Genomic DNA, 57671 nt, shown 5'->3' on the forward strand with positions numbered 1-57671 from the left:
CCGTCGCTGGGCGAGCGAGGGCGTGAAGCGCACGTCCTGGAAGAAGGACTGCCACACGGAGTGCGTGACGGACTCGTTGACGTCCTGGCCGATCAGGTCGGTGAGCTCGAACGCGCCCATCCGGAAGCCGCCGGACTCGCGCAGGACGGCGTCGATGGTGGCGGGGTCCGCGGCCTGGGACTCGTGGACCGCGAAGGCCTCGGCGTAGAAGGGCCGCGCGATGCGGTTGACGATGAAACCGGGCGTGTCCGCGCAGGCGACGGGCGTCTTGCCCCAGGCGCGGGCCGTCTCGTACGCGCGCGTGGCCGACGTGACGTCGGTCGCGAACCCGGAGACGACCTCCACGAGGGGCAGCAGCGGCGCCGGGTTGAAGAAGTGCAGCCCGACGAGACGGCCCGGGTTGCGCAGGGCGCCGCCGATGGCCGTGACGGACAGCGAGGAAGTGTTGGTGGCGAGCAGGCAGTCGTCCCCGACGATGTCCTCGAGGTCGCTGAACAGTTGCTGCTTGGCGTCGAGTCGTTCGAGTACCGCCTCGATGACGAGCGCACAGTCCGCGAGGTCGGTGAGGCTCGCGGCGGGCTGGAGCCGGGCGCGCGCGGCGTCACGTTCGGCGCCGGTGAGCCGGTCCTTCGCGACGAGCCGGTCGAGACGGGCGCCGATCGCCTCGGCCGCCGTCTCGGCACGCCCGGGAACCGTGTCGTAGAGCCGCACGGGGTGGCCCGCCACCAGCGCGACCTGGGCGATGCCCTGGCCCATGGTGCCGGTGCCGACGACTGCCACGGGGCTGCTGAGGTCGATTGCTGTCATGTGCGCGATCCTCCCGCACGGGGTTTTCCACAGATGCGGCGGACCCCCTTGTCCCGACCGATCGTTCGGTTACTCTAACCCTGACTGTCCATTCCTGCCCAGCTCGCGAGCTCGACGAAGAGCTCTTGAGACGAGGAGTTGGTCCTTGATGGCCGCTGAACTCACCGCGCACCAGCTGATCTCCCAGCACCGGCCCACCCTCGACCAGGCGCTGGAAGCGATCCGCACGCGCGCGTACTGGTCCCCGCACCCCGAGCATCCCAAGGCCTACGGCGAGAACGGCAGCCTGGGCATGGCCGAGGGCAAGGCCGCCTTCGACGCCCTCCTGGGCACCCGCCTCGACCTGGGCCAGCCCGGCACGGACGACTGGGTCGGCGGCGAGGTGTCGCCGTACGGCATCGAGCTGGGTGTCACGTACCCGCACGCGGACATCGACGCCCTGCTGCCCGCCATGCGCGCGGGGATGCGTGCCTGGCGCGACGCGGGCGCGGAGATCCGCGCCGTCGTCTGTCTGGAGATCCTCAAGCGGATCAGCGACCGCACCCACGAGTTCGCGCACGCGGTCATGCACACCAGCGGCCAGGCCTTCATGATGGCGTTCCAGGCGGGCGGCCCGCACGCGCAGGACCGCGGCCTGGAGGCGGTGGCGTACGCGTACGTGGAGCAGGTCCGCACCCCTGACACCGCGGAGTGGACCAAGCCCCAGGGCAAGCGCGACCCGCTCGCGCTGACCAAGCAGTTCACGCCGGTCCCGCGCGGTATCGCGCTGATGATCGGCTGCAACACCTTCCCGACGTGGAACGGCTATCCGGGCCTGTTCGCCTCCCTGGCCACCGGCAACGCGGTCCTGGTGAAGCCCCACCCGCGCGCGGTGCTGCCGCTCGCGCTCACCGTGCAGGTCGCGCGCGAGGTGCTCGCCGAGGCCGGCTTCGACCCGAACCTGGTGGCGCTGGCCGCCGAGCGTCCCGGCGAGGGCATCGCGAAGACGCTGGCCACCCGCCCCGAGATCCGGATCATCGACTACACCGGCTCCACGGCGTTCGGCGACTGGCTGGAGACCAACGCCCGCCAGGCGCAGGTCTACACGGAGAAGGCCGGCGTCAACACGGTGATCGTGGAGTCGACCGGCGACTACAAGGGGATGCTGTCCAACCTGGCGTTCTCCCTGTCGCTCTACAGCGGCCAGATGTGCACCACCCCGCAGAACCTGCTGATCCCCCGCGACGGCATCGGCACGGACGAGGGCCACAAGTCGTACGACGAGGTGGTCGCGGACCTCGCGAAGTCGGTCGGTGGACTCCTCGGAGACGACGCCCGCGCGAACGGACTGCTCGGCGCCATCGTGAACCCGGACGTGAAGGCCCGCCTGGAGGCGGCCGCCGGACTCGGCGAAGTCGCCCTGCCCTCGCGGCAGATCGACAACCCCGAGTTCCCGGGCGCCGTCGTGCGCTCGCCGGTGATCGTGAAGCTCGACGGCGCCCGCAAGTACTGGGAGCACCCCGAGAACGCCGACGAGGCGGCCTACATGAGCGAGTGCTTCGGGCCGGTCTCCTTCGCCGTCGCGGTCGACTCGGCGGCGGACGCCGTGGAGCTGCTGCGGCGCACGATCAGGGACAAGGGCGCGATGACCGTCGGCGCGTACACCACCGACGAGGCGGTCGAGCGCGACGTGCAGGAGGCCTGTCTGGAGGAGTGCGCCCAGCTCTCCCTGAACCTCACGGGCGGGGTCTACGTCAACCAGACGGCCGCGTTCTCGGACTTCCACGGCTCGGGCGGCAACGCAGCGGCCAACGCGGCCCTGTGCGACGGCGCGTTCGTGGCGAACCGCTTCCGGGTGGTCGAGGTGCGCCGCGAGGCGTGAGCCCCTGCCTAAACCGGTGCGCCCCCGGTGGCGCTCCAGTGGAACAGCGTCATGGCCACACTGGTCGCGAGGTTGTAGCTGGAGACCTGGGGGCGCATCGGCAGGGACACCAAGTGGTCGGCCCGGTCCCGTAGTTCGGCGGACAGACCACTGCGTTCCGAGCCGAAGGCGAGCAGGGCGTCGTCGGGAAGCTTCGACCCGCGGATGTCCTCGCCCTCCGGGTCGAGCGCGAACACCGGGCCCGGCGGCAGTTCGTCCACCGTCAGTCGCTCCACGGCGGTCGCGAAGTGCAGGCCCGCCCCACCGCGTACGACCGTGGGATGCCAGGGGTCGAGGGTGCCCGTCGTGACCACCCCGGTCGCACCGAAGCCCGCCGCGAGCCGGATCACGGCGCCCGCGTTGCCCAGGTTGCGCGGATTGTCGAGGACGACGACGGGCGTGGTGCGGGGCGCGCGGGCCAGCATCTCCAGGTTGGCGGCGCGGGAGGGACGTACGGCGAGAGCGGCCACCGAGGTGGGGTGCGGACGCGGCACGAGCGCCGTGTACGTCGCCTCCGGGATCTCGGTCAGGAGCTCGTCGAGAACGCCGCGTACGTCGGGGGCGAGTTCGTCGGCCAGTGCGAGGGCAGCGCGCCGGTCGGTGGTGACGGCGACCGGGACACGCGCCCCGAAGCGCACCGCGTGCTTGAGGGCGTGGAAGCCGTCGAGCAGGACGGAGCCGTCGGCGAGCTGACGCCATGCGCGTACCGGGTCGTTCATGCGGTGAAGCCTACGTGCGTGTGCTCGGGCTCCTCCGGAACGCCCGCCCGGGGCGCCCTGGGCCCGGGCACCGTACGGCCGCCGGCGGGAAACAGCCTGCCCCGCGCGCGTGCCACCCCTCCGCCGAGTCGCCGCAGGAAGGACGTGGGCAGGAACACGGCGTCGGCGGCGATCATCGCGAGCGAGAAGAACGGCAGTCCGAGGACCACGGCGATCATGGCGTGCTCGGTGATCATGACTGCCAGCAGGACGTTCTTGACCCGCCGGTTGAACAGGGTGAAGGGGAAGGCGACCTGTACGGCGACCGTCCCGTACGTCACCAGCATCACGATCGTGCCGTGCGCGGACAGCAGGTCGGACAGGGCCGGCCAGGGCGAGAACGATTCCAGGTGGAGCGGGTAGTAGACGGCGGTGCCGTCCTGCCAGCGCGATCCCTGGATCTTGTACCAGCCGGCGGTCGCGTAGATCAGGCACGCCTCGGCCATGATGATCATCAGGGCCGCGTTGTGCACGAGGTTGGCGACGACATCGAGGAGGATGCGCGGCTTCGCCGTGCGCGCGGCCCGGCCGACGGTCCACCACAGGGCGTGCACCGCCCACAGCCCCCAGAAGAAGGTGAACCAGCCGCCCAGAAAGCCCCACTCGATCCGGCCCGCGCCGGTCGCCGCCGCCAGCAGGACGCCGAACACTCCCCACAGGAAGGGCCCCCCTCGGCCGGGCCCGGTCCACTCGCCACGCGCGCGTGCCTCGCGTGCGCGACGCTCCCGCCGCGCGTCCACGGACCACACCTGGCCGCACCGGGTGAACACCAGGTAGATCGACATCAGGTGGAGGACGTTGTCCCCGCCGTCCCCCATGAAGACACTGCGGTTCTGCAGGGAGAGCACGCCGATCATGAAGAGCACGGACATCGCGCGGGTCCGCCAGCCCACCAGCAGCAGGGCGGCGGAGACGACGGCGAGGACGTAGACGATCTCGAACCACACCTGGCTGTCGGACCACATCAGTGCCGTGAAGGCATGGTTGCTCGCGACGAGCTGCTGGGCGAGGTCCCAGCTCCACGGTCCGTCGGGTCCGTACATCTCCTGGCGGTGGGGGTACTCCCGCAGCAGGAACAGCAGCCAGGTGGCGGCGAAGCCGATGCGGATCACGGCGCTCTGGTACGGGCCGAGGGCGGACTCCGTGACACGGGCGATGCCGCGCGAGACCGTCGCAGCGAATCGGTTCATCGGGCGCTCGCCTCCGTCAGCGCGTCGGCGTGATCGCTCTCGGGAACGGCCCACCAGGGCAGCTCACGGACGACCGGCTGGTCGGACACCTTCTCCTCGCTCCACTCGGGAGGCGGCACGTCGGTGGTGAGGGAGCGGAACTGGACGCGTTCGACGACGGCGCCCTCGCCGCCCGCGTGCTCACGGTCCAGACGCAGCGCGCCGATGCGGCGCAGATAGCGCTCCGAGAGGTCGCCGCGCAGGCCCGCGGGGCGGTTCTCGGCGTCGTGCGTACCGAGGTAGAAGTCCCAGGCGCGGCGCAGTTCGTTCTGCTGGGTGTGGCTCGGCAGCGGATTCCCGTCGATGGCGAGGCCGTCGAGCGCGGACAGGTCGTACCAGCCGGTCTCGCGACTGGTGCCGTCCTCGGTGCGGACCATGGCGCGGACCTGGACCTTGATGTTCTGCTGCAACGGGTTGGGGGCGAAGAGCTTCCAGTTCTGCTCGAACTCGGGGTAGATCCACTCGTCGATCGCGTGGCCGTGCTGCTTGGTCAACGTGTTCGAGGGCGCCACATGCAGGAACACCATGCCGAGGTGCACACAGGAGACGACGGCCACGACGGCCAGGGCGAGGGCCGCGGCGATCTGATAGCCGAGCGAGAGGGCCGCCAGGCCTGCGGGGGCCTCGGGCTCCTCCGGCACCACAGGAACGACCGGCTCGGGCTCGGTCGCATCCGACGCCACATGAACGACCGGCTCGGGCTCGGTCCCCTCGACGTCCGGAGCAAGCTCCTCGGTCGTCGGATGATCGGTCTCGGGCTCGTGGATCGCCGACTCGTCGGCCGCCGGTTCGTCGGGGGGCGTCGTGCCGCCGATGACATGGTCGGGCGCGGCGGCCTCGGGCCTTTCGGGCGCAACACCCTCGAGTGCGTCCGGACCCGGCTCCGGCTTCGAGCCCTCGTCGTTCGCGTCCATCCCGCCCCGATTCACGATCCCGAATGCGACTGCCGGCCGCCGGGCTGCGGGCACCGTACCGCCACGTCGCACCGCACCACGACGTTCGCAAGCGAACCGTACTCAGACCCGACCGTCCGGCACAGCCCCATACGTCACAACGGCCACGCCAACGCGCATGAGGTTATCCACAGCGGTTGACACCATACGGCGCTCGACCGACCATTGATGCGAGCGAACCGAACGATCGGTCGGTCGGGAGAGAGAGGTCGAGGGGGACCGCATGGCGACAGCATCAGCGCACCACACGGCCCGCACACAGGCGGATGAAGCCGCCGACGAAGCGGCGCGCACAGCGGCATACGGGGCCGTCTTCGACGCCGCGGTGGCGGCGGACGAACGCATCGAGCCCCGTGACTGGATGCCCGACGCCTACCGTTCCACCCTGGTCCGCCAGATCGCGCAGCACGCCCACTCCGAGATCATCGGCATGCAGCCGGAGGCCAACTGGATCACGCGCGCGCCCTCGCTGCGCCGCAAGGCGATCCTCATGGCGAAGGTCCAGGACGAGGCCGGACACGGGCTGTATCTGTACAGCGCGGCCGAGACCCTCGGCACCAGCCGCGAAGAGCTGCTGGACAAGCTGCACTCCGGCCGCCAGAAGTACTCGTCGATCTTCAACTACCCGACGCTGACCTGGGCGGACGTCGGCGCCATCGGCTGGCTCGTGGACGGCGCCGCGATCACCAACCAGGTCCCCCTGTGCCGCTGCTCGTACGGTCCGTACGCGCGCGCGATGATCCGCGTGTGCAAGGAGGAGTCCTTCCACCAGCGCCAGGGGTACGAGCTGCTGCTGGCCCTGAGCCAGGGCACCCCCGAGCAGCACGCGATGGCGCAGGACGCGGTCGACCGCTGGTGGTGGCCCTCCCTGATGATGTTCGGCCCGCCCGACGACGAGTCCTCGCACTCCGCCCAGTCGATGGCGTGGAAGATCAAGCGCCATTCGAACGACGAGCTGCGCCAGCGCTTCGTCGACATAGCCGTGCCCCAGGCCGAGTCCCTCGGCCTGACCCTGCCCGACCCGGACCTCGTGTGGAACGAGGAGCGGGGCCACCACGACTTCGGCGCCATCGACTGGACGGAGTTCTGGGAGGTCCTCAAGGGCAACGGCCCGTGCAACGAACAGCGGATCACCCAGCGCCGGCGCGCCCACGAGGAGGGCGCGTGGGTACGGGAGGCCGCAGGGGCTTACGCGGACAAGCACACGAGCGGGGCCGGCGGCTCCGCGAGCACGACCGGTGAGACAGGAGCGACCCGAGCATGACGAACACCGACTGGCCGCTGTGGGAGGTCTTCGTGCGCTCGCGCCGCGGACTCTCGCACACCCACGCCGGCAGCCTGCACGCGCCGGACGCCGAGCTGGCACTGCGCAACGCGCGGGATCTGTACACGCGCCGCGGCGAGGGCGTCTCGATCTGGGTCGTCCCCTCCACCGCCGTCACGGCCTCCTCGCCCGACGAGAAGGACTCGTTCTTCGATCCGTCGGCGGACAAGCCGTACCGCCACCCGACGTTCTACGAGATCCCGGAAGGGGTGAAGCACCTGTGACTCTCACCGTGAACACCGCGGCGGCCCTGGCCCTCGGCGACGACGCCCTGGTGCTCTCGCACCGCCTGGGGGAGTGGGCGGGCCACGCGCCCGTCCTCGAAGAGGAAGTCGCCCTGGCCAACATCGCGCTGGACCTGCTCGGCCAGGCCCGGGTCCTGCTGTCCCTGGCCGGTGACGAGGACGAACTGGCGTATCTCCGCGAGGAGCGCGCCTTCCGCAACCTCCAGCTCGTCGAGCAGCCGAACGGCGACTTCGCGCACACGATCGCGCGCCAGCTGTACTTCGCCACCTACCAGCGACTTCTCTACACGCAGCTGGCGGCCGAAGAGAGCGAGTTCGCACCCCTCGCCGCGAAGGCCGTCAAGGAGGTCGCCTACCACCAGGACCACGCCGAGCAGTGGACGCTGCGCCTCGGCGACGGCACGGACGTCAGCCATGAGCGGATGAGCCGGGCCTGCGACGCGCTGTGGCGCTTCACCGGCGAGATGTTCCAGCCGATCGAGGGCGTCGACATCGACTGGGACGGGATGCGGGCCGCCTGGCTGGAGTCCGTGGGAGCCGTCCTGCGCCGTGCCACGCTGTCGGTCCCCGAGGGACCCATGTCCGGGGCGTGGACGGCGGGCGCCGGACGCCAGGGTCTGCACACCGAGTCCTTCGGACGGATGCTCGCCGAGATGCAGCATCTGCACCGCAGCCACCCGGGGGCGTCATGGTGACAGCGACCGCCCTGGAGGAGGAGCTGCGCAGACTGGCCGGCTCCGTGCTCGACCCCGAGCTGCCCGTGGTCACCCTGGACGAGCTCGGCGTGCTGCGCGCCGTGCATGTCCGCGGCGCGGACTCCGTCGAGGTCGAGCTGACCCCGACCTACACCGGCTGTCCGGCCGTCGAGGCCATGTCCATGGACATCGAGCGGGTGCTCCACGAGCACGGCATACGCGAGGTGACCGTGCGTACGGTGCTCAGTCCCGCCTGGTCGACGGACGACATCTCGGACGAAGGCCGCCGCAAACTGCGGGAGTTCGGGATAGCCCCGCCGCGCGGCGGGCGTCCCACGGGCCCGGTGCCGCTCGGCCTGGGACCGACCCGCACGGTCACCGCCGAGCCGGAACTGGAGCCCGTCCGCTGCCCGTCCTGCGGATCGGCCGACACCGAGCTGCTCAGCCGCTTCTCGTCCACCGCGTGCAAGGCGCTGCGCCGCTGCCTGTCCTGCCGCGAACCGTTCGACCACTTCAAGGAGTTGTGATGGCCCGCTTCCACCCGCTCCCGGTGGCCGCGGTCGACCGGATCACCGACGACTCCGTGGCCCTGACCTTCGCGGTTCCCGCGGAGCTGCGCGAGGACTACCGGCACGCCGCCGGCCAGCATCTGGCGCTGCGCCGCACGGTCGACGGCACGGAGACCCGCCGTACGTACTCCATCTGCTCGCTGGCACCGGAGCCCGGCGGCGAGGGGCCGCGCACACTGCGGGTCGGTGTGCGCCTGGTCGACGGCGGCGCGTTCTCGACGTACGCGCTCAAGGAGATCGCCGTCGGCGACGAGGTGGAGGTGATGACTCCGGCGGGACGCTTCACGCTGGAGCCGTCGGCCGGCCTGTACGCGGCGGTGGTGGGCGGCAGCGGGATCACCCCGGTGCTGTCGATCGTCTCGACGCTGCTGGCGCGGGAGCCGGACGCGAGGTTCTGCCTGATACGCAGCGACCGTACGTCGGCCTCGACGATGTTCCTGGAGGAGGTCGCCGACCTCAAGGACCGCTATCCGCAACGGTTCCAGCTGGTGACGGTCCTCTCCCGGGAGGAGCAGCAGGCCGGGCTGCCGTCCGGTCGGCTCGACCAGGAGCGGCTGACCGGGCTGCTTCCGGCGCTGCTGCCCGTGGACCGGGTGGCGGGATGGTTCCTGTGCGGGCCGATGGGGCTCGTACAGGGCGCCGAGCAGGCACTGCGCGGGCTCGGGGTGTCCCGGACGCGGATCCACGAGGAGATCTTCCACGTGGACGCCGGCACCACGACCGCTTCCGCCGTACCGGCCCCCGCGCACAGCACGGTGACAGCACGGCTCGACGGACGCGGCGGCACCTGGCCCGTCCAGGACGGTGAGTCGCTGCTGGACGCGGTGCTGCGCAACCGTCCGGACGCGCCCTACGCCTGCAAGGGCGGCGTGTGCGGCACCTGCCGGGCGTTCCTCGTAGCGGGCGAGGTGCGGATGGACCGCAACTTCGCGCTGGAACCGGAGGAGACGGAGGCCGGCTACGTACTGGCCTGCCAGTCGCATCCGGCCACGGAGAAGGTGGAGCTGGACTTCGACCGCTGAGGCCGCGGAGGTTGGACGTCGACCGCTGATGCCGGAAAAGGTTGGACTTCGACCGCTCGGGCCCGTTGGGCAGGGGCCGGAGTCCAGCCCGGCAGGCGGGTGACCAGTCACCTGCCGTTCCCTTCTCGTAGAACCTGTTCTATCTTGACGCACCGTCAGATCAGGCGTCCTGTCTGGTCGTTGGTCCGGTGCGTGCGCGGGAGGACGGGATCGTGGACTTCACCTTCACCGAGGAGCAGCAGGCGGCGGTCGAGGCGGCGAAGGCGGTGTTCGCCGGGGTCTCCCCGGACGGGGTGCCCAGTCCCGCGCTCACCGCGGGCGCCGTGGCCGAGGACTTCGACCGGGTCCTGTGGTCGAGGCTCGCCGACGCGGACCTGCTGAGCCTGCTGCTCGACGAGGCCTCCGGCGGGGCGGGCCTCGACGCGGTCGCGCTGTGCCTGGTGCTGCGGGAGTCGGCGAAGGTGCTGGCACGGGTGCCGCTGCTGGAGAACAGCGCGGCCGCGGCGGCCGTACAGCGTTACGGCGGCGAGGAGTTGAAGGCGGAGCTGCCGGCGCGGGCGGGCCGGGGCGAACTCGTGCTGACCGTCGCCGCCAACGGCAGGACCGGTCACGACCCGGCCGAACGGGCCGTGACCGCGCGGCAGGACGGTGCCGCGTGGGTGCTCGACGGTGTGCAGACAGCGGTCCCCTGGGCCCACAACGCCGACTTCGTCGTCGTACCGGCGCACACGGACGCCGACCGGACCGTGCTCGCCCTGGTTCCCCGCGACCACGAAGGGGCCGTACTCGCCGAGCAGATCTCCACGACCGGTGAGCGGCTCGGTGAAGTGCGGCTGGAGTCCGCACGGATCGCCTCCCGGGACGTCATCGACGCGGAGGGGGCCTGGGAGTGGCTGCGCGATCTGCTCACCACCGGCACATGTGCGCTGGCGCTCGGGCTCGGCGAGGCCGTGCTCCGGATGACGAGCGCGTACACGAGCAAGCGGGAGCAGTTCGGGTTCCCGGTCGCCACGTTCCAGGCGGTCGCGGTACAGGCCGCCGACCGCTATATCGACCTGCGGGCGATGGAGGCGACGCTCTGGCAGGCCGCCTGGCGGATCGGCACGGGAGCCGGAGGTGCGCTCCCGGCCTGTGGTGACGTGGCCGTCGCCAAGATCTGGGCGTCCGAAGGAGTACGCCGGGTCGTGCAGACCGCACAGCATCTGCACGGAGGGTTCGGCGCCGACACCGACTACTCGCTGCACCGGTACCACGCCTGGGCCAAGCACCTGGAACTGTCGCTCGGCCCGGCGGCGGCACACGAGGAGGCCCTGGGCGATCTGCTGGCGGCGCACTCACTGGGGTGAGGCTCCAGCGGCTACAGAACGAAGCCGGGCTCGCCCTTGTCGTTCACGACCGGGCGGCCCGCGGCCTCCCAGGTGTTCATGCCGCCTTCGACGTTCACGGCGTCGATGCCCTGCTGGACCAAGTACTGCGTGACCTGGGCCGAACGGCCACCGGAGCGGCAGATCACGTTGACCCGGCCGTCCTGCGGGGCCGACTCGGTCAGCTCGCCGTACCGGGCGACGAATTCGCTCATGGGGATGTGCAGCGCCCCTTGGGCGTGACCTGCCTCCCACTCGTCGTCCTCCCGGACGTCCAGCAGGAAGTCGTCGACCGCGAGATTGTCGACCCCGACCGTGGGCACACCAGCTCCGAAACTCATGCCTCCGACGCTACCCGACCGCGCCGACGGGGAAGCTCAGGGAGCCTGGCCGATCAGTTCCGCGAGCTCGATCTCGCGCTCGCCGACCTGCGTCAGCAGCTGTTCGGCGATCTCCTCCAAAAGCCGGTCCGGGTCTTCCGGAGCCAGCTTGAGCATGGCGCCGATGGCGCTCTCCTCCAGCTCGCGGGCGGCGAAGGTGAGCATCTCCTTGCGCTGGGACAGCCATTCGAGGCGGGCGTAGAGCTCCTCGCTGCGGCTCGGCTTCCACTCCTCGGGCGCGGGGCCGGCGGCCCACTCCTCGGCCAGTTCCCGCAGCAGCGGCTCGTCGCCCCTGGCGTACGCGGCGTTCACACGGGCGATGAACTCGTCGCGCCGCTTGCGCTCGTCCTCGTCCTGCGCCAGGTCGGGGTGGGCCTTGCGGACCAGCTCGCGGAAGAGCTTGCGGGCCTCCTCGCTGGGGCGCACCCGCTGCGGGGGCCGCACGGGCTGGTCCGTGAGCATCGCCACGGCCTCGGGGAACAGTCCCTCCGAGTCCATCCAGCCGTGGAACAGTTCCTCCACGCCGGGCATGGGCATGACCCGCCCCCGGGCTTCGTGGGCCTTGCGTATGTCCTCCGCGTCGCCGGTGCGCCTGGCCCGCGCCTCGGCGATCTCGGCGTCCAGCTCGTCGAGGCGGGAGTACATCGGACCGAGCTTCTGGTGATGCAGCCGGGAGAAGTTGTCGACCTCGACGCGGAAGGTCTCCACGGCGATCTCGAACTCGATCAACGCCTGCTCGGCCGCCCGCACAGCCCGCTCGAGCCGCTCCTCGGGCCGGGGAGCCTCAGCCTGCGGCAGGCTCGGTCCCTCGTCGGCCTGAACCTCGCTCCGGCCCTCGCCGTCGGCCTCGCCCCGAGCCTCGGCGTGGGCCTCGCTCCCGGTGAGATCCCCGGCGCCGGAGGTGGCCTCCGCGCCCTGTGCGTCCGGGATGCCGCCGTCGTCGCCGGGGGAGGCTTGGGGCGTCTTGTCCTCCGGGGCACCGGACTGTTCCCGGCCCCCCTCAAGGGTGGGCTCGGACTGGCTCTGATCGGCTTCCGGGGTCGTCACCCGACCAGCGTAGGCCACACTCCCCCGCCGCTCACTGCCTTCCCCACCTCTACAGCCACCTGACCGGCCACAACAGCCCCAAAGACCCCACTGGTACTCCCCCGATCACACCCCCGGTTCAGAAGCGATCCGCCCACTGCGGACCGCCGCCACCAGAGCCGCGTGATCCGCCTCCGTGCGGTCCGCGTAGGCGACGGCGAAGGACGCGATGGCCTTGTCCAGCTCCTCCTTCTTGCCGCAGTAGCCGGAGATGAGGCGCGGGTCGGCGCTGTGGCTGTGGGCGCGGGCCAGCAGAGCCCCCGTCATGCGGCCGTAGTCGTCGATGTGGTCGGCGGCCAGCGCTGCGGGGTCGACGCTGCCCTTGCGGTTGCGGAACTGACGTACCTGGAAGGGCAGGCCGTCGACCGTGGTCCAGCCGAGGAGGATGTCGCTGACGACCTGCATGCGCTTCTGGCCGAGCACGACACGGCGGCCCTCGTGAGCCACCTCGGGCATCCGGTGGCCTGCGGTCGCGAGATGCGGGAGCAGCACCGAGGCGCGGGCCTCCTTGACCTGGAGGACGAGGGCTTCGCCGCGATGGTCCAGGAGCAGCACGACGTACGAGCGGGTACCGACGCTGCCGGTTCCCACGACCCGGAAGGCGACGTCGTGCACCGCGTAGCGGGCGAGGAGCGGGAGCCGGTCCTCGGAGAGCGTCGTCAGATAGTGGTCCAGGGAAGCCGCGACCGCGGCCGCCTCCTCGTCGGGGACCCGGCGCAGCACGGGCCGCGCGTCCACGAACCGCCGGCCACCGCCCTCCACGGCCTCCGTCGACCTGGCGGCGAACCGCCCGCTGGTGTTGGCCCGGGCCTTCTCGGAGACGCGCTCCAGCGTGCCGAGCAGATCGTGCGCGTCGGTGTGCGAGACCAGTTCCTCGTCGGCGATGGCGTTCCACGCGTCCAGCACCGGCAGCTTGGCCAGCAGGCGCATGGTGCGGCGGTACGCGCCCACGGTGTCGTGCGCGGCGGCACGGCAGGTGTCCTCGTCCGCTCCGGCCTCCCGGCCCGCGAGCACGAGCGAGGTGACGAGCCGCTTGAGGTCCCACTCCCAGGGGCCGTACACCGTCTCGTCGAAGTCGTTCAGGTCGATGACGAGGCCGCCGCGCGCGTCTCCGTACAGACCGAAGTTCGCCGCGTGCGCGTCACCGCAGATCTGGGCGCTGATGCCGGTCATGGGGGTGCGGGCGAGGTCGTACGCCATGAGGCCCGCGGAACCGCGCAGGAACGCGAACGGCGTGGCCGCCATCCTGCCGACCCGTATCGGGGTGAGCTCGGGGAGCCGGCCCCGGTTGGACTCCTCGACCGCGGTCACGGCGTCCGGCCGGTCGGCGTCCACCGTCAGCTCGGCGTGCGCTCCGCGGGGCACCCGCGACCGCAGGGCCTTCCCCTCCTCCTTGGGCGAGCCCTTCACCGGCCAGGCGGCGAACCCCGGAACAGCGAATCCCCGCGCCCCGAACGCCTCGGCCGCCGACGGGCCCTCGGACGTGGGCCGCCCTCCGGACTCCGCCTCGGACCCGGCTTCGAGCCGCCGACCGACGTGGTCCCGCGGCACCTTCTCGGCTCGGCTCACCTGGCCGGAGGCCTGCCCCGTCGGCCCCGCCTGCCCTGCCTGCCGCTCCGCACCCGCTGTATCGACCTCGGCCATCACGACCGCCTCCCCCGCGCACGAACATCAACTCGTGCTGACCGTACAGCCGGTCGGGAAAACGCGTCAGACCCTGTGGACAACTCCATCGGTACCCGGAGAGGAAGCCGCGCACGCGGCCGCCCATGCGCCCCGACCTGCGGCGCCCGTGCGGCAAGGGGCGTGGCAAGGGGCGCGGCAACCCCGAGGACGGCTCAAGAGAGTGCGCTCACGTCCCGGACTGCTGCTCCAGGCCTACTTACGCAGCTGCCCCGGACACGGTCCGCTCTCCGGCAGATACGTCTCCGCCCAGGAACCCAGTTCCTTGAGCGCGGGTTCCAGCGCCGCGCCCGCCTCTGTCAGGCGGTACGAAACCCGCAGCGGGGGACCCTCGTTGACCTCGCGCACGACCAGGCCGGCCACGCCGAGTTCGGTGAGCCGGTCCGAAAGCATCCGCTCGCTGATACCGGGGATCGCCCTGCGCAGATCGGCGAAGTGGACGGGGTGCTGCATCAGAACCGCGACTACGAGACCCGTCCAGCGCTTTCCGAGCAGCGTGAAGACACGGGTCATGCCGTCGTCGACCTTCTGGCACGGCCCCGCGTCGTGGCTTCCCGGTTCTGCCATGAGCTCAGGGTACTGCGTCCACACAAGGGGATGAAAAAAAGTAAGTAACTGTGTTATCTCTAGTTAGGAACGAAAGAGAAGCCCTTCGGGGCTGCTCCCCTCGGCCGCCCTCCCCGGGCCCCGGCTCATAACCCGATACATCCCTTTTGTCTGGAGATCCCCATGGCCACCCTCCTCCACATCGACTCCTCCGTCTTCCCCGACGGCGCCTCCACCTCGCGCGCCGTGACGGACGCCTTCCGCGCGGCCTGGGAGGAGCAGCACCCCGACGGCACGGTCGTCTACCGCGACCTCGCCGCGCACCCCGTGCCGCACATCACCGCCGACGCCCACACCGCCGGTTTCGCCGCCCCGGACGCGCACACCCCCGAGCAGGCCGAGGCCTTCTCCGCGCGCGTGAAGCTCATCGAGGAACTGGAGAGCGCGGACGCGATCCTGATCGGCGCCCCCATGTACAACTTCGCCATCCCCTCGACCCTCAAGGCATGGCTGGACAACGTCGTCCTCATCGGGCGCACCGCCATGACCGAGGACTCCAAGATCAAGGGCACCCCGGTCACTGTCGTCGCCAGCCGCGGCGGTTCGTACGCGCCGGGCACTCCGCGGGAGGGTTTCGAGTACGTGCAGAACTACCTGGAAGCCGTCCTGAGCGACATGCTCGGCCTCGACGTCGACTTCATCGTCCCGGAGCTCACCATGGCCCCGCACAACCCGGCGATGACCGAGCTGGTCCCGCTCTTCGAGGCGTCCCGCAGCAAGGCGCTCGACGACGCGGCTGCCAAGGCCAAGCAGGTCGCGGAGCGCCTCGCCGCATAGCCACGACACCCGACGGACCCCGGCCGCTCCGCCCACCGGATACGGCAAAGAGCCCCGCAGGGCCGGACACCCGGCCCTGCGGGGCTACGCCGCCTGAGAGCATCGTCACACTTCACAGTGGCCCCGGCCGTTCTCGTCGCGCCGGCACTCCCCGACGCACGACATCACGCGACCACGGGGGAACGGCACCTGAATCGTCCCGGACAACGCGAAAGCCCCTCAGATCGAAGACCTGAGGGGCTTTCAGCTGTGCGCGAGGGGGGAGTTGAACCCCCACGCCCTTGCGGGCACTGGAACCTGAATCCAGCGCGTCTGCCTATTCCGCCACCCGCGCATTGGGTGTGTCGTCCGTCTCCCACCTAGCGGTGCGAGCGCCTGCCGACATCCAGAAGATTAGCACGCTGTCAGGGGTGGAATCACATCCCTTTTCGGTGCCCCCCGCACCCGGCATTCCCCGCCCCACGCCCGGCATCCCCAGGCCCGGGGCCCTTGCCCCGCCCGGCCCCGCACCCCGCAGGGCACCGGCTCCCGCGCCGGCCGTCCCACGCGCGAACACCTCACGCGCATCACACGTCTCGGACAGAACCGGTTCACGTATCAACCTCGTACCGGTCCTGCCCATCTCCCCAGTAGCCGGACGGGCCGCACAGTCAGGTGCGGGACACTGGTCGCGGGGCGCCTCTACGATCCATGGCAGGAGTAGTGCCGGGAAGAGTTCGAAGAGGTACCTCTCAGGGAACGTGCGGAGGGGACTTCGGAAGGCGTCGACAACCCGTCGACCGGGCCGACAGGGGGAACCAGCCGATTTCCCGACGCGTGGATACGATCAGTAAGCAGTACCAGCAAGGCCAGCAGGATCAGGAAGACGACAGCAAGCTGTACCAGGGCGGCAACGAAGGAGGAGGTGCCCCATGGGAGTCCTGAAGAAGTTCGAGCAACGTCTCGAAGGTCTGGTCAACGGCACCTTCGCCAAGGTGTTCAAGTCCGAGGTCCAGCCCGTGGAGATCGCCGGAGCGCTGCAGCGCGAGTGCGACAACAACGCCACGATCTGGAACCGCGACCGGACCGTCGTCCCCAACGACTTCATCGTCGAGCTGAGCACGCCGGACTTCGAGCGTCTCAGCCCGTACTCCGGCCAGCTCGGCGACGAGCTCGCCGGTATGGTCCGCGACTACGCCAAGCAGCAGCGCTACACCTTCATGGGCCCCATCAAGGTCCATCTGGAGAAGGCGGACGACCTCGACACCGGTCTGTACCGGGTGCGCAGCCGTACGCTCGCCTCCTCCACCAGCCAGCAGTCCCCCGAGCGTGCCCCCGCGGGCCCCGCCCCGGCGGCTCCCCGCGGAGCGGCGGGCGGCTACGGCTACCCGCCCGCGGCCGCTCCTCCCATGCCGTCCGCGCCGCCGCCCGGCGGCCGTCCGGGCGCGGCACCCCTGGGTGCCCGACCCCCGGCCGGCCCGGCGGCAGGCGGCCGTATGCGGCACTGGGTCGAGATCAATGGCGCACGCCATCAGATCTCCCGCCCGACGCTGGTGCTGGGCCGCAGCACCGAAGCCGACGTGCGGATCGACGACCCCGGCGTATCGCGCCGGCACTGTGAGATCCGGACCGGAACGCCCTCGACGATCCAGGATCTAGGGTCCACCAACGGCATCGTGGTGGACGGGCAGCACACCACCCGCGCTACGCTCCGCGACGGCTCGCGGATCGTCGTGGGCAGCACCACCATCATTTACCGGCAAGCCGAAGGGTGAAGCGGGGGCAATGTCAGAGCTGACCCTCACGGTCATGCGGCTGGGTTTCCTGGCCGTACTGTGGCTGTTCGTGATCGTGGCCGTGCAGGTCATCCGCAGCGACCTGTTCGGAACGCGTGTCACACAGCGCGGCTCGCGCAGAGAGGCCGCAAGGCCTCAGCAGGCCGCGCGGCAAGCCGCGCCGCCCCAGCAGCGCCAGCAGCAGCCGCCGCCAGGTGGCGGCGGCCGGCAGCGTCGCGGTGCGCCGTCCAAGCTGGTCGTCTCGGAGGGCACCCTCACGGGTACGACCGTGGCGCTCCAGGGGCAGACCATCACCCTGGGCCGCGCGCACGACAGCACCATCGTGCTGGACGATGACTACGCGTCCAGCAGGCATGCCAGGATCTACCCGGACCGGGACGGCCAGTGGATCGTCGAAGACCTCGGCTCCACCAATGGCACGTATCTCGACCGGAGCCGACTGACGACGCCCACGCCCATTCCGCTGGGTGCGCCGATCCGCATCGGCAAGACCGTCATCGAGCTGCGGAAGTAGTACGACAATGAGCGAGCGGAGCGAGCACGCAGCGGCGGTCCACACGAAGGACCCCGGCGCGCTCCCGACCGGAGGGTGGGCACCGTGCGGATGTACCCGGAGCCGACGGGCGAGGTGCGCATGAGTCTGTCACTGCGCTTTGCCGCCGGATCGCACAAAGGCATGATCCGCGAGGGCAACGAGGACTCCGGCTACGCCGGTCCCCGCCTGCTCGCGATCGCCGACGGGATGGGCGGTCAGGCCGCCGGTGAGGTCGCCAGTTCCGAGGTGATCTCCACCATCGTCGCGCTCGACGACGACGTACCCGGCTCCGACATCCTGACCTCGCTCGGCACCGCCGTGCAGCGCGCAAACGATCAGCTCCGGCTGATGGTCGAGGAGGACCCGCAACTGGAGGGCATGGGCACCACGCTCACCGCCCTCCTGTGGACCGGCCAGCGCCTCGGCCTCGTCCACGTCGGCGACTCCCGCGCCTACCTGCTGCGGGACGGCGTCCTGACGCAGATCACGCAGGACCACACCTGGGTGCAGCGCCTCGTCGACGAGGGACGCATCACCGAGGAGGAAGCCACCACCCACCCGCAGCGCTCCCTGCTGATGCGCGCGCTGGGCAGCGGCGACCATGTCGAGCCCGACCTCTCCATCCGCGAAGTCCGCGCCGGCGACCGCTATTTGATCTGTTCCGACGGCCTGAGCGGCGTCGTCTCCCACCAGACGATGGAAGACACCCTCGCCAGCTACCAGGGCCCGCAGGAGACCGTGCAGGAGCTCATCCAGCTCGCGCTGCGCGGCGGCGGCCCGGACAACATCACCGTCATCGTGGCCGACGTCCTCGACATCGACTCCGGTGACACCCTCGCCGCGCAGCTCTCCGACACGCCCGTCGTGGTCGGAGCGGTCGCCGAGAACCAGCACCAGCTGCACGACAACGGCGCCATGCAGACCCCCGCAGGCCGCGCCTCCGGCCTCGGCCGGCCCGTGCCCGGACAGGGCGGCGGCGAGTTCGGCCCGCCCGGCAGCGGCGACACCACCGGCTATGTGTCCACAGGCTTCGGCGACTACTCGGACGAGGACTTCGTCAAGCCGCGCACCGGACGCAAGTGGCTGAAGAGATCCTTCTACATCGTCCTGACGCTCGCCGTCCTCGGCGGCGGCCTGTACGGCGGCTACCGCTGGACGCAGACGCAGTACTACGTCGGCACCAAGGGCGAGCACGTCGCGCTGTACCGCGGCATCAGCCAGGACCTCGCCTGGGTCTCGCTCTCGAAGGTGGAGAAGGATCACCCCGAGATCGAACTCAAGTACCTGCCGCCGTACCAGCAGAAGCAGGTCAAGGAGACCATCGCCGAAGGCGGTCTCACCGACGCGAAGTCGAAGATCGACGAGCTCGCCGTGCAGGCCTCCGCGTGCAAGAAGGACGCCCAGCGCCGCACCGCCGAGAGCGAGAACAACGCGAAAACCGGTGAGGGCGAGGCCGGTGGGACCACGGGAACCACAAAGACCTCCCTGACGTCCAAGGCCACGTCCACCCCGAGCCCGACCCCGTCGAACTCGGCACCTTCGTCCTCCAAGTCCACGACCGCACCCACTCCCACACCCGGCCCCAGCCTCTCCGTCGAGGAGCAGAAGCTGGTCTCGCTGTGCGGTAAGCAGTAAGAAAGCCGTGAGGGGCCCTGTCACACGATGAGCAGCAGTACGAACACGCCGACGCACCACACGTCCACGATCGGATCGATCGGCGCACCGAGCCGACGTAATACCGAGCTGGCCCTGCTGGTGTTCGCCGTCCTCATCCCGGTGTTCGCCTACGCCAACGTGGGCCTGGCGATCGACGACGAGGTACCCGCCGGCCTCCTGAGTTACGGCCTGGGCCTCGGCCTGCTGGCCGGCGTCGCCCATCTCGTCGTACGGAAGTTCGCTCCGTACGCGGACCCGCTGCTGCTGCCGCTGGCCACGCTGCTGAACGGACTGGGCCTGGTCGTCATCTGGCGGCTCGACCAGTCCAAGCTGCTCCAGTCGATCAACCAGGCGGGCAACGCGGCACCACGCCAGCTGCTGTACACCGCGCTGGCCATCGGCCTGTTCGTCGTCGTGCTGATCTTCCTCAAGGACCACCGCGTCCTGCAGCGCTACACCTACATCTCCATGGTCGGCGCCCTGGTCCTGCTGTTGCTGCCGCTGGTCCCGGGTCTCGGCGCCAACCTCTACGGCGCCAAGATCTGGATCTCGGTCGCCGGGTTCTCCATCCAGCCCGGTGAGTTCGCGAAGATCGTCCTCGCGATCTTCTTCGCCGGCTACCTGATGGTGAAGCGCGACGCGCTCGCCCTGGCCAGCCGCCGCTTCATGGGCCTGTACCTGCCGCGCGGCCGCGACCTCGGCCCGATCATCGTCGTCTGGGCGATCTCGATCCTCATCCTGGTCTTCGAGACCGACCTCGGTACGTCGCTGCTGTTCTTCGGAATGTTCGTCATCATGCTGTACGTCGCCACCGAGCGGACCAGCTGGATCGTCTTCGGTCTGCTGATGTCCGCGGTCGGCGCCGTCGGTGTGGCGAGCTTCGAACCGCACATCCAGACGCGTGTACAGGCCTGGCTCGACCCCCTGCGCGAGTACAAGCTGAGCCAGTCGGGCGCCCCCGGAGTCCACTCCGAGCAGGCCATGCAGGCCCTGTGGGCCTTCGGCTCCGGCGGCACCCTCGGCACCGGCCTCGGCCAGGGCCACTCCGAACTCATCCGGTTCGCCGCCAACTCCGACTTCATCCTCGCCACCTTCGGCGAGGAACTGGGCCTGGCGGGCATCATGGCGATCCTGCTGATCTACGGCCTGATCGTCGAGCGCGGTATCCGCACCGCCCTCGCCGCCCGCGACCCGTTCGGCAAGCTGCTCGCCGTCGGTCTGTCCGGCGCCTTCGGACTCCAGGTCTTCGTGGTCGCCGGCGGCGTCATGGGCCTGATCCCGCTGACCGGTATGACCATGCCGTTCCTGGCCTCCGGCGGTTCCTCCGTCATCGCCAACTGGGCCCTCATCGGAATCCTGATCCGGATCAGCGACACCGCCCGGCGCCCGGCACCCGCCCCTGCCCCCAGCCCCGACGCCGAGATGACCCAGGTGGTCCGCCCGTGAACAAGCCCCTGCGCCGGATCGCGATCTTCTGCGGGCTGCTCGTCCTCGCCCTGCTCATCCGCGACAACTGGCTCCAGTACGTCAAAGCGGACGAGCTGCGGACCGACACGGCCAACCGCCGCGTGAACATCGAGCGGTACGCCACCCCGCGCGGCGACATCATCGTGGACGGCGACCCGATCACCGGGTCCGTGAGGTCCAAGACGGGCGACTACGAGTACAAGCGCACGTACAAGGACGGCGCGATGTGGGCGCCCGTCACCGGCTACGCCTCGCAGGCCTTCGGCGCCAACCAGCTCGAGAAGATCGACGACGGCATCCTCACCGGCAACGACGACCGGCTCTTCTTCCGGAACACGCTCGACATGATCACGGGCAAGAAGAAGCAGGGCGGCAACGTCGTCACCACCCTCAACGGCGCCGCGCAGAAGGCCGCCTTCGAGGGCCTCGGCGACAAGAAGGGCGCCGTCGCGGCGATCGACCCGAAGACGGGCGCGATCCTGGCGCTGGCCTCGACGCCGTCGTACGACCCGTCGACGTTCGCCGGCAACTCCCTGACCACGGACTCCAAGGCCTGGGAAAAGCTGAAGAAGGAGAACAACCCCGACGACCCGATGCTCAACCGGGCGCTGCGCGAGACCTACCCGCCAGGCTCCACCTTCAAGGTCGTCACGGCGGCCGCCGCCCTGGAGAACGGGCTCGTCCCCGACGCGGACACCAAGACGGAATCGCCGGATCCGTGGATCATGCCCGGCACCACGACCAAGCTGCCCAACGAGGGCGACCTCCCCTGCAAGAACGCCACCCTGCGCGTCGCGCTCAGGGTCTCCTGCAACACGGTCTTCGGCAAGGTCGGCGCGGACCTCGGCAACGACAAGATGCTGGAAGAGGCCAAGAAGTTCGGCTTCGGCTCCGAGCAGTTCACGCCGATCCGCTCCAGCGCCTCGGTCTTCTCCGACGGCATGAACAAGTCGCAGACCGCGCTGTCCTCGATCGGCCAGTACAACACCGCCGCCACCCCGCTCCAGATGGCCATGGTGGCCTCCGCGGTCGCCAATGACGGCACCCTGATGAAGCCGTACATGGTCAGCGAGCTGAGCACGCACAACCTGGACGTCATCGAGCACACGGACCCCGAGAAGCTGAGCCAGCCGCTCTCGAAGGAGAACGCGCAGGTCCTCCAGTCGATGATGGAGACGGTGGTCAAGCAGGGCACCGGCCAGCGGGCGCAGATCAACGAGCAGGGCGTCACCGTCGGTGGCAAGACGGGTACCGCCCAGCACGGCGTCGACAACAGCGAGAAGCCGTACGCCTGGTTCATCTCCTACGCGAAGCTCTCGGACGGCAGCTCGCCGGTCGCCATCGCCGTGGTCGTCGAGGACGGCAGCGCCAACCGCGGCGACATCTCCGGTGGCGGTCTCGCCGCCCCCATCGCAAGGGACGTGATGAAGGCAGTCATCGACAGTAAGAAGTGACCCCGCTCACGTCCCCTTCACATCGGTGCACGTTGCGATACCGGTCCTGTCACGGGTGACGGTCTTGGCCAGGTCACAGTAGGCGATCCGGGTACCGTATGCCCGGACAGCACACCGCCGGACCACACAAAGGTGCGGTCGGGACCGACGGAGAGGGCTGGTAGGTAGCTATGGAAGAGCCGCGTCGCCTCGGCGGCCGGTACGAGCTGGGCCACGTGCTCGGCCGTGGTGGCATGGCGGAGGTCTACTTCGCGCATGACATCCGGCTCGGTCGTACCGTGGCGGTGAAGACGCTGCGGGCAGACCTCGCGCGCGATCCGTCGTTCCAGGCCCGGTTCCGCCGGGAGGCCCAGTCGGCCGCCTCGCTCAACCATCCCGCGATCGTCGCCGTGTACGACACGGGTGAGGACTACATCGACAACACCTCCATCCCGTACATCGTGATGGAGTACGTCGACGGGTCCACGCTGCGCGAGTTGCTGCACTCGGGCCGCAGACTGCTGCCCGAGCGGTCCATGGAGATGACCATCGGCATCCTCCAGGCCCTCGAGTACTCGCACCGCGCCGGCATCGTCCACCGCGACATCAAGCCGGCCAACGTCATGCTGACGCGCAACGGCCAGGTCAAGGTCATGGACTTCGGCATCGCCCGCGCCATGGGCGACGCCGGTATGACGATGACGCAGACGGCCGCGGTCATCGGCACGGCCCAGTACCTCTCGCCGGAGCAGGCGAAGGGCGAGCAGGTCGACGCCCGCTCGGACCTCTACTCCACCGGCTGCCTGCTGTACGAGCTGCTGACGGTGCGCCCGCCCTTCGTGGGCGACTCCCCGGTGGCGGTCGCGTACCAGCACGTCCGCGAGGAGCCCCAGCCCCCGTCGGTCTTCGACCCCGAGATCACGCCCGAGATGGACGCGATCGTGCTGAAGGCCCTCGTCAAGGACCCGGACTACCGGTACCAGTCCGCCGACGAGATGCGCGTCGACATCGAGGCCTGCCTGGACGGCCAGCCCGTCGCGGCCACCGCCGCCATGGGCTCGGTCGGCTACGGCGGCTACGGCAACGACCAGCCGACGACGGCCATGCGCCCTTCCGACGCCCAGTCCACGTCGATGCTGCCGCCGATGAACCCGGACGACGGCGCCTACGGCTACGACGACCGCCCCGACCGCCGCCGCCAGAAGAAGAACAACACCTCGACGATCCTCCTGGTCGTCGCGGGCGTCCTGGTGCTGATCGGAGCGATCCTGATCGGCAAGTGGGCATTCGGAGGCAATGGCCCGGGCGACAAGCCGTTCGCCGCACCGAACTTCGTCGGGCAGAGCTTGAGCGACGCCAAAAAAATGGTGGTCAACGGAGACCTGAAGCTCGGGACGGTCTCCAAGAAGGCCTGCGAGGATCAGAAGACCGGCAACATCTGCAGCCAGGACCCGAAGGCCGGCACAGACGTCAACAAGGGCGACACGGTCAACCTGGTCGTGTCTACCGGTGCGCCGAAGGTGGTCGTTCCGAACGTCACCGGCAAGCAGCTGGACAAGGCCACGAAGATCCTCGAGGCCCCCAAGTACGGGTTCAACGTCAAGAAGACGTACGAGGAATCCACGGAGGAAGAGAACAAGGTCCTGAACCAGGACCCGGAGCTCGGTGCCGAGGTGCAGAAGGGGTCGACGATCACTCTGACCGTCGCCAAGAAGAAGCAGCAGTCCACCGTCCCGGACGTCTCCGGCAAGTCCTGCGACGAGGCCAAGGCGCAGATGGTGGCGAACAACCTGGTCGGCGAGTGCACCGATGTGGACACCGACGACCAGAACCTCGTCGGCAGGGTCATTCAGACGACGCCGTCGGCCAACAGTCCGGCGGACCCCGGCTCCAAGGTCCAGATCCAGATCGGCAAGGCCAAGCAGCAGTCGACCGTACCCGGCGTCGTCGGCAAGACCGTGGCCGAGGCGAGGCAGATTCTGCAGCAGGCCGGCTTCAACAACATCCAGTTCGCCCAGGGCAGCGACGGAAGCGACAACGCGACGGTGATCCGCCAGGACCCGAACGCCAACAGCCCGGTCGACAGCCCGGACAACACGACGGTCACGCTCACGACGGTCAACCTGGGCAATAACAACAACGGCGGCGGCAACAACGGCGGCGGCCTCTTCGGCGGAACCTGACCCGTGACCCGCGCGGAGGCCTGACACCTCCCCGTCCGGCCCGGACGTCCAGCACGAGGCCCCGGCACCCTCCTCGGAGGGTGCCGGGGCCTCGTCACTACTGAGGAGTTCTCAGCCCCTCGACCGTCTCAGCGCAGTTCTCTCGGCGCACTTCGGTCAGCGCAGTTCCTTCGGGGGCGTCCGGTTCTCGTCCACCTTGTCCACCCGCTCCAGTTCGCCCCACACCACGTAGCGGTAGCGGGAGGTGTACACCGGCGTGCAGGTCGTCAGGGTGATGTACTGGCCGGGCTTCTTCTTGCCGGACTGCTTCGGGACCGTCTGAAGGACCTTGACGTTGTACTTCGAGGTCTCCGGAAGGATGTCGTAGACCTTGTAGACGTACCACTTGTCCCTGGTCTCGAAGACGATCGCGTCGCCGTTCCTGACCTTGTCGATGTTGTGGAACTTGGCGCCGTGGCCGTCCCGGTGGGCGGCGAGGGTGAAGTTGCCGTTCTTGCCGGTCGTCGGCAGGGACGATTTGACGGGGTCCGTGTAGTAGCCGGCGACGCCGTCGTTGAGGACCTTCGTCGACGTGCCCTTCTCGACGAGGACCTCGCCGTTCTTCATCGCCGGAACGTGCAGGAAGCCGATGCCGTCCTTGGTGTCCAGGGCGCCCGGACCGCCCCGGCCCTGTGCCCAGTTGTCGCGGACCTTGTCGCCCTGCTTGTGCGCCTCGCGGTCGGCCACGACGTTCGTCCACCACAGCGAGTAGACGACGAACAGGCCGAGCACCAGCCCCACGGTGATGAGGAGTTCGCCGAAGACGCTGACCGTCATCGCGAACCATCCGATGCGCCGGCGCCCCCCGGGCACGTCACCGACGGCCGCGTATCCGGCTTCCGATCCGGCGCGTTCGTCGTGGTCGGTCCTCGCTGCCACTGTTCATCTGCCCCGTCTGGTCTGTCTCAGGTTGTCTCACGTGCACGTGACGCGTGCACGCGTCAGTGCGTGCGTCGGCGCCTGTCCTCAGCCGACCAGCGCGTCCGGTTTACCCTTGCTGCGCGGCCGGTCCTCGACCATCTTGCCCCAGACGATCATCCGGTACTTACTGGTGAACTCCGGTGTGCAGGTGGTCAGTGTGATGTAGCGGCCCGGCCCGGTGAACGTCGAACCCTTGGGGATCGGGTCGAGCACGCTCGTGTTGCTCGGACTCGTCACCGGGAGGATCGACGCCATCTTGTAGACGTAGTAGTCGTCCTGCGTCTCGACCACGATCTCGTCGCCCGGCTTGAGCCGGTTGATGTAGCGGAACGGCTCACCGTGCGTGTTGCGGTGCCCGGCGAGCGCGAAGTTGCCCGTCTTGGCGTCCGGCATCGCCGTCTTGAGGTCGCCCTCGCCGTAGTGGCCGACCATTCCGCGGTCGAGCACCTTCGTCTTGCTGATGCCCTCCGCGATCGGCGCGACGACGTCCAGCTTCGGAATGTGCAGGATGGCGAAGCCCTGGCCTGGCGAGAACGTCCCCGGATTCCGCTTGCCGTTCGCCCAGTCCTGCTGGAGGTGGTCCGCGGCACTGCCCGCCTGCTGGTGCGCCCGCACATTCGACCACCACAGCTGGTAGGTCACGAACAACAGCATCAGCACACCGGTGGTGATGAACACCTCGCCGACCATCCGGCTCACGAGGACACCCGCGCTGGGCTTCCGCGCCCGTGCCGCCCGCCGGGCGTCCATCCGGCTCCGAGGGCCCTCAGAGGCCCCCTGAGCCGCCTCATGGGGCTCGTGGGGCTCCTGAGCGCCCCCGTGCCGTCCGTGGCGTCTGGCCGCCTTACGACGGGCCGCACGGCCTCCCGACGCGGGTGCGGCCCCGCTCCCGGCGCTACGCGCGCTCCCGTCTCCCGTTCGAGGCGGGTCGGCGAGGCGCAACGCGACCGTCTCGTCGTCCAACGGCAAGCGCGCGGCGACCGGTTCCGCCCGCGGAGCGGCGACCGGTACCCCGTACGGGGCGGCCGCCTGCGCTCCGTACGGAACTGCAGCAGGCTCCTCGTGCGGCCGGGCGTAGGTCTGCTCGTACATCTCCGCGTACGACGGTGACGGCGCCGCCGCGGAAGGCATGGCCTGCGTCCGGGTCGCCTGAGCGTGAGCGGCCCGGGCCTGCGCCGCCTGGACCTGAGCGGCCTGCGCTTGCGCGGCCCTCATCTGAGCCGCCTGCGCTTGTGCGGCTTGTGCCTGGGCGGCTTGCGCCTGCTGTTGTGCCTGCTGTGCGGCGTACCAGTCGGGTCCGTACCCCTCGGGGCCGTATCCCTGCTGCCGTACGCCCTGTTCCTGGCCCGGCAGCGGATCCGTCAGCGGGTCCGAGAGCCCCCCGACCGCCGCCTCGAAGGCACCCGCGCCCGCGAAGGTCTGGGCACCCGCGCCCTCGAACGCCCCAGCGCCCCCGTACGCGGCCTCGCCGCCATAGGAGGAGCTGTCGCGCTCGGGGCGCAGCGCGGTCACGCCGTGGCCCTGCCCACCACCGGGGCGAGCCCCGCCGACCTCGCCACGGCCACCTTGTCGCCACATTCGAGGAGCCAGTTGGCGAGCATCCGGTGGCCGTGCTCGGTCAGCACCGACTCGGGGTGGAACTGCACACCCTCGACCGGAAGTTCGCGGTGTCTGAGACCCATGACGATCCCGTCGTGGGTACGGGCCGTGACCTCCAGCTCGGCCGGGACCGTGTCCGGCTCGGCCGCCAGCGAGTGGTAGCGGGTCGCGGTGAAGGGCGACGGCAGGCCGGCGAAGACGCCCTTGCCCTGGTGCTCCACGAGCGAGGTCTTTCCGTGCAGCAGCTCGGGAGCGCGGTCGACCACACCGCCGTACGCCACCTGCATCGACTGCATCCCGAGGCAGACGCCGAAGACGGGAACCCCGGTCGCGGCGCAGTGCCGGACCATGTCGATGCAGACACCGGCCTGTTCGGGAGCACCGGGCCCCGGGGACAGGAGCACACCGTCGAAGCCGTCCTGGGCATGCGCGGTCGACACCTCGTCGTTGCGCAGCACCTCGCACTCGGCGCCCAACTGGTACAGGTACTGGACCAGGTTGAAGACGAAGCTGTCGTAGTTGTCCACAACGAGGATGCGCGTACTCACTGGTTGTCCACCGTCACATCGTTGAAGGGCAGCAGCGGTTCGGCCCAGGGGAAGATGTACTGGAAGAGCACGTAGACCGCTGCCAGCACGAGCGCGAGTGAGACCAGCGCCTTCACCCATACGCTCCCCGGCAGATGCCGCCAGATCCAGCCGTACATGCCGTCCCTTCCGTCGCCGTACGCCAACAGACTAACGGCGGAGAGCCGCCGGTTTCCCTGCCTCCACGGGCTGCGTGGAATCAAGGTGTGCCCAGACGATCAACCGGTGGCTGTGCCCCCACTCCGGATCGCACGTGGTCAGCGTGAGATAGCGCCCCGGACGCGTATACCCGGACTTACGTGGCACAGGGTCGATCACCTCAATGTCGGAGGGCACCGTTTTGTAGGGGCCTTTGTCGACCCGATATGTGAACCAGGTCGTCCCGTCCGTCAGTACCACCGCGTCGCCTCGGCGCAGCTCGGGAAAGTCCTTGAAGGGATCGCCGTACGTACGCCGGTGACCTGCGACCGAGAAGTTGCCCTCCTGGCCGAGCTGGGCGGTGCCCCGGTAGTGGCCGAGCCCCTTCTTCAGGATCTGCGTGGCGGTGCCTTCGAGCACGGGCTTGTTCCACGTGAAACCAAGCCGCGGGATGTACATGACCGCGAACGGACCGCCGTACGTGTAGGGGCCGGGCGCTTTCGGGCTCTCGGTGGCCGTGGCGCCGGTCCCACCGGAGGTACCGGGGGAGCCGGAGACGCCGGAGGAACCCGTAGTGCCAGAGGAGTCCGTCGTGCCCGGCGGGGACTTCGGCTCCTGGGCCAACGCTCCCTTCGACCACTGTCGCTGGAGCACGTCGATCTGGTGGTCCATCGCGCTGTCGGCCTTCACTCCCGTCCAGAACAGCACGTAGATCACGAAGAGCACGATCAGGGTGCCGGCGGTGATGCACAGCTCACTGATCGTCCTGACGACCACTCGCACCGACACAAGGCCCCCCGGCGGCAGTTCGCTCCACAGGCTTCGCCCACTGCTCCGCGAGGTCCGGCGGCTACTCCACGGGCTTCGCGTAGTGGAGATCCACTGTGCCCGAGTAGCCGGGAAGAGTCACCGCCCCGTCCTCCTCGACTTTCCAGCCGAGCCCGTAGACGTTGACGTACACCATGTAGTTCTGGATCGCCGGGGAAGCGGCGAGCGCCTTCTGGAGTTTCTTCGGGTCACCGATGGCGGTGATCTTGTACGGAGGCGAGTAGACGCGGCCCTGGAGGATCAGGGTGTTGCCGACGCAGCGCACGGCGCTGGTGGAGATCAGCCGCTGGTCCATCACCTTGATGCCCTGGGCGCCGCCCTGCCACAGAGCGTTGACGACGGCCTGAAGGTCCTGCTGGTGGATGACGAGGTAGTCGGGTTGCGGCTCGGGGTAGCCGGGAAGCTTCGCCGTCGCGTTCGGCGGGGCGTCGTTGAGCGTGACCGTGACGGCCTCGCCCTTGAGCTTCTGGGTACCTGCGTTCTTTTCCAGCGCCGCGAGCTTGGCGTCCTCGGCCTCGCTGCTGCCGTCCTCCCGACCGGCGAGGGTGTCCACGTCGTCGCGCAGGGTGCCGTTGGACTCGTCCAGCGCCGCGTTCTTGTGGCTGCGCTCCTGAATCAGGTCGGAGAGCTTCAGCATGGACGCATCCGTACGGATGTTCGTACCCTTGGCTGTATCGAAGCTCATGAAGAAGATGAGGCCGGCCAGGGCGAAGACGGCGGCCGTAAGGACACGTACGGGCCGGAAACGGCGCGTATCCCCAGGACTGGTACCCGTCCCGGGGGAGTCGGCAGAATTGCTCAACGTACCCTTATCTCCTTCGGCGCCGCGGAAGCACTACGCTAACGGACGCCCGGGGGAGCGCTCAGTGTCCCCTTGTACGCTGCCCCGGAGCCCGCCCAAGTTCCCTGCGCGGCCACGCAGCGCATCGACAGGAGAGACCCTCGTGCCGAAGTCACGTATCCGCAAGAAGGCCGACTACACGCCGCCCCCGGCGAAGCAGGCGACCAATATCAAGCTGACCAGCAACACCTGGGTAGCGCCCGTCATGCTGGCCATGTTCCTCATCGGTCTCGCCTGGATCGTCGTCTTCTACGTGACGGACGGCTCCCTGCCGATCGACGCGCTCGACAACTGGAACATTGTGGTCGGCTTCGGCTTCATCGCGGCCGGATTCGGCGTCTCCACCCAGTGGAAGTGACCGTCTCCGCCCACCTGGAAACGACCGGGTCAGCAGCTCTGCCCACGGTTATCCACTGAGTTATCCACAGCAGTTGTCCACAGGTGGAAAAGAAAGACGATCTGTGGATAACTCATCCACGGTTGACGCCGGTGTGACTGATCTAACCGGCATCCGCAAACCTGTTCGCCCCCTGTCCGACCTGGGGAAACTCGGGTCAGTGACAGGGGGCACAGCTGTTCCCGCACAGCGTGCACAAGATCCGCCACGGTCTGTGGACAACAACTCTTCTCAGGTGAGCCGGCCGCTGTCTCAGGTGAGCTGGGGCGGTCCTGATCAGCCGCGTTCTCAGGTGAGCTGAGCGGTCCTGATCAGCGTCATGGCGACCACCGCGACCAACATCAGCGCGGAGACCCCGTACTGGACGAGGTTCCGCCGCTCGCGCGGTGCGTGAACCATCGCGTAGCCGACCACCACACCGGCGACCAGACCGCCGACGTGCGCCTGCCAGGCGATGTTGAAGCCGGGGCTGAAGGTGAAAATAAGATTGATCACCAGCAGGGCGATGACCGGGCGCATGTCGTAGTTGAGCCGGCGCATCAGGACCGCGGTGGCGCCGAACAGGCCGAAGATCGCGCCGGAAGCACCGAGCGACGGCTGGTTGGGGGCGGCGAGCAGATAGGAGAGCGCGCTGCCCGCGAGGCCCGAGATGAAGTACAGGGCGATGAAGCGGGCGCGGCCGAGGGCAGCCTCCAGCGGACCGCCGATCCACCACAGGCTGACCATGTTGAAGATGATGTGCATGACGCTGCCGTGCAGGAACATCGCCGTCAGCATCCGGTACCACTGGCCTTCGGCCACGCCCTGGATGTCGCCGGAGAGCCAGGCACGGCCGAAGAGGGTGAAGCGGTCGGTGAAGGAGTCGCCCACCGAGATCTGGACGAGGTAGATGGCCAGGTTGAGGCCGATCAGCACCTTGGTCACGAGCCGTGGGTCCGCCGCGACCGTGCCGCCCGCGAGCGTGCGGGGCTGGGTGGCCGCCGGAGCGTGGCCGGTGCCGGAGCCACTGCGGACGCAGTCGGGGCACTGGAAGCCGACCGAAGCGCTGACCATGCACTCGGGGCAGATCGGGCGCTCGCAGCGGGTGCAGCGGACACCGGTCTCACGGTCCGGGTGCCGGTAGCAACCAGGCAGGCTCCGGGCGTCCTGCGGTCCCTGATCCCGCGGCCCCTGCGGGCTGCCGGGTGGCTGGTCCATGGGGTCCCCTCAATCTCCGTACGGCGGTTCGCACGCGGTCACGCCGGGTCCGTGTGCGCAACGCACCGCCCCGTCCATCCTTACGGATGAACGGGGCGATTGGTTCCCTGCGGGAGCCTTCGGGCCCACGGATGCGGGCGGCCTGTTCGGGCTCAGCCCTGGCGGGTCTCGACGACGACCGACTCGATGACGACGTCGTTGACCGGGCGGTCGGTGCGCGGGTTGGTCTGGGCACCGGCGATGGCGTCCACGACCTTCTGGCTGGCCGCGTCCGTGATCTCACCGAAGATGGTGTGCTTGCGGGTCAGCCAGGCCGTCGGGGAGACGGTGATGAAGAACTGCGAGCCGTTGGTGGCCGGGCCGGCGTTGGCCATGGCCAGCAGGTAGGACTTGTCGAAGCGCAGGTCCGGGTGGAACTCGTCCTCGAACTGGTAGCCGGGGCCGCCGGTACCGTTGCCCAGCGGGTCACCGCCCTGGATCATGAACCCGCTGATCACCCGGTGGAAGACCGTGCCGTCGTACAGCTTGTCCGTGGACTTCACACCCGTCTCCGGGTTGATCCACTCACGCTCACCCGTGGCGAGTTCGACGAAGTTCCGGACCGTCTTGGGCGCGTGGTTCGGCAGGAGCCGGATCTCGATGTCGCCTTGGTTGGTCTTCAAGGTGGCGTAAAGCTGCTCGGCCACGATCTGCCTTCCGTTGCCTTCTCTTGACGCTCCGATCCTCGCACGGACCAGGCTGCTCGGCCCCCGACCGCCACCTCCGGACGAACGTGCGGGCATCGGGCTTGCGGAAAACCTGTCGAGTCGCTCCGGGACGGGGGCGAGGCGCGGCGATCCGTGGCATTGTCGACGACAAGCTCCCGTTGCCCCGTATTAATCCGCTATCTCACTTGATCGACACCTGACCGGCTCCGACTCGGGAGTCTCCGGGAGTCGGCACCCGTGACACGGATGCCCGCCCTCACATGCCCCGGACCACTTGGGCAGGCATGATCCCCATAGGGGCGGAAAGGTGAACTGTGTGTCTTTGGGGGTACCCGAAACCCCCGACGTACGCCACCGAGGAGGAGGAAACCCGTGACCCGCATCGACAGCGTGCGCGCCGCGACCGGCTCGGCGAAGGACAGCGTGCTGCACGCCGCGGAAGTGGTGGCGCCTTACGCCGACACGGCCAAGGACAGGGCCTCGTACTACGCGGGCGAAGCGCGCGTACGGCTCGCGCCGAAGGTGTCGCAGGCCGCCGAACAGGCCCGCGCCCAGTACGACGCCTATCTCGCGCCGCGCCTTGAGCAGGCCCGCACGCATGTACCGCCGAAGGTCGACCAGGCCGCCCAGGAGGCGGCCATCCGCACCCGCAGGGCGGCTCGCCAGGCCGCCGACTATTCCAAGCCGCGGATCGAGCAGGCCGTGGCCGCGGCCCAGCCCGTTCGGGACGAGGCCGCGGCGCGCGGCGTGGCGGCCATCGCCGCACTGCGCGGCCAGGTCACACCGCAGGAGATCCAGAAGCTGCTCCGCAAGCACGAGCGACGGGCGAGGGCCGGCCGTCTCGTGAAGGGGCTGGCCGTGCTGGGGATCCTGGCGGGTGGCGCTTTCGCCGCCTGGAAGTGGTGGGACAAGCAGGCCAACCCCGACTGGCTCGTCGAACCGCCGGCCGCGACCGAGGTGCCCGAGACCGGACGGCTCACGTCGGTCGACGGCAGCGGCCAGTCCGACCTGGACCCCGAGGTCCAGGTCAAGGAAGCCGAGGAAGAGGCGGCGGAGCGCGACGACCGCCGCTGAACCCGACCCAACATCGCCGCGGGGCAGGAGACTTGACGGTCTCCTGCCCCGCGGCGATGTTTCACGTGGAACAGCGGCGCGGGGGGCCGCGAACGCCCGTTGGAGGATTTACCCGCATGGCCCGCGATGACGTTTGCAACGGCCCTTGTGTGCAACATCCGTGGAGATGTTGTTAACGGAATGCGCTGAACCGGTTACTCGGCAGCCCGCGCGGCAGCTCACACAAGGGGCCCCATCGGACCCCCAGGCCCGACGGCACCACGCCGGCCGCCCGCACAGCGGAGCCACAGGCCCCGTTCCGGCCGCCTGTTTGCGCAAAGAACTGCAACGCCTGCAAAGCCACTTCCTGTGACGCACGTCACCGATGGCTCTCGCGCCGACCCTCACCCCGTCCGGGAACCCCTTCGCCGGGCCCCGCACACGGACGAAACGGGGACATACGAAAACCGGCCAGCCGCCACGGATGGGCGTCTGGCCGGTCTGGGGTGTGGAGCCTAGGGGAGTCGAACCCCTGACATCTGCCATGCAAAGACAGCGCTCTACCAACTGAGCTAAGGCCCCCGGAAGAGGAGCGTCCGACCACAAGAACCATCTGTCGACGGGCGCCGCAGACCAGAGTACCGGGTCACCCCCCGGATCTCGCAAAAAGATGGGGGTCCCCGTGGGCGACCACTCTCCGTAAGATGCTCGACGTGGTTCGCTGTCGCGAACCACGGTACTTGGGGAAGCGATGGGGAGACGCAATGGACGCCGCACAGCAGGAAGCAACCGCGAGAGCCCGGGAGCTGCAGCGGAACTGGTACGGGGAGCCGTTGGGGGCGCTCTTCCGTAGGCTCATAGAGGACCTGGGTCTGAACCAGGCGCGTCTTGCCGGGGTTCTGGGCCTGTCCGCGCCCATGTTGTCGCAGCTGATGAGCGGTCAGCGGGCCAAGATCGGCAATCCCGCGGTGGTCCAGCGTGTACAGCTTCTGCAGGACCTGGCGGGGCAGGTCGCCGACGGAAGCGTCAGCGCCGCCGAGGCGACCGAGCGGATGGACGAGATCAAGAAGTCCCAGGGGGGATCGGTGCTCAGCAACACCACGCAGTCCACGACGAGTTCGGGAGCCCCTACGGTCAAGCGGGTGGTCCGCGAGATCCAGTCGCTGCTGCGCTCGGTCGCTGCCGCCGGGGACATCATCGACGCCGCGGACACCCTCGCCCCGACCCACCCCGAACTGGCAGAGTTCCTCCGGGTCTACGGTGCCGGCCGTACCTCCGACGCGGTCGCGCACTACCAGTCCCACCAGAGCTGAGCCGACCGCCCGGCCGCCGAACGCCCGGCCGCTGGAGGCCCGTGAAACCTTCCAGCCGCCGCAAGTCAGGCAGCCGGGCCTCGGAAGAGGTCGCCGGACCGACCGCCGAAGGGGAGCGACGCACGACCATGGGTGAGGTCTTCGCAGGCCGGTACGAACTGGTCGACCCGATCGGGCGCGGGGGAGTCGGTGCGGTGTGGCGTGCCTGGGACCACCGGCGGCGCCGTTATGTGGCCGCCAAGGTGCTGCAGCAGAGCGACGCGCACGCGCTGCTGCGCTTCGTGCGGGAGCAGGCGCTGCGGATCGACCATCCGCATGTGCTGGCTCCCGCCAGCTGGGCCGCCGACGACGACAAAGTGCTGTTCACCATGGATCTGGTCGCCGGGGGCTCCCTGGTCCACCTGGTCAACGACTACGGCCCCCTGCCTCCCTCCTTCGTCTGCACCCTGATCGACCAGCTCCTGGCGGGCCTCGCCGCCGTGCACGCGGAGGGGGTCGTGCACCGCGACGTCAAGCCCGCCAACGTGCTCCTCGAAGCGACCGGCACGGCCCGGCCGCGACTGCGGCTGTCCGACTTCGGCATCGCGATGCGGCTGGGCGAACCGCGGCTCACCGAGACCAACTACGTGGTGGGAACGCCGGGTTATTTCGCGCCCGAACAGATGCTGGGCTCCGAGCCCGATTTTCCCGCGGACCTGTTCGCCGCAGGTCTGGTCGCCCTGTACCTCCTGGAAGGCGCCAAGCCCGACGCCAAGGCGCTGATCGAGTACTTCGCCGACCACGGCACGCCGTCCGCGCCGCGAGGCATACCCGAGCCTCTGTGGCAGGTCGTTGCGATGCTTCTCCAGCCGGATCCGCACGCTCGCTTCCGCACCGCCACAGGGGCGCGCAAAGCCCTTGCCGCAGCCGTCGAGTTGCTGCCCGAGCCCGGTCCCGACGACGAACTGATCGAGGTTTTCGACCAACTCGGGCCGCTGCCCGAGGGGTTCGGTCCTGCGGGACCTCTGCGGCCGGGCACTGCTCCCGGTGTGAGTCACCGAACGCTGTCCTCCCGTAACCATCCGGACAGCACAGCCGCTCACGCCGGACCCGGCTCGGACAACACTCCGTCGTGGCCCGACTCCGGCTCCGGTCCAGGCGTTTTCCCTGCCCCGGATTCCACTCCCGACCCGGGCGGGGAATCCGGCTCCGAACCCGGCTCCGAACCCGACACGGGAGCGGACGTGGAGCAGGACTCTGCCCAGGTCGCCACTGGGACGGGGACCGCTCAGGAGGGCGTACGGTCGCAGCCCGCCTCCGAGGAAGCGCGCGTACAGCCTGCCCGGGAGCGCACGCGTCCCCTGGCCGCCCCCGACGACGTACAGGCTCGTTCCGCCCCGGAAGTCGCTCGGCCCCTTGCCGCCCCCGACAGCACCCCTCCACACCCCGCCTCCGGGACGGCCTCTCCCCAACCTTCCTCGATGTCGGACACCGGCAGCTTCCATCTGCCGCCGCCACGGCCCGCTGCCGCTGCCGACTCCCAGCGGCAACCACAGGCCGAGCCGCCACCACAGCAGACCCAGTACCCACCGGAGCAGCAGTCCCAGCAGGCATGGCCGGAGGCACAGACGCCCACTCCCCCCACCTCGGTCCCGCTCCCCCTGCCGCTGTCGGCCCTCCTCTACCCCCCGCCTTTCGACCCGACGCCGACCCCGACGCCCCCTCCTCCTGCCGCTCCCACCACCACTCCCACTCAAGTGCCCTCCCCTCATCGGCCACTGGCCCCGTCCGCTGCGATGCCGCAGTACGCATATGCCTCTACTGCTTCGTACACCGCTCGGTCCGTTCAGGTTCCGCCTCGGACGGCGGCAGTTCCGGAACACCGCAGAAGGCGCGCACGGCCGCGTCCGGGGCCACCCGCCAAGATCGCGGTGCCGATGCTGTTGCTCGCGCTGGCCTGTTTCGCGGTCGGGTTCTGGGCACTGACCCAGGTCTGAGGAGCAGCATGAGCGGTCAAGGGCGCACGAGGTCCCGGGCGCGACCGTCCCGGCCGTTCGCGAGAGAAACCCTCCCCCGTCGGTACCGTGGTGCGAGCGACGAGCGCTACCAGCCTCGTGTCGCCCCGTGCCCGTGCTCCCAAGGTGCCGGCGCGGGTGTGCTCAGCGAGGCCGGAGCCGTGTCCGCTTCCGCGTCCTCCGGTACGGGCCTGCGGAGCCGCACCGCCCGGCGGCGCGCGACCACGGTCCACATTCCGAGCGTCAGCATCAGCAGGCATCCCGTGCCGATGCCGCCCGCGGCGACCAGCTTCATGGTTCCGCTTCGGCTGCCGCCACCGCCGCCGGTGCCGACGACGCCGCCGTCGCCCGCCGCACCGTCGTCGGTCGCGTCGTCGGAGTCCCCCGCCGGAACGTCGAACACGTCTCGGGGCTCGGCCTGCCCCGTGTATGCGGGCTCCGTACGCGCCGCTCCGGCCACGCGCACCCGCAGGGTCAGCCCGATCGGCCCCTCACCGAAGCGGTCGGCGACCTGCGCGGCGAGATGGACCACAAGGTAGTAGGAGCCCGCGAACCGCATCGCGCTCACGTGGTCGTCGAGGGCGTACCGGTTCTCGTAGGCGACGGGCGGAAGAGGGTCGAGCGCGGCGGAGCGCTGGCCGCCGTCGTATCCGGAGCCGACGTCGTCGACGAAGCCGCGTACGGGGTTGTAGAGGGACATGGTGAGAGCGGTTCCCACTTGGCCCTCGCCGCGGCTCGAACTGCCCAGGTCCGCGGTGGCGTAGAACTGCTGTCCCCAGTCGACCGGCACCTTGTAGAAGCGCGTCTGCCCCGGGCTGATGTCGTCCTCCCAGACTCCCGGCCTCAGTGAGCCGGCCCCGCCGAACCCGGCGCCGCCGCTGCGGTGCTTCGGGACCCCCGTGAGGGCTTCCGGCGACGCGGAGTTCCAGATGTCCGGAGCGCTCGTCGCACCGGGCGCCTTCCTCAAACCGGGCTCCGACACATAACTGAGCTCCAGGTCCCACGCGCGGGACGAGGAACCCGCCGTAGCGGCCGAACCCGTCGCGCCTCCCGCTCCGGTGCGTTCGACGACCACGTAGTACGTTCCCGCGGTCTGGCAGGCGTACTGCTTGCCGCCCGTTTCGCGGGACGCCCAGGCGGCGATGGGGTGCGGGCTCTGAGTGGCGCCGAAGTGGGCGGTGCCGGAGGAGGAACAGTTGCGGCTGTTCCCGTCCTGGAGGGAGACCTTGAGGCCGTCCGCGTAGGAGACCGTCGCACCGGGCCGGGGGACGGCGGTGGCGGAGACGTAGGCGGTGGAGTCGGCATCGAGTTCGAGAAGGTAGTAGAGCCTGCCGTCCCTTCCGGCGGGTCCGATGGAGCTCCTGTACGTGTGGCCCGGCTCAAGCCGTACGGAGTCGGTCGTGTCCGCGGCACCCTTGACGGTGGTGGCGTCCTCGGCGAAGGCGTACGGCCCGGGCGTACCGTCGGCGGCCGTCCTCGCGTCTTCGGTGGTGGTCCACGCGACGGCGGGCCCAGGAGCGGCTGCGGCGGCCCGCTCGGCGGGCGTGAGGATCAGACACAGCACGGCCGCTGCTGCCGTGGCCATGATCATCCGGCCGTACCACGACCTCGCACACCCGGCACTTCGGCCCTCCGTGCGCCGCCCCATCACGCGCCACCCCTCTTCATAGCCCCCTGGCGCGGACCATCCTGCCGCGTGCGTCACCGCGGCACCGCGCTATCAGTGGGAGCGGCTGAAAGGGAGCGGCCGTACGGCGATCAGTTTTCGCCCGTGCAACCGATTTGCTCGCTTTTGTGAACCGGCAGAACTCCGGGAAACACAAAACCCCGACCGCGAGAGCGGCCGGGGTCTGCTCCGAGACTGTTGTCGGTACTCACGAACCCGTGGGCACGGAGTCAGTCGCCTCCGTCCACAGATCCTGCTCGGCGCGATCCGCCTGGATCTGGCGGTACACGAGGAGCCCGCCGATGGCGGCCAGTGCGACCAGGAGAAGCTTCTTCACCGCGCGACCTCGTCTTTCGTTGACGTAGGGGACTTCTGGCGCCCGACTATACACACCGACCGATACCGATCGGTGACCTGGATCGGCCCTCAACTACGGCCCCGCGCACAGCAGATAGGACGGGATCCGACCGCTCCGATCTCAGGGTGATCACACATCACAGACAGTGACTTTCGATGGCATCTACGGACTTTTCCGGTCTCTTGCGGCCATCCGGGTGGTGTTCATCTGAACATCAACGCGCCACGGGCGTTGGTCCACCACTTCGCGGCCCACATACACATCATGAGGAAAGTACGCAAATCGCCCGACCCGAAAGTGAGGGGCCATGACCCAGATCAAGGTCATGAAGCTGTGGACCGTCATCGTCACCGCCTTCCTGGCGCTGTGCACGACGCTCGGACTCATCACCACCACCGCGGCCGCCGCGGTACCGCAGGCGGCCTCGGGCCGCAACACCGAGACCTCCGTGACGGCCCCGGCGACGGCCTACTGGACCTGGTCCTACAGTCGGGCCCTGCCCCCCACCATGAAGCAACGCATCCGCGCCGAGGCCCACGGTTCCTCGCCGAGTTGCCGCCACCGCGCACCGGCTGACGGCGACGCGACGGACCTCGCCGCTCTCGGCGATCCGGAAGGCCTGGTCGACCCCGCTGTCTGCTCCGGGCCCGAGACCCTCGTAGCGCCCGGCACGGAGCGTCTGACAGCCCTCACACCCGTAGCACCGCTCCAGCGCTGAGCCGCGCGGGGAGCACCGTACGAGGAATCGGTACGAGCAATCGGTACAAGAAGTCCGTACGGGAAGTCCGTATGAGAAGTCGGCACGAGAAGTCGCCGTGAGAAGTCGGCACGGGCGGTAAGTAACCGGACACCGCCCCTGGCCCCTCCCCGTCTCTTCTCGCCCCCTTCTCGCCCCTTCTCCCCTCCTCGAACCTCTCGCCCCTTCGCCTCCTCCTGGCTCACGCGCCCCTCCACGTGACCCCTCGCTCGACCCGCAACCCCTCACAGACACCCTGACGTAGCGGCGAACTTGCGTACAAAGCACCCAGGGCAAAGGCCCGGCGACTCTCACGAGTTGCCGGGCCTTCGACGTTGCACCGAGGTAAGTCCTCCGCCGCGCCCCACGCGCCGGCTCCTTGGGCAGGACCTCAGGCCTCACGATCGCCGATGCGCCACGATCGCCGGCACCTTCTCCGGCTCCAGCTCAGACTCCGGCTCCAGCATCAGCATCAGCTCCGGCTCCGGCTCCAGCTCCAGCTCCAGCTCCAAACGCCCCCATGCGCCGCCCGAAGCCGACGCCCGGGATCAGGATCCCCGCGAGCAGGACCCGCCACTGGACGGCCTGGACCTCGTACAGGAAACGCAAAGACCCCCAACCGAGATTGGTTGGGGGTCTTCATGCTGTGGGGCTAACAGGATTTGAACCTGTGGCCTCATCCTTATCAGGGATGCGCTCTAACCAACTGAGCTATAGCCCCGCCGCGCTTTGCGGTGTGTGTCCCGCGCGCTGACCTCTGAAGATTAGCGCACGACGCGGCCAGTCCCAAAATCGATAGTCAGAGGGCGTTTGAGCGGGCCCTCACTCGTCCTCTGCGAGGGTCAGCTCGACACCGCCGACGAAGCCGGCGGAGAGGTTGTAGATGAACGCTCCGAGGGTCGCCAGGGCGGTCGCGAGGACCACGTCGATGACCGCGATGACCGAAGTGAACATCAGGACGTGCGGGAGCGAGAGGAACGACTGCAGGTCGAAGCCGTTCGACTCGTTCGAGCCCGTCGCCTCGGAGATCGTGCCGCCGACGGTCGAGAAGACGCCCATCGCGTCCATGACCATCCACAGCACCGCGGCCGCCACGATCGTGCAGATGCCGAGCGCGATGGAGAGCAGGAAACTGACCTTCATCACCGACCACGGGTCGGCCTTGGCCACCCGCAGTCGCGCCTTGCGCGTGCGCGGCGTCGTCCGCGCCCCGGTGCGCGGCCGACGGACAGCGCCCGACGGCGGCTGCGCCGGATACGCCTGCGGCGGGTGATACGGCTGCGCGGGCTGCTGCGCCTGCCGCTCGCCGGGCAGCGGCGACGCCGGGCCCGCCGTCGGCGCGCTCGGCGCCGCGGGTGCCCCGACCGGGGCCGCCTGCCCGCCCGCGTACTGCTGGGCCTGCTGGCCTCGGGTGTCCGTCACAGTTCCCCCCTGGGATCCATGAGAATCATGGGAGTCGGTCTCATTCATGGCGGTGCCACGGCCGCCGTCCGTTTCCGTACCGGTCGATCCGGCGCCCGTGGCTCCGCTCACGACGACTCACTCCTCGCGCTACTCGGCCGAGGACGGCTCGCCCTCTTCCGCACCGACGGCCTCGAGGCCTTCGGCGATCTCGTCCACGGCGTCACCGCCGTCGACCTCCTCCGCCTCACGACCGGCCTCGGCATTACGAGCGATACCGACGACGGCATCGCGCTTGCCCAGGTTGATCAGTTGGACGCCCATGGTGTCACGGCCCGTCTCCCTGACCTCGTTGACTCGCGTACGAATCACACCACCGGACAGTGTGATGGCGAGGATTTCATCGGTCTCCTCGACCACCAGCGCGCCGACGAGAGAACCGCGGTCCTCCACGATCTTGGCGGCCTTGATACCGAGGCCGCCGCGACCCTGGACGCGGTACTCGTCGACGGCGGTCCGCTTCGCGTACCCACCGTCTGTGGCAGTGAACACGAACGTACCGGGTCGAACAACATTCATCGAGAGCAGCTCATCGCTCCCGCGGAAGCTCATGCCCTTGACGCCCGAGGTCGCACGGCCCATCGGTCGCAAAGCGTCATCCGTCGCGGTGAACCTGATCGACTGCGCCTTCTTGCTGATCAGGAGCAGATCGTCCTCGGAGGATACGAGTTCGGCTCCGATCAGTTCGTCGTCGGAACCGTCCTCCGTCTCACGAAGGTTGATCGCGATGACACCGCCGGATCGGGGCGAATCGTAATCCTTGAGAGGCGTCTTCTTGACCAGTCCGCCCTTCGTGGCCAGCACCAGATACGGCGCCGCCTCGTAGTCGCGGATCGCGAGGATCTCGGCGATCGCCTCGTCCGGCTGGAAGGCCAGCAGGTTGGCGACGTGCTGGCCACGCGCGTCACGCCCGGCGTCCGGGAGCTCGTACGCCTTGGCGCGGTAGACGCGGCCCTTGTTGGTGAAGAACAGCAGCCAGTGGTGCGTCGTCGACACGAAGAAGTGGTCGACGATGTCGTCCTGCTTCAGCTTCGTCCCGCGGACGCCCTTGCCGCCGCGCTTCTGCGAGCGGTAGTCCTCCGTCTTGGTGCGCTTGATGTAGCCACCGCGCGTGATGGTGACGACGATGTCTTCCTCGGCGATCAGGTCCTCGATGGACATGTCACCGTCGAAGGGCACCAGCTTGGAGCGGCGGTCGTCGCCGAACTTCTCGACGATCGCGGCGAGCTCCTCGCTGATGATGCCGCGCTGACGCACCGGCGAGGCAAGGATCTCGTTGTACTCGCGGATCTTGGCCTGAAGCTCGTCGTGCTCCTGGATGATCTTCTGACGCTCCAGGGCGGCCAGCCTGCGCAGCTGCATCTCGAGGATCGCGTTGGCCTGGATCTCGTCGATCTCCAGGAGGCCCATGAGGCCCTCTCGCGCGATCTCGACGGTGTCGCTGCGCCGGATCAGCGCGATGACCTCATCGATGGCGTCCAGAGCCTTCAGGAGGCCGCGCAGGATGTGCGCGCGCTCCTCGGCCTTGCGCAGCCGGAACTTCGTACGGCGGACGATGACCTCGATCTGGTGCGTCACCCAGTGGCGGATGAACGCGTCCAGGGAGAGGGTGCGCGGCACACCGTCGACGAGCGCCAGCATGTTCGCGCCGAAGTTCGTCTGCAGGTCGGTGTGCTTGTAGAGGTTGTTCAGGACGACCTTGGCGACCGCGTCCCTCTTGAGCACGATCACGAGCCGCTGGCCGGTACGGGAGCTGGTCTCGTCCCGGACGTCCGCGATGCCGCCGACCTTGCCGTCCTTGACCAGGTCGGCGATCTTCTGAGCGAGGTTGTCGGGGTTGGTCTGGTAGGGGAGTTCGGTGACCACCAGGCACTGGCGGTTCTGGATCTCCTCGACGTCGACGACCGCGCGCATCGTGATGGAGCCACGGCCCGTGCGGTACGCCTCCTCGATGCCCTTGCGGCCCACCACCAGGGCGCCACTCGGGAAGTCGGGGCCCTTGATGCGCTCGATCAGCGCGTCCAGGAGCTCCTCGTGGGAGGCCTCGGGGTTCTCCAGATACCACTGGGCGCCGGCCGCGACCTCGCGCAGGTTGTGCGGCGGGATGTTGGTGGCCATACCGACCGCGATGCCCGCCGAGCCGTTGATCAGCAGGTTCGGGAAGCGGGCCGGCAGGACCGTCGGCTCCTGGTTGCGGCCGTCGTAGTTGTCCGTGAAATCGACGGTCTCCTCGTCGATGTCGCGGACCATCTCCATGGACAGCGGCTTCAGCTTGCACTCGGTGTACCGCATGGCGGCGGCCGGGTCGTTGCCGGGAGAGCCGAAGTTGCCGTTGGAGTCCACCAGCGGCATCCGCATCGACCACGGCTGCGCGAGGCGGACCAGCGCGTCGTAGATCGAGGAGTCGCCGTGCGGGTGGTAGGTGCCCATGACGTCACCGACGACGCGGGCGCACTTGTAGAAGCCCTTCTCGGGCCGGTAGCCGCCGTCGTACATGGCGTACAGGACGCGGCGGTGGACGGGCTTGAGTCCGTCCCGTACGTCGGGCAGCGCGCGCGACACGATGACGGACATCGCGTAGTCGAGGTAGGAGCGCTGCATCTCGGTCTCGAGCCCGACGGGCTCGATACGCAGGGCGATCTCGTCCTCTTCAGGGGTGATCGGCGTGTTCTCGTCGGTCATTGCTGGTGAAGATCCTTTCTGACGCGGTCAGCTGAGACCGACTCAGATGTCGAGGAAGCGGACGTCCTTGGCGTTGCGCTGGATGAACGCGCGGCGCGCCTCGACGTCCTCGCCCATGAGGACCGAGAACAGGTCGTCGGCCTGGGCTGCGTCGTCGAGCGTGACCTGGCCGAGCACGCGGTGCTCCTGGTCCATGGTCGTGATGCGCAGTTCCTCGGCGTTCATCTCACCGAGACCCTTGAAGCGCTGGATCGAGTCCTCGCGCACGCGCTTGCCGGCCTGGCGGCCGAGCTCGATCAGCGCGTCCCGCTCGCGGTCCGAGTACGCGTACTCGAAGTCGTCCCGGCCCCACTTGATCTTGTACAGCGGCGGGCGGGACAGGAAGACGTGTCCGGCCTCGACCAGCGGCCGCATGAAGCGGAACAGGAAGGTCAGCAGCAGGGTGTTGATGTGCTGGCCGTCGACGTCGGCGTCCGCCATCAGAATGATCTTGTGATAGCGGAGCTTCGCGATGTCGAAGTCCTCGTGGACTCCGGTGCCGAAGGCGGAGATCAGTGCCTGGATCTCCTGGTTCTGCAGGATCTTGTCGATCCGCGCCTTCTCGACGTTGAGGATCTTTCCTCGGATCGGAAGGATCGCCTGGTACTGCGGGTTGCGGCCGGACTTGGCCGAACCGCCGGCGGAGTCACCCTCGACGATGAAGATCTCGCACTTGACGGGGTCGTTCGACTGGCAGTCGGAGAGCTTGCCCGGCAGGGACGCCGACTCCAGCAGGCCCTTGCGGCGGGTGAGGTCACGCGCCTTGCGGGCCGCCACGCGCGCGGTGGCCGCCTGGATGGACTTGCGGATGATGTCCGCGGCCTCGACCGGGTTGCGGTCCAGCCAGTCGTTGAGGTGCTCGTAGACCGCCTTCTGGACGAAGGTCTTCGCCTCCGTGTTGCCCAGCTTGGTCTTGGTCTGGCCCTCGAACTGAGGCTCGCTCAGCTTGACCGAGATGATCGCGGTCAGACCCTCGCGGATGTCGTCACCCGTGAGGTTGTCGTCCTTCTCGCGAAGCAGCTTCTTGTCGCGCGCGTACTTGTTGATGAGCGAGGTCAGCGCCGCACGGAAGCCTTCCTCGTGCGTACCGCCCTCGTGCGTGTGGATGATGTTGGCGAAGGAGTACACGCCCTCGCTGTAGCCGCTGTTCCACTGCATCGCGACCTCGAGGGACAGGCTCTTGTCCTTGTCCTCGGCTTCGAGATCGATGACGGTGGGGTGCACCGCCTCTCCCTTGCGGGAGTTGAGGTACTTCACGAAGTCGACGATGCCGCCTTCGTAGTGGTACGTGACGGTCTTGACCTCGTCCTTCTCATCGGCGCCCGCCTCGTCCGCCCCGGCGGTGGCCTTCGCCGAATCGCGCTCATCAGTGAGTTTGATCGTCAAACCCTTGTTGAGGAACGCCATCTCCTGGAAGCGCCGCGAGAGCGTCTCGAAGGAGTACTCCGTGGTCTCGAAGATGTCCGCGTCGGCCCAGAAGGTGACCGACGTGCCCGTGTCCTGGATCGCCTCGTGCTTGACGAGCGGGGCCGTCGGGACGCCCATCTTGTAGTCCTGCGTCCAGCGGTGGCCGTCTGTCCTGACCTCGACGGAGACCTTGCTCGACAGGGCGTTCACGACGGAGACGCCGACGCCGTGCAGACCACCGGAGACCGCGTAACCGCCGCCGCCGAACTTGCCGCCCGCGTGCAGCACGGTCAGCACGACCTCGAGGGCCGGCTTGCCCTCGGACGCGACGATGCCCACCGGGATGCCGCGGCCGTTGTCGACGACGCGCACACCGCCGTCCGGGAGGATCGTGATCTCGATCGTGTCCGCGTGGCCTGCCAGCGCCTCGTCGACCGAGTTGTCCACCACCTCGTACACGAGGTGGTGGAGTCCACGTTCACCGGTCGAACCGATGTACATGCCAGGTCGCTTGCGGACCGCGTCCAGACCCTCGAGGACGGTGATGGCACTGGCGTCGTACGAGGCTGTGACCTCGCCGTTTGCGCCGACGTCGGTGGACGGGATGTTCTCGTTGGGGTTGCCGGAATCGGCCACGAAGCGCCCTTTCTGGCACAGCACAAGCCAAGCTCCCGGCGGGTGGCCGGAGCGGCTGCGGCGTGTTGCGTTGGTAAGCCTTAGTCAGCGTTGCTCGGTGCGTCCCACAAGTGGGGCGGGATTAGCTTCCAGTCTACCGGTAGCGCCGACAGTGATGGGGGTTTGCCGGTACCTGAGTCCGCATGTGCCGCCCTGAACCGGTCTCGCCCGACTCCCCATATGCGGACCCGGGCCCAAAGAGGCTTACAGCGGCACTCAGCGCTTCCGGGTGTCAACCCTTGGCTACTGACGAGTCAGGTCGATGTTCGCAACCGTGTGCGATGGCCCGCGAGGGTCGACCGAAGCCCGTCGAGAAAGGCCGTGCCGGGCGGCCGAAGCGGATTCCGATCAAGGCTCGACAGGTCCCTGACCAGGGATGATCGACGGTTTTCCCCATCAGCGAGCAGGGACGGCCGACTGCCTGCGGAGCGACGGCCGACCGCCACGGCGAACCCGGGAGGGCGGCGAGGTCACGCACGAGCGAGGGCTACGAGTGCCCGAAGGCCCGGCACACGGTCGCCGCCTCGGACGTACGTCGGCCGCGCGCGATGCGCTCGCCCGCGCGACGCGCTCGGAATCCGGCGCGAGCGAATGCCCGCGGAGGCTCGTCAACAGCCGGGTTCTCGGTCGGCGTGGTCTCGATCACCGGGGTCGACGGCCCGGCACGGCCGGTATCAGCCGGGGCCGAGGGTCCATCACGGTCACGAGCGACCGTGGTCGGGCCGGCCGTGGTCAGAGCCGTGGCGGCCGACGGAGTGGGATCCGTCACGATCGGCCGCAGTCGACGGTCCGGGCACTGTGCGGAGGCGCCGCGACGCCGGTCAGCGACAGGAGCGGGCGGCGCCAACGCACGCGGCGGTCCTGACGAACGTCGAGCCTGCTCGGCGACTCCGTGACGCCGGTCCTTTCCCGACAGGTCCGCGGCCCGGTCCGTCGTCGACCGGTCATCCGTAGGTGTCGCCGGGACCCTTGCTGCCCGGGGCGCGCAGGGGCCCAAAGCGGCGTGGGGGGCCTGTCGGCCCCTGGATCTTGAGCAGGCGCACCGTTCCGTGGCCGAGGTCCTGGTTCAGCCGCGCGACCAGCTGCGGCGCCAGCAGGCGGAGCTGGGTCGCCCAGGCGGTCGAGTCGCACTGCACCGTCAGAACCCGCTCGGCGGGGTCGTCGTCGTACCGAAGCGGAACGCAGTGCTTGGCCAGGTCCTCGCCGACGATCTGCGGCCAGCGGCCCATCACGCCGCCCACCGCTGCCGGGGTCTCCCAGCCGCGCTCGGTCAGCAGCCGGTTGATGGCGGCGCCGAGCGCCATGGGGTCGCGTCTGTCGGCACCCGAGCCGGAGCGCAGGCCGCCACCGCGCCGCGCCTGCTTCTTCTGCTGGACCGCGTCGCCACGCGCGCGTGCCTGCTCCTTGGCGGCACGCAGGGCGACGCGCGCGAGGTCCACGCCGGAGGGCTCGGGGGTCTTCTTCGGGGGTGCGGCGCCGGACGGGCCCTCGGCTCCGGTTCCCGATGTGTTGTCCGTCATACGCGCTCCACCGTGCCTCCGGACACGGCGTACCGCGTCCCGGTCAGAACCTCCGGTACGTCGTCGTCCACGGCGGCTGTCACGAGCACCTGCTCACCGGGCGCGACGAGCTCCGCGAGGCGCTCCCGCCTGCGGCTGTCGAGCTCCGCGAAGACATCGTCGAGGACCAGCACCGGCTCATTGCCCTCGGCCCGGAGCAGGTCGTACGAGGCCAGGCGCAGGGCCAGCGCGTACGACCAGGACTCGCCGTGGGAGGCGTATCCCTTGGCGGGCAGCTGGCCGAGTTTGAGAACCAGATCGTCCCGGTGGGGCCCTACGAGGGTCACGCCGCGCTCGATCTCCGGCTTGCGGGCCTCTTCCAGGGCGGCCATCAGCTGTGCGTAGAGCTCCTCGCGCGCGTGGCCCACGATGCCGGGCGAGGACGCCTTGTACTCCAGGGCGACGGGCCCGCCGCCGGGCGCCAGCTGCTCGTACGCCTTGTCGGCCAGCGGCTGGATCGCGGCGACCAGGTCGAGGCGCTGGGCCAGCAGTTCGGCGCCCACGCGCGCGAGGTGCTGGTCCCACACGTCGAGCGTGGACAGGTCCATGGTGCGGCCTCCGTGCCGGCGGGCCAGCGCGGCCGATTTCAGGAGGGTGTTGCGCTGCTTGAGGACCCGGTCGTAGTCGGAGCGGACACCCGCCATGCGCGGGGAGCGGGCGGTGATCATCTCGTCGAGGAACCGGCGCCGCTCTCCCGGGTCGCCCTTGACCAGGGCGAGGTCCTCGGGCGCGAAGAGGACGGTTCGTACGATACCGAGCACGTCACGGGGCCTGACCTGGGAGGACCTGTTGATGCGGGCACGGTTGGCCTTGCCGGGGTTCAGCTCCAGCTCGATGAGCTGCTGGCGCTCTCCCTGGCGGACATTGGCCCGGATGATCGCCCGGTCGGCGCCCATGCGGACGAGCGGCGCGTCGGAGGAGACACGGTGGCTGCCGAGGGTCGCGAGATAGCCGACCGCTTCGACCAGGTTCGTCTTGCCCTGTCCGTTGGGGCCCACGAACGCGGTGACGCCCGGGTCGAGCGGGACTTCGACCCGGGCGTACGAGCGGTAGTCGGCCAGCGACAGATGCGTGACGTGCATGGTCGTTCGACGACCTCCCCCAGCGTGGTGTTTCGGTTTCTTCCCGGGGTCCGGGTCGGCCCCGGTCCCCGGATTCTTCCCCGGCTGTGGACAACCGGGTCACCCCGGGTGTGGAGAACCCGGGGCGTCGATCAGGCCTTCTCGACGGCGTGACCGCCGAACTGGTTGCGCAGCGCCGCGATCATCTTCATCTGCGGCGAGTCGTCCTGCCGCGAGGCGAAGCGGGCGAAGAGCGACGCGGTGATCGCGGGAAGCGGCACCGCGTGGTCGATGGCGGCCTCCACGGTCCACCGGCCCTCGCCGGAGTCCTCCGCGTAGCCCTTGAGCTTCTCCAGGTGCTCGTCCTCGTCCAGCGCGTTGACAGCGAGGTCGAGCAGCCAGGAGCGGATGACCGTGCCTTCCTGCCAGGAGCGGAAGACCTCGCGCACGTCCGTGACGGAGTCGACCTTCTCCAGGAGCTCCCAGCCCTCGGCGTAGGCCTGCATCATGGCGTACTCGATGCCGTTGTGGACCATCTTCGCGAAGTGGCCCGCGCCGACCTTGCCGGCGTGCACCGCTCCGAAGTCGCCCTCGGGCTTGAGTGCGTCGAAGACCGGCTGCACCTGGGCGACGTGCTCGGCGTGGCCGCCGTACATCAGCGCGTAGCCGTTCTCCAGGCCCCAGACGCCGCCGGAGACGCCGCAGTCGACGAAGCCGATGCCCTTGATGCCCAGCTCGACGGCGTGCTTCTCGTCGTCGGTCCAGCGCGAGTTGCCGCCGTCCACGACGACGTCGCCCGGCTCCAGCAGGGCGGCCAGCTCGTCGACTGTTGACTGGGTCGCGGCGCCCGCCGGGACCATGACCCACACCACGCGCGGGCTCTTGAGCCTGCCCACAAGTTCTTCCAGGCTGTGGACATCGGCGAGGTCCGGGTTGCGGTCGTATCCGATGACGGTGTGACCTGCGCGGCGGATCCGCTCGCGCATGTTGCCGCCCATCTTGCCGAGGCCGACGAGACCGAGCTCCATCAGGTGTTCCTTAGGGTTGCGACGTGGCGTGAGGGCACTCTCGTACCTGGGTCCGAGCCTAGACCGGGGGGTACCACCCACGCCTTTCGGGCACCGGGGGAACTCACGCACATCTGTGGGCATAGCCGCTCAGACGTATGCCCCACCCGTGGTGCAGCCCGCCGGGCCCTGAGGACCGGCGGGCTTCGGGGGTCAGCCCGACAGGCGAACCGGCATGATCAGGTACTTGTAGGCCTCGTCCGCCTCGGCGTCCACGGCGGGCCTGCCGCTCAGCAGCGCGGGCTTCGTGGACGTCGTGAACGAGAGCTGGGCCACCGGCGAGTCGATGGCGCTCAGGCCGTCGAGCAGGAACGTCGGGTTGAAGGCGATCGAGACGTCGTCGCCCTCCAGCTGGGCGTCGACCCTTTCCACAGCCTGTGCGTCGTCGCTGGAGCCCGCCTCCAGGATCAGCACGCCCTGCTCGAAGCTCAGGCGCACCGGGGTGTTCCGCTCGGCGACCAGGGCCACACGCTTGACGGCCTCCACGAAGGGGGCGGTCTCGATGACGGCGATGGAGTTGAACTCCGTCGGGAACAGCGAGCGGTACTTCGGGAGGTCGCCTTCGAGCAGACGGGTGGTCGTACGCCGCCCGGCGCCCTCGAAGCCGATCAGGCCCTCGCCCGCGCCGGAGCCGGACAGCGCCAGGATCACGCTGTCGCCGCCCGTGAGGGCCTTGGCGGTGTCCAGGAGCGTCTTGGCGGGCACCAGGGCGACCGCGGACGCCTCCGGGTTCTCCGGCTTCCACAGGAACTCGCGGACCGCGAAGCGGTAGCGGTCGGTGGACGCCAGGGTGACCTTGTCGCCCTCGATCTCGATGCGCACACCGGTGAGCACGGGGAGGGTGTCGTCGCGTCCGGCCGCGATGGCCACCTGGGCGGCGGCCGAGGCGAAGACCTCGCCGGGGACGGTGCCGGTCGCCGACGGCATCTGCGGCAGCGCCGGGTACTCCTCCACAGGCAGGGTGTGGAGGGTGAACCGGGAGGAACCGCAGACCACGGTCGCCCGTACACCGTCTGTGGAAATCTCCACCGGCCGGTTGGGCAGTGCCCGGCAGATGTCGGCGAGAAGGCGGCCGGACACGAGGACCGTGCCCTCCTCGTCGATCTCCGCGTCCACGGAGACCCTCGCCGAGACCTCGTAGTCGAAGCTGGAGAGGCTCAGAGCGCCCTCCTCGGCCTTCAGAAGGAGGCCGGCGAGCACAGGCGCCGGCGGACGGGCCGGGAGGCTGCGTGCCGCCCAGGCCACTGCCTCCGCGAGTACGTCGCGTTCCACCCGGATCTTCACCGTTGCCGCCTCCGTCTGTTGCCGGCGCTCTCGCCCTGCTGGCCTTCGTCGTCTGACTCGGTGTCGCTCAGCCCACTGCTGGGAAGGACACCGGGGAACAGTCTGACGCACCGCGCTGACAGTCGGTGCCTCTCGGGGTCAAGTCGTGCCGAGCGGCACCTGAGCCTCCGAGAGCGAGTTGTGCACAGCCCCGTCTTCGAAACGTTTCCCAGGCTCTCTCTAGTTGGTCTTAGTAGTAGGCCCTGTGGAAACCGTGGATAACCCCGTTTTCGCAGCTCAGAGGCGATTTTTTGTCCACCGACCCTGTGGGCGGAGACGGTGGACAACCGGGGTTCTCTGTGGACGACGAAAAGTTCTGCACACTCGATGCACAGGCAGGGGCCACTTCTCCCCAGCGCCGTCCCCAGCTTTACCCACGTTCCCCACAGCCCAACCTGGCACCTTGGTGTGACGCCTTTCACTCGACGCGGTGAGATGGCGCGGCGCGTTGCCGAACAGTGGACAGAGGTGTGGAGAAGCTGGGGATCGCTGGGGACAACCGGCTCCAGCCTGTGGGTCACCGGTGGACAACTCCGCGCACAGCCTGTGGATCTTTTCTTCGTCCACAGTCTGTGGAGAATCTTCGTCCACGAATCCACAGGCGGTTGACCTGGTCTGATGGTCTTTCACCTCGGCTGCCTGTGGACACAGTCTGGACAACTTCCCAGTCCCCAGGATGTGGACGCCAGAAAGTCACCACATCTGTGGAGAGTGGCCGTAACCAGACTCGGATTCGAACAGCAGGTGTCGGTCCGGTAGCGGTGAAAACGGGGCCGGAGCCCTCGAAACGTCTCCCTGACCCCCTCGGGGAGCGCCTCCGAACCCCTCCGAGGGAGCTTCCGCACCTCTCGGAGCGTGCTGCGGAGCCGTTTCGAGCGCACCCCGGACACTCCTCGGAGCATGCGGATGAGCCCTCTTCGAGCGCGACCTGGGGCCCTGAGCGTGTGTGCGGGACCTCCCAGGGCCCGTGTGCCGGAACGGCGAAGGGCGCCCTCGGGACGATGTCCCGGGGGCGCCCTCGGCCACGTACGGCCGCGCCTGCCTACGACCGAGCTTGCCGGCGGCGAGGCCGGCGACGGCTCCGTCAGCCGTTCTTGATGCGGTTCGTGAGCTCGGTGACCTGGTTGTAGATGGAGCGGCGCTCGGCCATCAGCGCACGGATCTTGCGGTCGGCATGCATCACGGTCGTATGGTCGCGGCCGCCGAACTGCGCGCCGATCTTCGGCAGCGACAGATCGGTGAGCTCACGGCACAGGTACATGGCGATCTGCCGGGCCGTCACCAGGACGCGGCTGCGCGAGGACCCGCACAGGTCGTCCACCGTGAGGCCGAAGTAGTCCGCGGTGGCCGCCATGATGGCGGGCGCGGTGATCTCCGGGGCCGAATCCTCGCCGCCGGGGATCAGGTCCTTGAGGACGATCTCCGTCAGGCCGAGGTCCACCGGCTGCCGGTTGAGCGACGCGAACGCCGTCACCCGGATCAGCGCGCCCTCCAACTCGCGGATGTTGCGCGAGATCCGGGACGCGATGAACTCCAGCACCTCCGGCGGGGCGTTGAGCTGCTCCTGCACCGCCTTCTTGCGAAGGATGGCGATGCGGGTCTCCAGCTCGGGCGGCTGGACGTCGGTGATCAGACCCCACTCGAACCGGTTCCGCAGCCGGTCCTCCAGCGTGACCAGCTGTTTGGGCGGCCGGTCGCTGGAGAGCACGATCTGCTTGTTCGCGTTGTGGAGCGTGTTGAAGGTGTGGAAGAACTCCTCCTGCGTCGACTCCTTGTCCGCGAGGAACTGGATGTCGTCGACGAGCAGGATGTCCATCTCCCGGTACCGCTTGCGGAAGCTGTCGCCCTTGCCGTCACGGATGGAGTTGATGAACTCGTTGGTGAACTCCTCCGAGCTCACGTACCGCACCCGAGTGCCCGGGTAGAGGCTGCGCGCGTAGTGCCCGATCGCATGCAGCAGATGCGTCTTGCCGAGTCCCGACTCCCCATAGATGAAGAGAGGGTTGTACGCCTTCGCCGGCGCCTCGGCGACGGCCACGGCGGCGGCGTGCGCGAAGCGGTTCGAGGCGCCGATCACGAACGTGTCGAAGAGGTACTTCGGGTTCAGTCGCGCGGTGGGCTCGGCCGGACCCGACGCGGGCTGCGAGGCCTTCGGCCCCGGGGCGCCGCCCGAGGACGGCAGCGAAGGGCCGCCCCTGCGGGCCTGGCCGCCGCCGGAGGGGTCCTGAAGATCGCGGCGGTCGGGACGCTGGTCGTAGTCCTGGCGCTGCTGCTCGTAGGGCGGGCGGTCCATCGACTGCGGCCGGTAGTCCTGCGGCGGCGAGGCGTAGGGGTCCCGCTCGGGGAAGCCGAGGCGCTGCTGCTGCCAGCCGTAGTCGTCCTGGGAGTGACGCGGCCAGGCGCCCGGCTCCGGGCGCTGGTAGTCCGGATACGCGGGACGGGCGGTCGGCAACTGGTCGCCCGGGGCGCCGGGAGGCGGTTCGGAACGGCCGCCGCGGTGGTCGTCGGCGCGGTGGCGGCCGTACCCCTCGTATCCCTCGCGACGCTGGGAGTCGTAGGGGCCGCGGTCGTCGCGGCTCTGCGGCTCGTAACCGTTGCGGTCGTCCCGTCCCTGACCGCCGCCGTCGTAACCGCCGCGGTCGTCCCGTCCCTGACCGTCGTAGGCGCTCCGGTCGTCGCGGCCCTGGCCGCCGTCGTACGGGCCGCGGTCGTCGCGCCCCTGGTTCTCGTAGGAGTCCCGGCTCTGGCCCGGTCCGGTGGGGAGCTCGGGCTCCTCGTAGCGGGGCGGGGCGGGAGCGGGCTCGCCGGCGGAGTCGTCGACGGTGATGGCGATGCGGATGGGACGGCCGCACTCGCGGCTCAGCGTCTCGCTGACGATCGGCGCGAGCCGGCCCTCCAGTACGTTCTTCGCGAACTCGTTCGGGACGGCGAGCAGGGCGGTGTCCGCGACCAGCGCCAACGGCTGGCAGCGCTTGATCCAGTGCTCGTCCTTCGCCTCGACACCCTGCCCGCGGCCCTCGCCGAGAAGTTGCTCCAGTACGCGTGGCCACACTGCGGCAAGATCGGCAGGTACGTCAGCCACGGGGCACGCTCTCTCACGGGTTCCACGAACGTGTGGTTCGGGGAACAGGTTGGGAAGTCAGTCGGGTGGGGCGGGGGGAACAGAACCGCTGGGGCGGTGGGAAGGGAACGAATGGGAGTTCAGCCACGGTAGTCAGGGCGACCGGTGCGGTTCAAGTTGTTGTCCCCAGCCTGTGGATAGTGTCTCCTGTCAGGGACTGGTTTGACCGGATGGCGTAGCCGCGCGTACCGTAACCAGGTCGAGTTGTCGATGGCTGCTGCCGCCTGCCTCCGATGGGCACAGATCGCGAAGAGTGATCGGGAAGCGGTGCACTCGGGCGTAATGCGAGTTTCCTCGTGGGCGCACGGTGACAGCCAGGACGGCACCCCGCCACCATCGATTCTTTCTGGAGCCCCCTAGTGAGCAAGCGCACCTTCCAGCCGAACAACCGTCGTCGCGCCAAGACCCACGGCTTCCGCCTGCGGATGCGCACCCGTGCCGGCCGCGCGATTCTCGCGAACCGCCGTGGCAAGGGTCGCGCCAGCCTGTCCGCCTGATTACTTACAGGTCATGATCTCGTGCTGCCTACCGAGCATCGGCTGAGGCGGCGCGAAGACTTCGCGACCGCGGTACGCCGAGGACGCCGGGCCGGACGCCCGCTTCTCGTCGTCCATCTACGTAGCGGTGCACCGGACCCGCACGCGCCTGGGGAGAGCGCTCCCTCGACGCGTGCGGGTTTCGTCGTGAGCAAAGCCGTGGGCGGAGCGGTCATACGCAACAAGGTGAAGCGCAGACTTCGCCATCTGATGCGCGACCGAGTCGCCCTGTTGCCCCCCGGTAGCCTGGTAGTCGTACGAGCGCTGCCCGGTGCGGGCGACGCCAACCATGAACAGCTGGCCCGAGACCTGGATGCCGCCCTGCAGCGGCTACTGGGAGGGGGCGCGCGATGAAGTACCCACTGCTTGCTCTCATCAAGCTCTACCAGTGGACGATCAGCCCGTTGCTCGGGCCGGTCTGCAAGTACTACCCGTCGTGCTCCCGATACGGCTACACAGCCATCGACCGGCACGGTGCGATCAAGGGAACGGCACTTACCGCCTGGCGCATCCTCCGGTGCAATCCGTGGTCGCTGGGCGGTGTGGACCATGTTCCGCAACGCAAGCGTCCGCGGTGGCACGAATTGCTGCGTAACGCCTGGCGTGCACGCAAGGGCGGGACCTCCGCCGCCGAACCGGCCACCGGGGAGACCACTGCCCCGGGCCCGGCCGCCGAGACCCCGTCCCATGCTCAAGGAGCCTGATTAGTGGACACGATTGCCGGCCTTTTCAGCTTCATCACGACACCCGTTTCCTGGGTCATCGTCCAGTTCCACGCTGTGTACGGGAAGATCTTCGGTCCCGATACGGGCTGGGCCTGGGGCTTGTCCATCGTGTCCCTGGTGATCCTGATCCGTATCTGCCTGATCCCGCTCTTTGTGAAGCAGATCAAGGCCACTCGGGCCATGCAGACGCTGCAGCCCGAGATGAAGAAGATCCAGGAGCGCTACAAGAACGACAAGCAGCGCCAGTCCGAAGAGATGATGAAGCTGTACAAGGAGACGGGTACCAACCCGCTCTCCTCGTGCCTTCCCATCCTGGCCCAGTCGCCGTTCTTCTTCGCGCTGTACCACGTGCTCAACGGCATCGCGACGGGCAAGACGATCGGTGTCATCAACGAGGACCAGCTCGCCAGCGCCCGTCAGGCGCACATCTTCGGTGCCCCGCTCGCGGCGAAGTTCACGGACAGCGCCGAGAAGGTCGCCCAGCTCGGTGCCACGCTGACCGACGTCCGTGTCGTCACCGCGATCATGATCGTGATGATGTCGGCTTCGCAGTTCTACACCCAGCGTCAGCTGATGACGAAGAACGTCGACACCACGGTGAAGACGCCCTTCATGCAGCAGCAGAAGATGCTGATGTACGTCTTCCCGGTCATGTTCGCGGTCTTCGGCATCAACTTCCCGGTCGGTGTCCTCGTCTACTGGCTGACCACCAACGTGTGGACCATGGGCCAGCAGATGTACGTCATCCGCAACAACCCGACGCCGGGTTCGAAGGCCCAGGCCGCTTACCTGGAGCGCCTGCAGAAGCACGTCACGCAGCACGGCAAGACGCGCCGCCGCAGCGAGAAGGCCATCGTCAAGGCCATCGTCGCCAAGGGCCGCGACCGCAACGAGTTCGAGCGCAAGTTCATCAACAGCCTGACCAAGGCGGGCCTCGTGGCCCAGCCGGACGGTCTCGTGGTGAAGGGCGAGAACACGACGGTCATCGAGTCCGAGGACGGCACGACGACGACCACCGCAGCCGCCGCCCCCAAGCGGCAGCAGCCGAAGCGGCAGTCCAAGTCGCAGCGCCATTCGGGCGCGACGGCAGCCGGCGCGCACAAGCCGGCGGACGAGTCTGAGCCGAAGACCTCTCTGAGCAAGTCCGACGAGCCGCAGGACGCCAAGCCCTCCGCCGCACAGCAGGCCCCCGGAAGCGGGAACAAGCCCGGCGCCGGTACCCGCAGCAAGGCCCAGTCCGGACAGCGCAAGGGCCCGCAGCGGCCCAAGTCCCCGTCCAAGAAGTAAGAAGGAGTCCATCCCGTGACGGAAGGCACCACCTCCGCCGCCGCTGAGGGCGACACCCTGACCCGCCTGGAGCAGGAAGGCGAGATCGCGGCGGACTACCTCGAGGGTCTGCTCGACATCGCCGATCTCGACGGCGACATCGACATGGACGTCGAGGCCGACCGCGCCGCTGTCTCGATCATCAGCGACTCAGGCGGCCGAGACCTGCAGAAGCTGGTCGGCCGGGACGGCGAGGTGCTGGAGGCGCTCCAGGAGCTCACGCGCCTGGCCGTGCACCGGGAAACCGGGGACCGCAGCCGGCTGATGCTGGACATCGGGGGGTTCCGCGCCAAGAAGCGCGAGGAACTCTCCGAGCTGGGTGCCAAGGCCGCCGCCGAGGTCAAGAGCTCCGGCGAGCCCGTGAAGATGGACCCGATGACGCCGTTCGAGCGCAAGGTGGTGCACGACGCGGTCAAGGCCGCGGGCCTGCGCAGCGAGTCGGAGGGCGAGGAGCCGGAGCGCTTCGTCGTCGTGCTCCCCGCCTGATCGGTACGTACGTACGTTCCTTCGGCCCCGTCTGTTGCGCAGGCGGGGCCGAACTTTGTCAGCCTGGTAGTCCCCACAGCTGTGGTCCCCGACTTCGATCACTCGCCGCGGGTTCCCGTACCTTCGGTCCTCGGCAGCTGTTAGTCCCTGATAGTCCTGGTGATCAGCGCTCAGTGCGCTTATGCGGTACGGAAGGACGGTCCCCCGTGACGGAGGCAGCGGAGCTTCCCCCCGCGCCCGAGCAGGCGCGCGAGGTATTCGGTGATCGCTTCGCGGACGCGGTCCGGTACGCGGAGCTGCTGGCCGAAGCGGGAGTACAACGCGGGCTGATCGGTCCCCGTGAAGTGCCCCGGCTGTGGGAGCGGCACCTGCTGAACTGCGCGGTGCTCTCCGAGGTCGTGCCCGAGGGTGTGACCGTGTGCGACGTCGGTTCCGGTGCGGGGCTGCCAGGCATTCCGCTGGCGCTCGTCCGGGAGGATCTCAAGATCACGCTGCTTGAGCCGCTTCTGCGCCGGACCACCTTCCTCACCGAGGTCGTGGAGCTGCTCGGTCTCGACCATGTGACCGTCGTGCGCGGCCGCGCCGAGGAGGTCATGGGGACGCTCCAGCCGGTGCACGTGGTGACGGCCAGGGCGGTTGCCCCCCTCGACCGGCTGGCGGCCTGGGGCATCCCCCTGCTGCGCCCGTACGGCGAGATGCTCGCCCTCAAGGGCGACACTGCCGAGGAGGAGCTGAAGGCTGCTGCCACGGCGCTGAGCAAGCTCGGCGCCGTGGAGACATCCGTCCTGCATGTCGGGGAGGGGGTCGTGGACCCGCTGTCCACCGTGGTGCGCGTGGAGGTGGGCGAGAGCCCCGGGGGCGTGCGCTTCGCGGCGAAGCGGGCCAAGGCCGCCAGGACGGGCCGGACGCGCCGCCGACGCTGAGCCTGGGTGATGTGAGCATTGTTACTCCCGGTTCCATGAAGGAGCCGGGAGTTTCTCTGTTCAGGGCCGGGAGTTATTTGTCACTCCCGCAGATCGGATCGGATAGCGAGCCGTACTCCACATAAGGTGCCAAACCTGTGCATATCGGAGTGTCGCGCCGCGCCGACCCGGGTAGCTGGGCATCGTGTTTCACGTGAAACGTCGCTCACTGTTGCACGGCATCATCAGTCGCAGCCGCGCCGCGGCCGAACCTCGCGACCGAAGGCCCCTCGGTTCACTCGGAGAGGGTGCGGAGTTGTCCACAGAGGTGGATTTCTCCACAGAACAACGGGCCTCGCTGGTTCACCACCCCGATGGCATGGGAGGCTCTGTTCATTGCGAGCCTGAAGTCGAGGAGAGTGAATCCTTGCGGTCCGACGCCAACATCGCGGGACCGATGACCGATCCGGTCCCCGGTCC

At 69.0% G+C, this 57671-nt stretch carries 52 protein-coding genes and 3 tRNA genes (2 of these 55 only partly in view); 26 read left to right on the forward strand and 29 right to left on the reverse strand.

The annotated features are described in order from the left end of the window. Positions 1–807, reverse strand: partial view of a 3-hydroxyacyl-CoA dehydrogenase gene (locus ABZX90_RS13645; RefSeq protein ID WP_355204510.1) — the 5' portion only. It extends 708 nt beyond the left edge of the window; the window shows 807 of its 1515 coding nt (coding positions 1–807); it begins with the start codon at positions 805–807; the stop codon falls past the left edge of the window. A gap of 148 nt (positions 808–955) precedes the next feature. Between ABZX90_RS13645 and paaN the strand changes: the two genes are divergently transcribed. Next, entirely contained in the window at positions 956–2668 is a 1713-nt protein-coding gene (paaN, locus tag ABZX90_RS13650; protein ID WP_351124127.1) for a phenylacetic acid degradation protein PaaN, read from the forward strand. Between the two features lie 8 nt (positions 2669–2676). On the opposite strand, the gene ABZX90_RS13655 is transcribed toward paaN, so the two are convergent. The 3 genes from ABZX90_RS13655 to ABZX90_RS13665 are packed head-to-tail and all read right to left on the reverse strand — an operon-like array spanning position 2677 to position 5608. After that, complete coding sequence (locus ABZX90_RS13655) at positions 2677–3426, reverse strand: TrmH family RNA methyltransferase (RefSeq protein WP_355204514.1); 750 nt, start codon at positions 3424–3426, stop codon at positions 2677–2679. Further along, positions 3423–4655 (reverse strand): HTTM domain-containing protein, encoded by a 1233-nt coding sequence (locus tag ABZX90_RS13660; protein WP_355204517.1) that lies wholly within the window; start codon positions 4653–4655, stop codon positions 3423–3425. The genes ABZX90_RS13655 and ABZX90_RS13660 overlap by 4 nt, the downstream gene beginning before the upstream one ends. Beyond that, positions 4652–5608 (reverse strand): DUF5819 family protein, encoded by a 957-nt coding sequence (locus ABZX90_RS13665; protein WP_355204520.1) that lies wholly within the window; start codon positions 5606–5608, stop codon positions 4652–4654. Before ABZX90_RS13665 ends, ABZX90_RS13660 begins: the two co-directional genes overlap by 4 nt. A gap of 262 nt (positions 5609–5870) precedes the next feature. Between ABZX90_RS13665 and paaA the strand changes: the two genes are divergently transcribed. From paaA to ABZX90_RS13695, 6 genes are all read left to right on the forward strand, one after another. Continuing rightward, positions 5871–6911, forward strand: coding sequence for a 1,2-phenylacetyl-CoA epoxidase subunit PaaA (paaA, locus tag ABZX90_RS13670; protein WP_355204523.1), 1041 nt, complete (start codon positions 5871–5873; stop codon positions 6909–6911). Then, the gene (paaB, locus tag ABZX90_RS13675) at positions 6908–7195 is read left to right on the forward strand and encodes a 1,2-phenylacetyl-CoA epoxidase subunit PaaB (protein ID WP_266760661.1); all 288 of its coding nucleotides are present in this window, start codon (positions 6908–6910) and stop codon (positions 7193–7195) included. The genes paaA and paaB overlap by 4 nt, the downstream gene beginning before the upstream one ends. Further along, complete coding sequence (gene paaC, locus ABZX90_RS13680; RefSeq protein ID WP_355204526.1) at positions 7192–7911, forward strand: 1,2-phenylacetyl-CoA epoxidase subunit PaaC; 720 nt, start codon at positions 7192–7194, stop codon at positions 7909–7911. Before paaB ends, paaC begins: the two co-directional genes overlap by 4 nt. Further along, the gene (paaD, locus tag ABZX90_RS13685) at positions 7905–8438 is read left to right on the forward strand and encodes a 1,2-phenylacetyl-CoA epoxidase subunit PaaD (RefSeq protein ID WP_351124144.1); all 534 of its coding nucleotides are present in this window, start codon (positions 7905–7907) and stop codon (positions 8436–8438) included. The genes paaC and paaD overlap by 7 nt, the downstream gene beginning before the upstream one ends. Further along, positions 8438–9502 carry a 1,2-phenylacetyl-CoA epoxidase subunit PaaE gene (gene paaE / locus ABZX90_RS13690; RefSeq protein ID WP_351124147.1) on the forward strand — a complete coding sequence of 355 codons (1065 nt, stop codon included), beginning with the start codon at positions 8438–8440 and terminating at the stop codon, positions 9500–9502. Before paaD ends, paaE begins: the two co-directional genes overlap by 1 nt. Before the next feature lie 212 nt (positions 9503–9714). Next, on the forward strand, positions 9715–10848 hold the full coding sequence (locus ABZX90_RS13695; RefSeq protein WP_351124150.1) for an acyl-CoA dehydrogenase family protein: 1134 nt from the start codon (positions 9715–9717) through the stop codon (positions 10846–10848). Positions 10849–10859: 11 nt separating this feature from the next. Here the strand turns inward: ABZX90_RS13695 and ABZX90_RS13700 are convergent, their stop codons facing one another. The 4 genes from ABZX90_RS13700 to ABZX90_RS13715 all read right to left on the reverse strand — a co-directional run bounded on the left by ABZX90_RS13700 (position 10860) and on the right by ABZX90_RS13715 (position 14582). Next, complete coding sequence (locus ABZX90_RS13700; protein ID WP_355204530.1) at positions 10860–11207, reverse strand: rhodanese-like domain-containing protein; 348 nt, start codon at positions 11205–11207, stop codon at positions 10860–10862. 36 nt (positions 11208–11243) lie between these two features. Continuing rightward, positions 11244–12044: a hypothetical protein gene (locus ABZX90_RS13705; RefSeq protein WP_351124305.1), complete on the reverse strand. Its 801-nt coding sequence runs from the start codon at positions 12042–12044 to the stop codon at positions 11244–11246. 354 nt (positions 12045–12398) lie between these two features. Further along, positions 12399–13976 carry a DUF2252 domain-containing protein gene (locus ABZX90_RS13710; protein WP_355204532.1) on the reverse strand — a complete coding sequence of 526 codons (1578 nt, stop codon included), beginning with the start codon at positions 13974–13976 and terminating at the stop codon, positions 12399–12401. 234 nt (positions 13977–14210) lie between these two features. Further along, positions 14211–14582: a helix-turn-helix domain-containing protein gene (locus ABZX90_RS13715; protein WP_351124158.1), complete on the reverse strand. Its 372-nt coding sequence runs from the start codon at positions 14580–14582 to the stop codon at positions 14211–14213. Between the two features lie 162 nt (positions 14583–14744). Between ABZX90_RS13715 and ABZX90_RS13720 the strand changes: the two genes are divergently transcribed. After that, positions 14745–15398 (forward strand): NAD(P)H-dependent oxidoreductase, encoded by a 654-nt coding sequence (locus ABZX90_RS13720; protein WP_351124161.1) that lies wholly within the window; start codon positions 14745–14747, stop codon positions 15396–15398. Positions 15399–15648: 250 nt separating this feature from the next. Here the strand turns inward: ABZX90_RS13720 and ABZX90_RS13725 are convergent. Next, positions 15649–15732, reverse strand: a tRNA-Leu gene (locus ABZX90_RS13725). 577 nt (positions 15733–16309) lie between these two features. On the opposite strand from ABZX90_RS13725, the gene ABZX90_RS13730 reads away from it, so the two are divergent. The 6 genes from ABZX90_RS13730 (at position 16310) to pknB (ending at position 24447) form a co-directional block, all read left to right on the forward strand. Then, positions 16310–17152, forward strand: a complete 843-nt coding sequence (locus ABZX90_RS13730; protein WP_351124164.1) for a DUF3662 and FHA domain-containing protein — start codon at positions 16310–16312, stop codon at positions 17150–17152. A 10-nt stretch (positions 17153–17162) separates the two neighbouring features. Next, positions 17163–17687, forward strand: coding sequence for an FHA domain-containing protein (locus tag ABZX90_RS13735; RefSeq protein ID WP_351124167.1), 525 nt, complete (start codon positions 17163–17165; stop codon positions 17685–17687). Between the two features lie 90 nt (positions 17688–17777). Next, the gene (locus ABZX90_RS13740; protein WP_351124308.1) at positions 17778–19343 is read left to right on the forward strand and encodes a Stp1/IreP family PP2C-type Ser/Thr phosphatase; all 1566 of its coding nucleotides are present in this window, start codon (positions 17778–17780) and stop codon (positions 19341–19343) included. A gap of 27 nt (positions 19344–19370) precedes the next feature. Next, positions 19371–20810, forward strand: a complete 1440-nt coding sequence (locus ABZX90_RS13745; RefSeq protein WP_351124170.1) for an FtsW/RodA/SpoVE family cell cycle protein — start codon at positions 19371–19373, stop codon at positions 20808–20810. Then, complete coding sequence (locus tag ABZX90_RS13750; RefSeq protein ID WP_351124172.1) at positions 20807–22285, forward strand: penicillin-binding transpeptidase domain-containing protein; 1479 nt, start codon at positions 20807–20809, stop codon at positions 22283–22285. The genes ABZX90_RS13745 and ABZX90_RS13750 overlap by 4 nt, the downstream gene beginning before the upstream one ends. Before the next feature lie 170 nt (positions 22286–22455). Further along, complete coding sequence (gene pknB / locus ABZX90_RS13755; protein ID WP_355204538.1) at positions 22456–24447, forward strand: Stk1 family PASTA domain-containing Ser/Thr kinase; 1992 nt, start codon at positions 22456–22458, stop codon at positions 24445–24447. Positions 24448–24603: 156 nt separating this feature from the next. Here pknB and ABZX90_RS13760 read toward each other — a convergent pair whose 3' ends face one another. The 6 genes from ABZX90_RS13760 to ABZX90_RS13785 form a co-directional block, all read right to left on the reverse strand. Then, positions 24604–25263 carry a class E sortase gene (locus tag ABZX90_RS13760; protein WP_351124311.1) on the reverse strand — a complete coding sequence of 220 codons (660 nt, stop codon included), beginning with the start codon at positions 25261–25263 and terminating at the stop codon, positions 24604–24606. A gap of 189 nt (positions 25264–25452) precedes the next feature. Then, positions 25453–26919 carry a class E sortase gene (locus ABZX90_RS13765; protein WP_351124177.1) on the reverse strand — a complete coding sequence of 489 codons (1467 nt, stop codon included), beginning with the start codon at positions 26917–26919 and terminating at the stop codon, positions 25453–25455. Further along, positions 26916–27554 (reverse strand): aminodeoxychorismate/anthranilate synthase component II, encoded by a 639-nt coding sequence (locus ABZX90_RS13770; protein ID WP_103554275.1) that lies wholly within the window; start codon positions 27552–27554, stop codon positions 26916–26918. The genes ABZX90_RS13765 and ABZX90_RS13770 overlap by 4 nt, the downstream gene beginning before the upstream one ends. Next, on the reverse strand, positions 27551–27712 hold the full coding sequence (locus ABZX90_RS13775; protein ID WP_351124182.1) for a hypothetical protein: 162 nt from the start codon (positions 27710–27712) through the stop codon (positions 27551–27553). Before ABZX90_RS13775 ends, ABZX90_RS13770 begins: the two co-directional genes overlap by 4 nt. Positions 27713–27743: 31 nt before the next feature. Then, a complete protein-coding gene (locus ABZX90_RS13780; RefSeq protein ID WP_351124314.1) occupies positions 27744–28514 on the reverse strand; it encodes a class E sortase in 771 nt (256 codons plus the stop codon). A gap of 67 nt (positions 28515–28581) precedes the next feature. Continuing rightward, positions 28582–29361, reverse strand: a complete 780-nt coding sequence (locus tag ABZX90_RS13785) for a DUF881 domain-containing protein (RefSeq protein ID WP_351124183.1) — start codon at positions 29359–29361, stop codon at positions 28582–28584. Between the two features lie 142 nt (positions 29362–29503). Here ABZX90_RS13785 and crgA point away from each other — a divergent pair, with 142 nt between their 5' ends. Beyond that, positions 29504–29758, forward strand: a complete 255-nt coding sequence (crgA, locus tag ABZX90_RS13790) for a cell division protein CrgA (protein ID WP_351124186.1) — start codon at positions 29504–29506, stop codon at positions 29756–29758. 327 nt (positions 29759–30085) lie between these two features. On the opposite strand, the gene ABZX90_RS13795 is transcribed toward crgA, so the two are convergent. After that, the gene (locus ABZX90_RS13795; protein ID WP_351124189.1) at positions 30086–30994 is read right to left on the reverse strand and encodes a rhomboid family intramembrane serine protease; all 909 of its coding nucleotides are present in this window, start codon (positions 30992–30994) and stop codon (positions 30086–30088) included. A gap of 152 nt (positions 30995–31146) precedes the next feature. Continuing rightward, the gene (locus ABZX90_RS13800) at positions 31147–31680 is read right to left on the reverse strand and encodes a peptidylprolyl isomerase (protein WP_351124191.1); all 534 of its coding nucleotides are present in this window, start codon (positions 31678–31680) and stop codon (positions 31147–31149) included. 393 nt (positions 31681–32073) lie between these two features. Between ABZX90_RS13800 and ABZX90_RS13805 the strand changes: the two genes are divergently transcribed. Then, positions 32074–32775: a DUF5324 family protein gene (locus ABZX90_RS13805; RefSeq protein WP_351124194.1), complete on the forward strand. Its 702-nt coding sequence runs from the start codon at positions 32074–32076 to the stop codon at positions 32773–32775. A 488-nt stretch (positions 32776–33263) separates the two neighbouring features. Here ABZX90_RS13805 and ABZX90_RS13810 read toward each other — a convergent pair. Next, positions 33264–33336, reverse strand: a tRNA-Ala gene (locus ABZX90_RS13810). 182 nt (positions 33337–33518) lie between these two features. On the opposite strand from ABZX90_RS13810, the gene ABZX90_RS13815 reads away from it, so the two are divergent. Together ABZX90_RS13815 and ABZX90_RS13820 are read left to right on the forward strand one after the other, a co-directional pair. Continuing rightward, complete coding sequence (locus ABZX90_RS13815) at positions 33519–34067, forward strand: transcriptional regulator (RefSeq protein ID WP_037614940.1); 549 nt, start codon at positions 33519–33521, stop codon at positions 34065–34067. Between the two features lie 128 nt (positions 34068–34195). Continuing rightward, entirely contained in the window at positions 34196–36043 is a 1848-nt protein-coding gene (locus ABZX90_RS13820) for a protein kinase (protein ID WP_355204615.1), read from the forward strand. A gap of 106 nt (positions 36044–36149) precedes the next feature. On the opposite strand, the gene ABZX90_RS13825 is transcribed toward ABZX90_RS13820, so the two are convergent. Continuing rightward, positions 36150–37646, reverse strand: a complete 1497-nt coding sequence (locus ABZX90_RS13825) for a hypothetical protein (protein ID WP_355204547.1) — start codon at positions 37644–37646, stop codon at positions 36150–36152. 289 nt (positions 37647–37935) lie between these two features. Further along, entirely contained in the window at positions 37936–38064 is a 129-nt protein-coding gene (locus tag ABZX90_RS13830) for a DLW-39 family protein (protein ID WP_003999697.1), read from the reverse strand. Between the two features lie 328 nt (positions 38065–38392). Here ABZX90_RS13830 and ABZX90_RS13835 point away from each other — a divergent pair, with 328 nt between their 5' ends. Next, a complete protein-coding gene (locus ABZX90_RS13835) occupies positions 38393–38803 on the forward strand; it encodes a DUF6344 domain-containing protein (protein ID WP_351124199.1) in 411 nt (136 codons plus the stop codon). A gap of 665 nt (positions 38804–39468) precedes the next feature. On the opposite strand, the gene ABZX90_RS13840 is transcribed toward ABZX90_RS13835, so the two are convergent. From ABZX90_RS13840 to dnaA, 9 genes are all read right to left on the reverse strand, one after another. Then, positions 39469–39542, reverse strand: a tRNA-Ile gene (locus tag ABZX90_RS13840). Between the two features lie 101 nt (positions 39543–39643). Continuing rightward, positions 39644–40354 (reverse strand): DUF3566 domain-containing protein, encoded by a 711-nt coding sequence (locus ABZX90_RS13845; RefSeq protein WP_355204550.1) that lies wholly within the window; start codon positions 40352–40354, stop codon positions 39644–39646. A gap of 18 nt (positions 40355–40372) precedes the next feature. Further along, complete coding sequence (gene gyrA / locus ABZX90_RS13850) at positions 40373–42964, reverse strand: DNA gyrase subunit A (RefSeq protein WP_351124205.1); 2592 nt, start codon at positions 42962–42964, stop codon at positions 40373–40375. 42 nt (positions 42965–43006) lie between these two features. After that, positions 43007–45070, reverse strand: a complete 2064-nt coding sequence (gyrB, locus tag ABZX90_RS13855) for a DNA topoisomerase (ATP-hydrolyzing) subunit B (protein WP_351124208.1) — start codon at positions 45068–45070, stop codon at positions 43007–43009. A gap of 959 nt (positions 45071–46029) precedes the next feature. Next, a complete protein-coding gene (locus ABZX90_RS13860) occupies positions 46030–46605 on the reverse strand; it encodes a DciA family protein (protein WP_351124210.1) in 576 nt (191 codons plus the stop codon). Continuing rightward, entirely contained in the window at positions 46602–47726 is a 1125-nt protein-coding gene (gene recF, locus ABZX90_RS13865) for a DNA replication/repair protein RecF (protein WP_351124213.1), read from the reverse strand. Before recF ends, ABZX90_RS13860 begins: the two co-directional genes overlap by 4 nt. Positions 47727–47857: 131 nt before the next feature. Next, the gene (gene gnd / locus ABZX90_RS13870) at positions 47858–48733 is read right to left on the reverse strand and encodes a phosphogluconate dehydrogenase (NAD(+)-dependent, decarboxylating) (RefSeq protein ID WP_351124216.1); all 876 of its coding nucleotides are present in this window, start codon (positions 48731–48733) and stop codon (positions 47858–47860) included. A 192-nt stretch (positions 48734–48925) separates the two neighbouring features. Then, positions 48926–50056: a DNA polymerase III subunit beta gene (dnaN, locus tag ABZX90_RS13875; protein WP_351124219.1), complete on the reverse strand. Its 1131-nt coding sequence runs from the start codon at positions 50054–50056 to the stop codon at positions 48926–48928. A gap of 1123 nt (positions 50057–51179) precedes the next feature. Then, complete coding sequence (gene dnaA / locus ABZX90_RS13880) at positions 51180–53177, reverse strand: chromosomal replication initiator protein DnaA (RefSeq protein ID WP_351124222.1); 1998 nt, start codon at positions 53175–53177, stop codon at positions 51180–51182. Between the two features lie 398 nt (positions 53178–53575). Here dnaA and rpmH point away from each other — a divergent pair, with 398 nt between their 5' ends. From rpmH to ABZX90_RS13915, 7 genes are all read left to right on the forward strand, one after another. Next, positions 53576–53713 carry a 50S ribosomal protein L34 gene (rpmH, locus tag ABZX90_RS13885; RefSeq protein WP_006381191.1) on the forward strand — a complete coding sequence of 46 codons (138 nt, stop codon included), beginning with the start codon at positions 53576–53578 and terminating at the stop codon, positions 53711–53713. Positions 53714–53734: 21 nt separating this feature from the next. After that, the gene (gene rnpA, locus ABZX90_RS13890) at positions 53735–54106 is read left to right on the forward strand and encodes a ribonuclease P protein component (protein WP_351124226.1); all 372 of its coding nucleotides are present in this window, start codon (positions 53735–53737) and stop codon (positions 54104–54106) included. Next, complete coding sequence (gene yidD, locus ABZX90_RS13895; protein ID WP_266760612.1) at positions 54103–54456, forward strand: membrane protein insertion efficiency factor YidD; 354 nt, start codon at positions 54103–54105, stop codon at positions 54454–54456. The genes rnpA and yidD overlap by 4 nt, the downstream gene beginning before the upstream one ends. A 3-nt stretch (positions 54457–54459) precedes the next feature. After that, the gene (gene yidC, locus ABZX90_RS13900; protein ID WP_351124229.1) at positions 54460–55764 is read left to right on the forward strand and encodes a membrane protein insertase YidC; all 1305 of its coding nucleotides are present in this window, start codon (positions 54460–54462) and stop codon (positions 55762–55764) included. Positions 55765–55779: 15 nt separating this feature from the next. Next, complete coding sequence (locus tag ABZX90_RS13905) at positions 55780–56289, forward strand: R3H domain-containing nucleic acid-binding protein (protein WP_326786752.1); 510 nt, start codon at positions 55780–55782, stop codon at positions 56287–56289. A 206-nt stretch (positions 56290–56495) separates the two neighbouring features. Continuing rightward, complete coding sequence (gene rsmG / locus ABZX90_RS13910) at positions 56496–57212, forward strand: 16S rRNA (guanine(527)-N(7))-methyltransferase RsmG (RefSeq protein WP_351124232.1); 717 nt, start codon at positions 56496–56498, stop codon at positions 57210–57212. A gap of 358 nt (positions 57213–57570) precedes the next feature. Beyond that, positions 57571–57671 carry the 5' end (the start) of a ParA family protein gene (locus ABZX90_RS13915; RefSeq protein ID WP_351124319.1) on the forward strand. The gene runs 973 nt beyond the window's last position, so 101 of the gene's 1074 nt are visible here — the first part of the coding sequence; the start codon lies at positions 57571–57573; the stop codon falls past the right edge of the window.

The organism is Streptomyces sp. NPDC002935 (assembly GCF_040611295.1).
Classification (GTDB): Bacteria; Actinomycetota; Actinomycetes; order Streptomycetales; family Streptomycetaceae; genus Streptomyces.

Coding starts and splice junctions, on each gene's coding strand:
- paaN (WP_351124127.1), top strand. CDS start 956: ATGGCCGCTGAACTCACCGCGCACCAGCTGATCTCCCAGCACCGGCCC.
- ABZX90_RS13655 (WP_355204514.1), bottom strand. CDS start 3,426: ATGAACGACCCGGTACGCGCATGGCGTCAGCTCGCCGACGGCTCCGTC.
- ABZX90_RS13660 (WP_355204517.1), bottom strand. CDS start 4,655: ATGAACCGATTCGCTGCGACGGTCTCGCGCGGCATCGCCCGTGTCACG.
- ABZX90_RS13665 (WP_355204520.1), bottom strand. CDS start 5,608: ATGGACGCGAACGACGAGGGCTCGAAGCCGGAGCCGGGTCCGGACGCA.
- paaA (WP_355204523.1), top strand. CDS start 5,871: ATGGCGACAGCATCAGCGCACCACACGGCCCGCACACAGGCGGATGAA.
- paaB (WP_266760661.1), top strand. CDS start 6,908: ATGACGAACACCGACTGGCCGCTGTGGGAGGTCTTCGTGCGCTCGCGC.
- paaD (WP_351124144.1), top strand. CDS start 7,905: ATGGTGACAGCGACCGCCCTGGAGGAGGAGCTGCGCAGACTGGCCGGC.
- paaE (WP_351124147.1), top strand. CDS start 8,438: ATGGCCCGCTTCCACCCGCTCCCGGTGGCCGCGGTCGACCGGATCACC.
- ABZX90_RS13700 (WP_355204530.1), bottom strand. CDS start 11,207: ATGAGTTTCGGAGCTGGTGTGCCCACGGTCGGGGTCGACAATCTCGCG.
- ABZX90_RS13710 (WP_355204532.1), bottom strand. CDS start 13,976: ATGGCCGAGGTCGATACAGCGGGTGCGGAGCGGCAGGCAGGGCAGGCG.
- ABZX90_RS13715 (WP_351124158.1), bottom strand. CDS start 14,582: ATGGCAGAACCGGGAAGCCACGACGCGGGGCCGTGCCAGAAGGTCGAC.
- ABZX90_RS13720 (WP_351124161.1), top strand. CDS start 14,745: ATGGCCACCCTCCTCCACATCGACTCCTCCGTCTTCCCCGACGGCGCC.
- ABZX90_RS13730 (WP_351124164.1), top strand. CDS start 16,310: ATGGGAGTCCTGAAGAAGTTCGAGCAACGTCTCGAAGGTCTGGTCAAC.
- ABZX90_RS13735 (WP_351124167.1), top strand. CDS start 17,163: ATGTCAGAGCTGACCCTCACGGTCATGCGGCTGGGTTTCCTGGCCGTA.
- ABZX90_RS13740 (WP_351124308.1), top strand. CDS start 17,778: ATGTACCCGGAGCCGACGGGCGAGGTGCGCATGAGTCTGTCACTGCGC.
- ABZX90_RS13745 (WP_351124170.1), top strand. CDS start 19,371: ATGAGCAGCAGTACGAACACGCCGACGCACCACACGTCCACGATCGGA.
- pknB (WP_355204538.1), top strand. CDS start 22,456: ATGGAAGAGCCGCGTCGCCTCGGCGGCCGGTACGAGCTGGGCCACGTG.
- ABZX90_RS13760 (WP_351124311.1), bottom strand. CDS start 25,263: ATGACGGTCAGCGTCTTCGGCGAACTCCTCATCACCGTGGGGCTGGTG.
- ABZX90_RS13775 (WP_351124182.1), bottom strand. CDS start 27,712: ATGTACGGCTGGATCTGGCGGCATCTGCCGGGGAGCGTATGGGTGAAG.
- ABZX90_RS13795 (WP_351124189.1), bottom strand. CDS start 30,994: ATGGACCAGCCACCCGGCAGCCCGCAGGGGCCGCGGGATCAGGGACCG.
- ABZX90_RS13815 (WP_037614940.1), top strand. CDS start 33,519: ATGGACGCCGCACAGCAGGAAGCAACCGCGAGAGCCCGGGAGCTGCAG.
- ABZX90_RS13820 (WP_355204615.1), top strand. CDS start 34,196: ATGGGTGAGGTCTTCGCAGGCCGGTACGAACTGGTCGACCCGATCGGG.
- ABZX90_RS13825 (WP_355204547.1), bottom strand. CDS start 37,646: ATGGCCACGGCAGCAGCGGCCGTGCTGTGTCTGATCCTCACGCCCGCC.
- ABZX90_RS13835 (WP_351124199.1), top strand. CDS start 38,393: ATGACCCAGATCAAGGTCATGAAGCTGTGGACCGTCATCGTCACCGCC.
- gyrA (WP_351124205.1), bottom strand. CDS start 42,964: ATGACCGACGAGAACACGCCGATCACCCCTGAAGAGGACGAGATCGCC.
- ABZX90_RS13860 (WP_351124210.1), bottom strand. CDS start 46,605: ATGACGGACAACACATCGGGAACCGGAGCCGAGGGCCCGTCCGGCGCC.
- recF (WP_351124213.1), bottom strand. CDS start 47,726: ATGCACGTCACGCATCTGTCGCTGGCCGACTACCGCTCGTACGCCCGG.
- gnd (WP_351124216.1), bottom strand. CDS start 48,733: ATGGAGCTCGGTCTCGTCGGCCTCGGCAAGATGGGCGGCAACATGCGC.
- yidD (WP_266760612.1), top strand. CDS start 54,103: ATGAAGTACCCACTGCTTGCTCTCATCAAGCTCTACCAGTGGACGATC.